The 54667-nt window shown below is 43.0% G+C and carries 48 protein-coding genes and 2 pseudogenes; 35 read left to right on the plus strand and 15 right to left on the minus strand.

The annotated features are described in order from the left end of the window. Positions 1-323 precede the first annotated feature (323 nt). The 18 genes and pseudogenes from F9K33_11365 to rpiB all read left to right on the plus strand — a co-directional run bounded on the left by F9K33_11365 (position 324) and on the right by rpiB (position 19598). Positions 324-644, plus strand: coding sequence for a Rieske (2Fe-2S) protein (locus F9K33_11365; protein ID KAB2878850.1), 321 nt, complete (start codon positions 324-326; stop codon positions 642-644). 172 nt (positions 645-816) lie between these two features. Then, on the plus strand, positions 817-1308 hold the full coding sequence (locus F9K33_11370) for a YajQ family cyclic di-GMP-binding protein (protein ID KAB2878851.1): 492 nt from the start codon (positions 817-819) through the stop codon (positions 1306-1308). A 142-nt stretch (positions 1309-1450) separates the two neighbouring features. Continuing rightward, the gene (galE, locus tag F9K33_11375; protein ID KAB2878852.1) at positions 1451-2443 is read left to right on the plus strand and encodes a UDP-glucose 4-epimerase GalE; all 993 of its coding nucleotides are present in this window, start codon (positions 1451-1453) and stop codon (positions 2441-2443) included. Positions 2444-2471: 28 nt separating this feature from the next. Further along, positions 2472-3353 (plus strand): YicC family protein, encoded by an 882-nt coding sequence (locus F9K33_11380; GenBank protein ID KAB2878853.1) that lies wholly within the window; start codon positions 2472-2474, stop codon positions 3351-3353. A gap of 29 nt (positions 3354-3382) precedes the next feature. Then, a complete protein-coding gene (locus F9K33_11385; protein ID KAB2878854.1) occupies positions 3383-4009 on the plus strand; it encodes a DedA family protein in 627 nt (208 codons plus the stop codon). Continuing rightward, positions 4006-6597: an HD domain-containing protein gene (locus F9K33_11390; GenBank protein ID KAB2878855.1), complete on the plus strand. Its 2592-nt coding sequence runs from the start codon at positions 4006-4008 to the stop codon at positions 6595-6597. The genes F9K33_11385 and F9K33_11390 overlap by 4 nt, the downstream gene beginning before the upstream one ends. A 28-nt stretch (positions 6598-6625) precedes the next feature. Next, positions 6626-7310, plus strand: a pseudogene (locus F9K33_11395) (nitroreductase family protein). An 86-nt stretch (positions 7311-7396) separates the two neighbouring features. Further along, the gene (locus F9K33_11400; protein ID KAB2878856.1) at positions 7397-8068 is read left to right on the plus strand and encodes a hypothetical protein; all 672 of its coding nucleotides are present in this window, start codon (positions 7397-7399) and stop codon (positions 8066-8068) included. A 5-nt stretch (positions 8069-8073) separates the two neighbouring features. Next, the gene (locus tag F9K33_11405) at positions 8074-8922 is read left to right on the plus strand and encodes an amidohydrolase (protein ID KAB2878857.1); all 849 of its coding nucleotides are present in this window, start codon (positions 8074-8076) and stop codon (positions 8920-8922) included. A 283-nt stretch (positions 8923-9205) separates the two neighbouring features. Continuing rightward, positions 9206-12340: an isoleucine--tRNA ligase gene (locus F9K33_11410; protein ID KAB2878858.1), complete on the plus strand. Its 3135-nt coding sequence runs from the start codon at positions 9206-9208 to the stop codon at positions 12338-12340. 40 nt (positions 12341-12380) lie between these two features. After that, positions 12381-12701 (plus strand): annotated as a pseudogene (locus tag F9K33_11415) (TraR/DksA family transcriptional regulator). A gap of 99 nt (positions 12702-12800) precedes the next feature. Continuing rightward, positions 12801-13349 (plus strand): signal peptidase II, encoded by a 549-nt coding sequence (gene lspA / locus F9K33_11420; protein ID KAB2878859.1) that lies wholly within the window; start codon positions 12801-12803, stop codon positions 13347-13349. Between the two features lie 71 nt (positions 13350-13420). After that, the gene (gene trxA, locus F9K33_11425) at positions 13421-13756 is read left to right on the plus strand and encodes a thioredoxin (protein KAB2878860.1); all 336 of its coding nucleotides are present in this window, start codon (positions 13421-13423) and stop codon (positions 13754-13756) included. Between the two features lie 311 nt (positions 13757-14067). Beyond that, complete coding sequence (locus F9K33_11430; GenBank protein ID KAB2878861.1) at positions 14068-15231, plus strand: acyl-CoA dehydrogenase; 1164 nt, start codon at positions 14068-14070, stop codon at positions 15229-15231. Next, on the plus strand, positions 15224-17635 hold the full coding sequence (locus tag F9K33_11435) for an HDIG domain-containing protein (protein KAB2878862.1): 2412 nt from the start codon (positions 15224-15226) through the stop codon (positions 17633-17635). The genes F9K33_11430 and F9K33_11435 overlap by 8 nt, the downstream gene beginning before the upstream one ends. Positions 17636-17638: 3 nt before the next feature. Next, positions 17639-18055 (plus strand): rRNA maturation RNase YbeY, encoded by a 417-nt coding sequence (gene ybeY / locus F9K33_11440; GenBank protein ID KAB2878863.1) that lies wholly within the window; start codon positions 17639-17641, stop codon positions 18053-18055. 7 nt (positions 18056-18062) lie between these two features. Next, a complete protein-coding gene (gene nadC, locus F9K33_11445) occupies positions 18063-18911 on the plus strand; it encodes a carboxylating nicotinate-nucleotide diphosphorylase (protein KAB2878864.1) in 849 nt (282 codons plus the stop codon). Between the two features lie 126 nt (positions 18912-19037). Beyond that, positions 19038-19598, plus strand: coding sequence for a ribose 5-phosphate isomerase B (gene rpiB, locus F9K33_11450; protein ID KAB2878896.1), 561 nt, complete (start codon positions 19038-19040; stop codon positions 19596-19598). A 1-nt stretch (position 19599) separates the two neighbouring features. On the opposite strand, the gene ribB is transcribed toward rpiB, so the two are convergent. The 8 genes from ribB to F9K33_11490 form a co-directional block, all read right to left on the minus strand. Continuing rightward, positions 19600-20820 carry a 3,4-dihydroxy-2-butanone-4-phosphate synthase gene (gene ribB, locus F9K33_11455; protein KAB2878865.1) on the minus strand — a complete coding sequence of 407 codons (1221 nt, stop codon included), beginning with the start codon at positions 20818-20820 and terminating at the stop codon, positions 19600-19602. Further along, positions 20726-21379: a riboflavin synthase gene (locus F9K33_11460; protein KAB2878897.1), complete on the minus strand. Its 654-nt coding sequence runs from the start codon at positions 21377-21379 to the stop codon at positions 20726-20728. Before F9K33_11460 ends, ribB begins: the two co-directional genes overlap by 95 nt. A 13-nt stretch (positions 21380-21392) precedes the next feature. Beyond that, the gene (locus F9K33_11465) at positions 21393-21707 is read right to left on the minus strand and encodes a heavy metal-binding domain-containing protein (protein ID KAB2878866.1); all 315 of its coding nucleotides are present in this window, start codon (positions 21705-21707) and stop codon (positions 21393-21395) included. Positions 21708-21747: 40 nt separating this feature from the next. Further along, positions 21748-21930 (minus strand): hypothetical protein, encoded by a 183-nt coding sequence (locus F9K33_11470; protein KAB2878867.1) that lies wholly within the window; start codon positions 21928-21930, stop codon positions 21748-21750. 1 nt (position 21931) lies between these two features. Next, on the minus strand, positions 21932-22342 hold the full coding sequence (locus tag F9K33_11475; protein ID KAB2878868.1) for a DoxX family protein: 411 nt from the start codon (positions 22340-22342) through the stop codon (positions 21932-21934). A 79-nt stretch (positions 22343-22421) separates the two neighbouring features. After that, positions 22422-23291, minus strand: a complete 870-nt coding sequence (locus tag F9K33_11480) for a hypothetical protein (protein ID KAB2878869.1) — start codon at positions 23289-23291, stop codon at positions 22422-22424. Between the two features lie 52 nt (positions 23292-23343). Next, positions 23344-25053, minus strand: a complete 1710-nt coding sequence (locus tag F9K33_11485) for an electron transfer flavoprotein-ubiquinone oxidoreductase (protein KAB2878870.1) — start codon at positions 25051-25053, stop codon at positions 23344-23346. Between the two features lie 49 nt (positions 25054-25102). After that, positions 25103-26869, minus strand: a complete 1767-nt coding sequence (locus F9K33_11490) for a hypothetical protein (GenBank protein ID KAB2878871.1) — start codon at positions 26867-26869, stop codon at positions 25103-25105. A 261-nt stretch (positions 26870-27130) separates the two neighbouring features. Here F9K33_11490 and F9K33_11495 point away from each other — a divergent pair, with 261 nt between their 5' ends. The 8 genes from F9K33_11495 (at position 27131) to F9K33_11530 (ending at position 32942) form a co-directional block, all read left to right on the plus strand. Then, positions 27131-27862 carry a CPBP family intramembrane metalloprotease gene (locus tag F9K33_11495; GenBank protein KAB2878872.1) on the plus strand — a complete coding sequence of 244 codons (732 nt, stop codon included), beginning with the start codon at positions 27131-27133 and terminating at the stop codon, positions 27860-27862. Positions 27863-27963: 101 nt separating this feature from the next. Further along, positions 27964-28746 (plus strand): class I SAM-dependent methyltransferase, encoded by a 783-nt coding sequence (locus F9K33_11500; GenBank protein KAB2878873.1) that lies wholly within the window; start codon positions 27964-27966, stop codon positions 28744-28746. A 226-nt stretch (positions 28747-28972) separates the two neighbouring features. Beyond that, positions 28973-29800, plus strand: coding sequence for an aldo/keto reductase (locus tag F9K33_11505; protein ID KAB2878874.1), 828 nt, complete (start codon positions 28973-28975; stop codon positions 29798-29800). A gap of 7 nt (positions 29801-29807) precedes the next feature. Further along, positions 29808-30284, plus strand: a complete 477-nt coding sequence (locus tag F9K33_11510) for a hypothetical protein (GenBank protein KAB2878875.1) — start codon at positions 29808-29810, stop codon at positions 30282-30284. A gap of 5 nt (positions 30285-30289) precedes the next feature. Beyond that, the gene (locus F9K33_11515; GenBank protein ID KAB2878876.1) at positions 30290-30646 is read left to right on the plus strand and encodes a hypothetical protein; all 357 of its coding nucleotides are present in this window, start codon (positions 30290-30292) and stop codon (positions 30644-30646) included. A gap of 100 nt (positions 30647-30746) precedes the next feature. After that, positions 30747-32072: a GTPase gene (locus F9K33_11520; protein ID KAB2878877.1), complete on the plus strand. Its 1326-nt coding sequence runs from the start codon at positions 30747-30749 to the stop codon at positions 32070-32072. A gap of 62 nt (positions 32073-32134) precedes the next feature. Then, positions 32135-32662 carry a molybdopterin adenylyltransferase gene (locus tag F9K33_11525; GenBank protein KAB2878878.1) on the plus strand — a complete coding sequence of 176 codons (528 nt, stop codon included), beginning with the start codon at positions 32135-32137 and terminating at the stop codon, positions 32660-32662. A 73-nt stretch (positions 32663-32735) separates the two neighbouring features. Continuing rightward, positions 32736-32942 (plus strand): hypothetical protein, encoded by a 207-nt coding sequence (locus tag F9K33_11530; GenBank protein ID KAB2878879.1) that lies wholly within the window; start codon positions 32736-32738, stop codon positions 32940-32942. A gap of 72 nt (positions 32943-33014) precedes the next feature. On the opposite strand, the gene F9K33_11535 is transcribed toward F9K33_11530, so the two are convergent. The 3 genes from F9K33_11535 to F9K33_11545 form a co-directional block, all read right to left on the minus strand. Further along, positions 33015-34763 carry a hypothetical protein gene (locus F9K33_11535; GenBank protein KAB2878880.1) on the minus strand — a complete coding sequence of 583 codons (1749 nt, stop codon included), beginning with the start codon at positions 34761-34763 and terminating at the stop codon, positions 33015-33017. 122 nt (positions 34764-34885) lie between these two features. Next, a complete protein-coding gene (locus F9K33_11540) occupies positions 34886-37702 on the minus strand; it encodes a DEAD/DEAH box helicase (protein KAB2878881.1) in 2817 nt (938 codons plus the stop codon). 45 nt (positions 37703-37747) lie between these two features. Beyond that, positions 37748-38941: an amidohydrolase gene (locus F9K33_11545; GenBank protein ID KAB2878882.1), complete on the minus strand. Its 1194-nt coding sequence runs from the start codon at positions 38939-38941 to the stop codon at positions 37748-37750. A 77-nt stretch (positions 38942-39018) separates the two neighbouring features. On the opposite strand from F9K33_11545, the gene F9K33_11550 reads away from it, so the two are divergent. Then, the gene (locus F9K33_11550) at positions 39019-39273 is read left to right on the plus strand and encodes a hypothetical protein (GenBank protein KAB2878883.1); all 255 of its coding nucleotides are present in this window, start codon (positions 39019-39021) and stop codon (positions 39271-39273) included. Here the strand turns inward: F9K33_11550 and F9K33_11555 are convergent. Next, positions 39266-39712 carry a YbjN domain-containing protein gene (locus F9K33_11555; protein KAB2878884.1) on the minus strand — a complete coding sequence of 149 codons (447 nt, stop codon included), beginning with the start codon at positions 39710-39712 and terminating at the stop codon, positions 39266-39268. The two genes, F9K33_11550 and F9K33_11555, sit on opposite strands and share 8 nt — an antisense overlap. Positions 39713-39727: 15 nt before the next feature. Beyond that, on the minus strand, positions 39728-40618 hold the full coding sequence (locus tag F9K33_11560; GenBank protein KAB2878885.1) for an SDR family oxidoreductase: 891 nt from the start codon (positions 40616-40618) through the stop codon (positions 39728-39730). A 501-nt stretch (positions 40619-41119) separates the two neighbouring features. Here F9K33_11560 and F9K33_11565 point away from each other — a divergent pair. Beyond that, on the plus strand, positions 41120-41332 hold the full coding sequence (locus F9K33_11565) for a hypothetical protein (protein ID KAB2878886.1): 213 nt from the start codon (positions 41120-41122) through the stop codon (positions 41330-41332). 243 nt (positions 41333-41575) lie between these two features. After that, positions 41576-43054, plus strand: a complete 1479-nt coding sequence (locus tag F9K33_11570) for a UDP-N-acetylmuramoyl-L-alanyl-D-glutamate--2,6-diaminopimelate ligase (GenBank protein KAB2878887.1) — start codon at positions 41576-41578, stop codon at positions 43052-43054. Between the two features lie 84 nt (positions 43055-43138). On the opposite strand, the gene rpsT is transcribed toward F9K33_11570, so the two are convergent. Further along, positions 43139-43393, minus strand: coding sequence for a 30S ribosomal protein S20 (gene rpsT, locus F9K33_11575; protein KAB2878888.1), 255 nt, complete (start codon positions 43391-43393; stop codon positions 43139-43141). Between the two features lie 197 nt (positions 43394-43590). Here rpsT and F9K33_11580 point away from each other — a divergent pair, with 197 nt between their 5' ends. From F9K33_11580 to F9K33_11590, 3 genes are all read left to right on the plus strand, one after another. Beyond that, positions 43591-45423 carry an ABC transporter substrate-binding protein gene (locus F9K33_11580; GenBank protein KAB2878889.1) on the plus strand — a complete coding sequence of 611 codons (1833 nt, stop codon included), beginning with the start codon at positions 43591-43593 and terminating at the stop codon, positions 45421-45423. Between the two features lie 24 nt (positions 45424-45447). Continuing rightward, entirely contained in the window at positions 45448-45729 is a 282-nt protein-coding gene (locus F9K33_11585) for a lamin tail domain-containing protein (GenBank protein ID KAB2878890.1), read from the plus strand. Positions 45730-45928: 199 nt separating this feature from the next. After that, positions 45929-49720, plus strand: a complete 3792-nt coding sequence (locus tag F9K33_11590; GenBank protein KAB2878891.1) for a hypothetical protein — start codon at positions 45929-45931, stop codon at positions 49718-49720. A gap of 13 nt (positions 49721-49733) precedes the next feature. Here F9K33_11590 and F9K33_11595 read toward each other — a convergent pair whose 3' ends face one another. Next, positions 49734-50057, minus strand: coding sequence for a winged helix-turn-helix transcriptional regulator (locus F9K33_11595; protein KAB2878892.1), 324 nt, complete (start codon positions 50055-50057; stop codon positions 49734-49736). A 172-nt stretch (positions 50058-50229) separates the two neighbouring features. Here F9K33_11595 and F9K33_11600 point away from each other — a divergent pair, with 172 nt between their 5' ends. The 3 genes from F9K33_11600 to F9K33_11610 form a co-directional block, all read left to right on the plus strand. After that, a complete protein-coding gene (locus F9K33_11600) occupies positions 50230-51558 on the plus strand; it encodes a TolC family protein (GenBank protein ID KAB2878893.1) in 1329 nt (442 codons plus the stop codon). Between the two features lie 70 nt (positions 51559-51628). Continuing rightward, the gene (locus tag F9K33_11605; protein ID KAB2878894.1) at positions 51629-52711 is read left to right on the plus strand and encodes an efflux RND transporter periplasmic adaptor subunit; all 1083 of its coding nucleotides are present in this window, start codon (positions 51629-51631) and stop codon (positions 52709-52711) included. Further along, a partial coding sequence (locus F9K33_11610) for an efflux RND transporter permease subunit (GenBank protein KAB2878895.1) occupies positions 52708-54667 on the plus strand: 1960 nt, incomplete at its 3' end. The genes F9K33_11605 and F9K33_11610, both read left to right, overlap by 4 nt.

The following is a 54667-nucleotide window of genomic DNA, read 5'->3' on the forward strand; positions in this document are numbered from 1 at the left end:
ACTTCGTGTCTTAACAGGACTATTCCTGAGACTGCGGCACACCGCCTATTTTACAAACTATATCTTGCAGCCACGATCTGATCGTGGACTGTTAATACCAGCGTGTTGATCTTGTTATTAGTGTGTTATCAAAGAACAAACTTTATGAATTAAAACTTATCAAAACTCTTGACTCTTTACATACCAGCGAAGTCGAAGACTGATTTTACTAAACTTGGTCATGGTTCGACAAGCTTGTCCTGAGCCCTGCCGAAGGGCTCACCATGACGTATGTGCGTAAACCCGATAAGCACATTGAATAATTGTTTCCAATAAAAAATTCGATGAAAAAATTTCGCGTCTGCAAATTGGATGAACTTACCGAAGGTTCTGCCAAAGCAATCAAAGTTTTTGCACGTCAGATTGCGGTTTTCAATATCAACGGAACCATTCGCGCCGTCGACGGCCTATGCCAACACATGAAAGCGCCTCTTGTGACGTCCGGAAAACTGGATGGCGCCAAACTAACCTGCAAAATGCACGGATGGGAATACGATATCACAACCGGAGAATGTATCGGCAAGCCGTTTGTTAAATTGCGTCAATACGATGTTGAAATCGAAAACGGAGACGTATTTGTAAGAGTGGAATTCGATACAGCGTAAGTGAGATCCCTTAACCGCAAAGAACGTGAAGGGAACAAAGATAATCAGAAAAATATTCTTTGCGCGCTATGCGATTAGTATTCGAATCAAACTGCTTCTTGCAAATGACCCCCGTTTTTCTTATTTATCTCAAGAATTATCTTTCAATCACATTCATTTTCGGAGCAATTCTATGGCCGACATGCATTCCTTTGATATCGTTTCCAAGATCAACATGCAGGAAATGACCAACGCCATTCAGCAGGCAACCAAGGAAATCGAGACCCGTTATGATTTTAAAGGAAGTAAAAGTTCAATAGAACTAGGCAAAGAGGAAATTACCGTTTTGTCCGACGATGATTTCAAATTAAAATCCGTTATCGATATTTTGCAGAACAAAATGATCAAGCGCGGCATTCCGATCAAAGCATTAAAATACGGGAAAGAAGAAGAAGCGACCGGAGGAACGGTGCGCATGAAGATCAAGTTGCAGCAGGGCATTGAGCAGGAAAATGCGAAAAAAATTACTGCAACGATCAAAGACACGAAAATGAAAGTTCAGGCCTCCATCCAGGGTGATCAGGTTCGCGTTACGGCAAAAAGTATCGATGACCTTCAAGCGATCATGAAGTTGTTAAAAGAAAAAGAATTCGATTTTGCAATGCAGTTCGATAATTACAGGTGATGCGGTCAACGAACTTCTTTTTGTTTCTCACGAAACACACGAAACAATTTCATCCTATCTTTTAGCCTTCGTGTCATTTCGCGTATTTCGTGGGATAACAATTCATTAGAAAGCATCGTTATAAAAGGGTGTTAAATCGGAAATAGTATTGAAAACTGAGTCAACCATACTTGTAACCGGGGGCGCAGGATACATCGGCTCGCATGCTGTGCGGCAATTGAAAAAAGCCGGACACAACACGGTGGTGCTTGATAATCTGGTGTTCGGCCACCGGGAATTTGTTGATGCCCATGAACTCTATGTTGGCGATCTTTCGGACTCGCATCTTCTAAAAACAATATTTTCTGAAAACAAGATTGATGCGGTTGTGCATTTTGCAGCATACGCTTTAGTTGGCGAGTCCGTCACAAACCCGTCGAAATATTACCATAACAATGTGGCGAGTACATTGAACCTGCTTGATGCAATGATTGAACACGACGTCAAAAAGATTATTTTTTCTTCTACCTGTGCCACGTATGGCGCGCCGGTAGAGATCCCTATAAGTGAAAACCATCCCCAGCTCCCGATAAATCCCTACGGCCAAACGAAACTGATTGTTGAAAACATATTGCATGACTACGATACCGCGTATGAACTCAGATCAATATGTCTCCGGTATTTTAACGCAGCAGGCGCCGATCCGGATGGCGGCATTGGCGAGGACCACGATCCCGAAACGCATTTGATCCCCCTTGTTTTAGATGCGGCGCTGGGAATTCGCCCGACCGTCACGGTTTTCGGCCATGATTATCCGACCGAAGACGGAACATGTATTCGCGACTATATCCATGTAACCGATCTGGCCGATGCCCACATTCTTGCTCTCACGTATTTATCTGAAACTAATAAGAGCGACGTTTTTAATCTTGGAAATGGAAACGGATTTTCCGTTGACCGGGTTATCGAAACCGCAAGAGCAATTACCGGGCGGGCAATCCCCGTGACTCGCGGAGCACGTCGGGCCGGCGATCCGGCTGTGCTTATCGGCAGTTCAGAGAAAGCGCGACGAGCGCTTGGCTGGAAGCCGGCATTCAACAGCCTCGATCAGATTATTTCCACCGCATGGAATTGGCATCAATCACGATTTAAATAATCATTTATAAGACGAACCGAAAGTATTTATGATTTTCAGTATGACAGGATTCGGCAAAGCCGAAAAAATCATTGACGGAACGACGATCGCCATTGAAGTTCGGACGCTCAACAGCCGTTATCTGGATTTGGTTTTCAAAGCGCCGCGCGCGTTTCTATATAAAGAAAACGAAATCAAAGAATTTATTAAACGGAAGATCGAACGCGGCAAGATCACGCTCACGCTGACCATCGAATCGTCCAATTTACTTTTGACCAATTTCACTCTCGATCAGAATCTCGTAAAACAATACACAGCCATGCTTCGTGAAGCCTCGTCCAAAGCGGGTTTATCCGGCGAGGTTACTTTGGATCATGTTTTGAAATTCAGCGATGTTTTTATGAGCAATGCGAATGGAGAAACCGATGACGCATTATGGAAAGCGGTTCTAGCCTGTGTCGATCAGGCGCTGGACGAACTTAATGTCATGCGGCGCGCCGAAGGAATGGAAATGGCCAAGGATCTTTTATCGCGCCTGAAAGAAATCGAATCTAATTTGGACAAGATCGAAGCCCTTTCAAAAACAGCAGTGCCTGAGGAATTGGAAAAACTTCGTGAACGGATCAAGAAGTTGCTTGAAAAAACGGATTTTGACCCGCAGCGTTTGGAAATGGAACTGGCGGTGATCGCCGACAAAGTCGATATTACAGAGGAACTCGTTCGTTTTCGCAGTCATAATAAAATGTTTGCCGACCTGATCAACGGGCAACAACAGCAGATCGGACGCAAGTTGAATTTCATCACGCAGGAGATGGGACGTGAGACCAATACGATGGGCTCCAAGTCCTCGCAATCGGATGTCATTCACACAGTTGTAGCCATTAAGGAGGAACTAGAAAAACTGCGCGAACAGATACAGAATGTCGAATAAATTTTGTAGCCATGAAATATCGATAAAATATGTTAGAGTATTTCAATATTGAGCAGTGGATTAATACGATTGAAGGTTTGGACACTTCGCTCATTTATGTTATCATATTTTTGTCGGGATACATTGAGAATTGTATCCCGCCTATTCCCGGCGACTCGGTCACCGTATTTGCAGCCATTATGGTCGGTACCGGTCGGCTGAATTATTTTGCCGTTTTTTTTGCTGCAACAGCAGGCAACCTGGCCGGTTTCATGACCATGTATCAGGTAGGGCGGTTTTTAGGCAAAAAATTCTTTCTTGAAAAAAATTATAAATTTTTCCCGAGAGAGCGTATTGAAGAAACTGAAGCGTGGTTCAACAAATACGGATACCGCATTATTTTATTCAACCGTTTCCTAAGCGGGTTTCGTTCGGTCATATCTGTTTTCGCCGGCATGACTCACCTCCGGCGCCGAAAAATTATCCCGCTGGCTTTTTTGAGCGCGTGTATGTGGGATGGCTTCATAATCTATGGAGGATTTCTTGTCGGCGATAATTTCGACGAGATCCTGAATCGATATAACACAGTCGTGTTGACGGTGGTCTTGCTGGCGATTGCCATTTTTTTACTGCGAAAGATCTTCCTTTATTATAAATCGAAAAACGAACATTCATGACCACTGAAGCCAATGAACTAAATTCAGCGGTAGCTTCCATTATCCTTTCCGCATCTTCATCTGCCGACATTAAACTACGCATATCCGAACAACGCAAAACAGTAATTGCCGGGCAGCCTCCTGAGGATTTCGGCATGGCATTGTCGTATAAGCTGACAGAATTCTACAACGCCGTTATTCGGGCTGTATTTGAACGCTTTTCACCGGACATCGCCGGAAAGCCGCTCCCTTTCTGTATTATGGCGGTAGGCGGTTTCGGGAGAAATGAACTTAATATTTTTTCCGATATCGACATCAATTTTATTTATTCGGCCCGCGATTTCGATACGGTGAATTTGATCAAAGAAAAAGTTCACGGTATCGTTAAATACCTCTGGGACGTCGGGTTGGAAATCGGACACAGTATGCGTTCCTCCGAAGAATGCCTCTATCTTTCTAAACAGGACATCGATATCAAAACGTCTTTTATCGAATCCCGCTTGCTATGCGGCGATGTTGCTTGTTTTGAAAATTTTAAAACGTCCGTGTGGAATGAATTACTTGGCGAAACGTATGAATCTTATATTCAATCGCGCCTGAACAGCGTTAGTCTGCGGCATGAACAGTTCGGAAATTCCGAACGCGTGCTTGAACCGCACGTTAAAGAGGGCGAGGGCGGTTTGCGGGACATACATATTTGCTATTGGGCAGCGCAGGTCTGGTTGATGAAAAACTATTCCGACTTCTCTTTCTCAGGCAATGAATCTCAGTCATTAAAAACAATAAAGATTCTCATTGACAAAAAATTCCTTCCGGATCGATACCTGTTGCCGTTTACAGAGTCATTTGAATTCTTACATAAGACGCGTAACATGCTTCACCGTATTTCCGGCCGCCGCAATGATATTTTAGCGTATCCACTGCAGGCCAAAGTTGCGGCAACTTTTCCATATTCGGATAAAAACGAATTTCCGGGCGTTGAACAATTCATGCAGGACTATTATCGTCACACGCGCGTAATTTCCAACGTGGCGTCGTTGATCGGCGATAAGTTGCGCAGCTTGACACTTCATACCCATTCTTTTGAGAGCGGAAGAACTCCGGTTGAAAACGATTTTTTTATTGCCAACGACAAATTACATTATGATGGCGATATTCTTTCCGGCATTGGCGCATCGCCGCATTTGATGATGAGTATATTTTCATATGTGCAGAAATACCGCGTTCAGCCGAGCGAACCGATACAATATGCGATTCGTGAAAATATCGACCGGGTGGATGAGTCATTCAGAGCATCCGAAGTGACCGCTCACGATTTTATGCAATTATGGCATTATGAGGGACAGGTTGCTTCTATTTTAAAACTCATGCATGATTTGGGATTCCTTGAAAGATATATTCCTGAGTTCGGATACATTGTTGCTCATTATAATTATAACGTCTATCACGCTTACACGACGGACGAACATTTGATCGTGACCTTGAGCCGATTGGAATCGCTGTTTTACGAAGATGCAGTGCAAAGTGACGCGGTATTCAAACATTTGCAGGAAATATATCAGGAATTATCTTTGTTCGAAAGATACCAACTTTATTGGGCTGTCTTTCTACATGACATAGGAAAATCGCGCGGGGGCGACCATTCGGAGATTGGCGTTGATCTCGCAAAACAAATTTTCTTAAGGTTGGGTTACAAAGACCCGGCGGATGCGGTCTATTTTTTGATTCTGCATCATCTCACGATGGAACAACTTGCATTCAGGAGAAATCTTAAGGATAGTGAGACGATCGCTGAATTCGCCAGACTGATTCAAAACCGGCGGTGGCTGCGGATGTTATATCTGTTAACGTATGCCGATATGGCCGCGGCGCGGAAAAACATATGGACCGAATGGAAGGGCATTTTGCTGCAGGAATTATTTATAAAAGCAGATCATTATTTGAAGGCGCTGGAGAAACCGGGATCTGCCCCTGAATTTGATTGGGAGGAAATTGATTATGGTTCGATAAAACTCTCAAGTGACCTGCAGATCACGTTTAACGACCGTAGCAATTTCAGCGAAATTCTTGTTGTGACCACGGATTACCCGTACCGATTATCACAAATATGCGGCGCCATGTCGGTATGCGATATTGGTATTTTTGAAGCGAACGTTTATACCAGGAAAGACGGCGTTATAATTGACCAGTTCCGCGTTACCGCATTCGGTTCAGACACTCCCCTTTCATCCGTTCAAAAACAAAAAATGGAAACGATTTTACGGCAAGTTCTTACCGGATCGCAGGAGATTGAGCCGCAAATTGAAAAGCTCAAAACCCGTTGGAAGAGAAAAAAATTCTTACCCTCTTCGGAAACGGAGATATATTTTGAAGATAACAGAAAGTTTACCATCATTGACATTTTTACCGCAGACCGGATCGGGCTCTTGTACATCATTACGCGCACATTATCTGACCTGAAACTCAATATCTACTCCGCCAAGATCGGTACCCGATTGGACGGCGCGGCGGATTGTTTTTATGTTTTGGATACGGATGGGAACAAGATTACATCCATTGAAAGGCAAGAGGAAATCAGAGACGAGATCATGCGGAAGTTGTCGTCCTAAAAATAGTTTAACCTAACCGAATAACATCATGTCTAACAAATCCTATCCACACATTCCTCTCGAATTTAAAGATCTGCCTGAAGCGGTCATGATAGAACAGGCAAAAGGATTTTATGACCGCATGAACCGCCGCAGAAGCGTTCGTTTTTTTTTCAGACAAAGCGGTTCCGCGTGAATGCGTTGAATACGCTATTCGAACTGCCAATACGGCTCCGTCCGGCGCCCATAAGCAGCCGTGGACCTTTGTGATCGTGGACGATCCAACGCTTAAAAAACAAATTCGGGAAGCGGCGGAAGAAGAGGAAAGGATCAGTTATGAAGAAGGCCGCATGACACAGGAGTGGCTTGAGGCGCTGGCGCCGCTGGGAACCGATTGGCACAAACCGTTTTTAGAAACCGCGCCTTTCCTGGTAATATGTTTCAGACAAAATTACGGCCTCAACGAAAACGGAGATAAGATCACGCATTATTATGTTCATGAAAGCGTCGGTATCGCATGCGGGCTTTTCATAGCGGCAATACACAACATGGGCTTGGTTACGCTCACGCATACGCCCAGTCCAATGCAGTTTTTATCCAAAATCCTGCGTCGTCCGGAAAATGAAAAACCATTTATTTTATTCCCGGTAGGTTACCCTGCAAAAGACGCGACGGTGCCGGACCTAAAAAGGAAAAGGCTTGAAGATATTATTCAGTGGAATAATGGAGAGTAAAGCAGGTTCTTTAGCCAAACATAACGTTTGCTTTTTTGAACATCTTTTTTTAAATAAAGTCTGCACGTAACGCTATGGAGTGATGTATGATGGATCAGCTGTCAATTTTCCTGGATTCTCTAAGAGAATTCTGGTATCAATTCACAGATCAAATGCCGCGCATTGCCGCTGCATTCGTGTTGTTGCTGTTAGCGTGGATACTTGCGCGTATCATAGAAAAGGCCGCGGCCAAACTTTTTCGATTTATTAAATTAGAAGATCTCGCTGAAAAAGCAGGTATAGAAGATTTCTTGTTAAGAGGCGGCGTCCGATTTACCACCTCCACTTTGTTGGCGAAATTGCTTTACTGGTTCATTATGTTCACCGTAACGCTTGCTATTCTCAACAGTATCGGCATGCAAACGGCCGCTGAACTTTTTAATCAGATGATGTTATACATTCCAAACGTGATCGTGGCATTTCTTGTGTTGCTGTTCGGATCTTTATTTGCAAAGTTTGCTCAAACGGTCGCCCAGGCCTACCTTAGCAATATTGGCGTTTCGGGCGCGGAATCGATGAGCATGGTCCTAAAATATATTATTATTTTCTTTATTGTGTCCATGTCATTGGAACAACTGAAGATTGGAGGACAAATTCTCGTTTCCGCTTTTCAAATTGCCTTTGGCGCTGCGTGTTTCGCTTTAGCCCTGGCGTTTGGCCTCGGCGGCAAAGACTGGGCGGCTAAAATTCTTGAACGTTTTTCAGAAGGGAAAAAATAATACCCATGATTATAGATTGTCATGTTCACGTTAATAATTATTCAGATGAGTCGAGCGATAAATTAACGGAAAATCTGAACGAACTGAAACTACAAATGCGCCGGAATCGAGTGGATGCCTCGCTTATCTTAACTTCTTTCAAAGACGTCCCGGGGCGTCCGTCTACGAAAGCCGTCGTCGATGCAACACGCGACCATGCGAATTTGTTTGTTGTTGCAGGCATAAGCTTTGCGACGTTTACGCAGGATGAACTTAATGAAATCGGCGTCTTGATCAAAGAAGGCAAAGTGGTCGGGCTGAAACTGTATCCGGGATATGAACCTTTTATGCCTAGCGATAAACGATTGGAGCCTGTGTATGAACTTGCTGCTAAAACCGGTGTTCCTGTCATGATCCACTGCGGAGATACCTTTTCATCCAAAGGAAAATTAAAATTCTCTCATCCGCTCAATGTAGATGAAGTGGCAGTCGATCATCCTGATGTAAATTTTGTGATTTGCCATATCGGCAATCCGTGGATTCGGGACACAATGGAAGTAATTTACAAAAACACTAATGTCTATACCGACATTTCAGGCCTTGTTTTAGGAAACTTCACGGATCGTTTCGAGAAGTTCATGCATAAACAAATGCAGGAAATGCTGACTTGGGGCGTCGAACCGGATAAATGTCTGTACGGAACGGACTGGCCCATTTCTTCCATGGAATCGTATTTGGATTTCATGAATTCGTTAAGCATCCCTCAGAAGGACAAAGATAAAATGATGTACGAAAACACATTGAAACTATTTAAACTTCCATTAGCTCCTGAGAACGGCAACAGTTTCAAAAATAAAATTCCGTTTTTGAGTTGAACTTATTATTTTGTCAAGAATCAAAGAACGTCAAAAAGTGATATAAAAGAAGTTTGCAGACCAGATTAAGCCCCTTCCTCATGCAAATGCTCCCTTACCTTTTCCGACCATTTTAAGAATTCCACATCCAGACCACCTTATCAAACATTCTAATTGCTTTTTTGACCTTCTTTTTTTATATATGCCCCTTACTTGATCCGCCTTTACCGCCTTTGGCAGTTTCGGCGGACTAGCGGACGATGAATTGGATTTTTTTTACTGACTTTAAATTGACTCTATGGCTATGTTCAAAGAAATAGAATCGCAGGACGAACTCCCGAAATTAGAGAAAGACATACTCGAATTTTGGCGTCAGAATAATATTTTCAAGAAAAGCATCGAAGAACGGGATCCCGAAAAGGAATTCGTCTTTTATGAAGGCCCCCCGACGGCTAACGGCCGCCCGGGCATTCATCACGTCCTAGCGCGTTCGCTTAAAGATTTTGTCTGCCGTTACAAAACCATGCAGGGATACCGCGTGGAACGCAAAGGCGGATGGGATACCCACGGACTGCCGGTAGAAATCGAAGTTGAAAAATCGCTCAATATCAGCGGCAAAAAAGATATTGAGGCCTTTGGAACGGAAGCGTTCAACAAAAAATGTTTCGAAAGCGTCTGGACGTATAAGAATTTATGGGATGAACTCACCGACCGCATGGGATACTGGGTTGATCTGAAAGACCCTTACATCACATGCGATACAAATTATATCGAATCTGTTTGGTGGGTACTCAAGCAATTTTACGACAAAGGCCTCGTTTACAAAGGATTCAAAGTTGTCCCCTACTGCCCTCGCTGCGGCACACCGCTGTCCTCGCACGAGGTCGCGCAGGGCTATCAGGACGTCAGCGATCCGTCGGTGTATATTAAACTCAAATTAAAAAGCGCCGACAACACCTATTTCCTCGTTTGGACCACAACGCCGTGGACGCTCATTTCCAATGTCGCATTGGCCGTTGGGAATGATATCGACTATGTCAAAGTCAAACACAAAGATCAGATCTTGATCATGGCTGAAGCGCGCGTGAAAGACGTTTTGAAAGAAGATTATGAGATCGTAGAAACTTTCAAAGGCAAAACCTTATTAGGACTGGACTACGAACCGCCGTTCAATTATATCCCCGTTGATAAAAAAGGATTCTACGTGATCGCCGGCGATTTTGTCACGACGGAGGACGGAACGGGAATCGTTCATACGGCGCCCGCATTTGGCGAGGACGATTATATCGTCTGCAAAGCGCACGACCTGCCGTTCCTGCGGCCGGTGGATGCGGCGGGCAAGTTTGAAGATGCCGTCACCGATTTCAAAGGGCAATTTGTCAAAGACGCCGATCCGGATATTATAACTAATTTAAAACGGCGCGGAATTTTATACCGTTCGGAGAAGGTCAAACATAGTTATCCGCATTGCTGGCGCCATCGCACGCCGCTTATCTATTATGCGCGCGACGCTTGGTATATTCGCACTACCGATTTCAAAGACCGTATGGTTGAACATAATGCATCGGTTAACTGGTTCCCGCCGGAGATCAAAGAAGGCCGCTTTGGGAATTGGCTGCGTAATAATATTGACTGGTCATTGTCACGTGACCGTTACTGGGGCACGCCTTTGCCGATCTGGATTCATGAAGATTCCGGCGAAATGATATGCGTGGGAAGCCGCGAAGAACTGCAAAAAGGAAAAATGAAAAACGGCCGCGCTGTTCCGAATGATCTTGATCTGCACAAGCCGTACGTAGACGACGTCATTATTGAGAAAGACGGAAAAACCTTTACACGCACGCCGGAAGTGGTCGATGTGTGGTTTGATTCAGGCTGTATGCCTTATGCGCAATGGCATTACCCGTTCGAGAACAAGGAAATATTTGAGAAGCAATATCCCGCCGATTTTATCTGCGAAGGCGTTGATCAGACCCGCGGATGGTTTTATTCCCTGATGGCGGTTTCAACGTTTTTATTTGATAAGTCACCCTACAAAAATGTCGTGGTCAACGAACTCGTTCTCGACCCGCAGGGCCGTAAGATGAGCAAGTCGCTCGGCAATGTGGTCAATCCATTCGAGATGCTGGACCAACACGGAGCGGATATTTTGCGTTGGTATTTGCTTGTCAATACGCCCGTATGGATACCGAAACGTTTTGACGCCGAGGGACTAAACGATATGAAGAAAAAATTCTTCCGCCCGCTTCTCGAAACGTACAAATTCTTTATTTTGTATGCCAATATCGACGGGTTTGATTCTACAGAAAAAGAAATACCGCATGAAGACCGTACCGAACTCGACCGCTGGATATTGTCCCGTTTGCAGACGACCGTTGAAGACGTCATCGAGCAACTCGAGAAATACGATACAACAAAGGCCGGCAGACTAATTCAAGAATTTGTTGACCAAGATTTGTCAAATTGGTATATTAGGCTTTCACGGAGGCGATTTTGGAAAGGCGAGCGCGGACAGGACAAAACCGCCGCGTATCAAACGTTATTTGACATTTTGGTCACACTGTCAAAACTCATTGCTCCATTCTGTCCGTTTTTGGCTGAAAGAATGTACCGCAATCTGAGCGGCGAAGACAAAGCCGGAAGCGTTCATCTTTGCCTTTTTCCGGTCAAGGATCCGGTTAAACAAAGCAAGGCTTTGGAAGAAAAGATGAGTTCCCCCCGCCGCGTGGTTCAATTGGGGAGAGCTTTACGCGAACTGAAGGAACTAAAGGTCCGGCAGCCTTTGTCAAAGATCATTGTGGTAACCGAAAAAGAAAATGTTCGCCGCGACATCAACGATTTTGAAGAGCTGATAAAAAGCGAACTCAATGTCAAAGCTATTGAATTTGTTGCAGACTCCGGTTCGCTTGTTAGCCAAAAGGTGAAACCGAATTTCAAAGCGCTGGGGCCTAAATTCGGCCAGCATGTGAATCAAGTTGCCGCAGCCATTAAGTCGTTCGGGGAAAAAGAAATTGAAGAATTGGTTCGCTCCGGAAAGCATATGGTCCATGTTGGCGGACATGAATTTGAAGTAACGAAAAGCGAAGTCGAGATCCTTCACGAAGAAAAAGAAGGATTAGCCGTTCAATCCGATGGAGCCATCACTGTCGGACTCGATACACACCTGTCGCAGGGTTTGATCGATGAAGGCGTTGCAAGAGAATTTATCAACCGCGTTCAAAATCTCAGAAAAGAAGCGGGTTTTGAAGTGATAGAACGGATCAAAATCACATTTGACGGGAGCGATACGCTGAAAAAGGCAGTCGTAGGCCAAAAACAATATATATTGAATGAAACGCTTTCGACTGAGATACTGACGGCTTTTGCGCATGGCGAATTTTCAAAAGAAGTTGAAATTAACGATGAAAAAATTCAGATCAGCGTACAACGGATAAGCTAAGGATACTTTTTTTTCTTAACATTACCGAGAGGGGTTTAGCATGAAGAAGAAAGACCTGGAATATTTCAGAAAGTTAATCCAGGAGGAGCAAGACAAAGTCCTGAAAGATATGGGTTATATCAAAGAGACCCTTCTGGATTCAACTATGCGCGACGCTTCCGGCGATCATTCGGCCTATTCATTTCATATGGCCGATCAGGGCAGCGACACCTATGACCGTGAAAAAACGTTCATGCTTGCCTCGCGTGAAAATAAGTACCTTTCCGAACTCGTTGCCGCTATGCGCCGAATTGAAGAAGGTACATACGGCGTATGCATGATATGCAACAAGGATATTGAGAAGGAACGCCTGGAAGTTGTCTTGGTCGCAAAATACCACGTCGAATGCAAACGCAAATTAGAAAAAGTGAAGACCAAAGACTCTCACTCTGAATATAATAACCACTAACAGGAACGGCCTTTGAAAATATACTGGCTCGCATTTTGGATCATTATTTTTGATCAAATCACCAAGTGGATGGTGAAACACTGGATGAACCTTCATGATTCCATTTCATTGATCGGAACAACGGTTCAACTTACTTATTTGGAAAATCCGGGTATGGCTTTTGGTATCCGTTTTTTTGAAACGCATCCGTTTTGGAGCAGATGGTTTTTTTCGATAGTATCCATTCTTGCTTCCATTGGGCTGATATGGTATATTTACCGCATGCGTCATGAACGCCGGATGTACCGTGTTTCTCTCGCGTTGATTCTTGGCGGCGCGGTCGGCAATCTGATCGACCGGGTAACTTTTGGCCGGGTAGTCGATTTCATGGACGTGGATATACCTGATTTGTTTGGCATGCAGAGGTGGCCGGTATTTAATGTTGCCGATTCATCCGTTGTATTAGGCATGATCGTGATGAGCGCCTTTGTAATGTTTACTAAACACGGTAAAGAACAAGTTCAGGCTGATGAAGAGGAAACGCAAACGATGATTGGAACGAAAAAAGAGATGGCGGAATAAATTACGAACGATAACGTTAAACAACTGCCTTCTACAAACAATCGATTTCATTAACTCAAGGAGAATATACAATGAGTCATCCGGTAATTTTGAGCGACGACAATTTCGAAAATGAAGTAATTAAATCCGGTAAAGCGGTTATGGTTGATTTTTGGGCAACCTGGTGCGCGCCGTGCCGCATGATTGCTCCGGTCGTTGAAGAAATGGCGAAGGAATACGACGGACAAGCGAAAATATGCAAAATTGACGTAGACGCCAATCCCGGAGTCGCATCGAAATACGGCATCATGAGTATTCCGAGCATTTTATTTTTCAATCACGGCAAGCTGGTTGATAAGATCGTCGGCGCCGTTCCAAAAACGCAACTGGTCAGCAAATTACAAGGCGCGATGGCACAAGTCGCTTAAGTTTGTCAACATTCAATACTAATCGTTTCGAATACGTGTTGGAGTAATGGTAGCTTGAACGCGTAGTAAGTGAATCGTTCCCATATTTGATATCGAGACTAAAATTATTATAATCAATTCTATTTAAAGGATCTAACCGCTGCACTGAAAGTGCCTGACAACAAGTATAACTTTCCAAAAACCGCTCCGTCGCACCGGAGCGGTTTTTGTGTTTAGGGGAATCTGAAATCATCTTGATTCTCGCGGAGCATCTAAGTATATTTTGTTTAAGCTAATATCGGAATTGAAATAAAAAAGAAATGCGGTAATGGATGAGTTCGAATCTGCCATTTGAATTTACGCAGGCGGAAATAGGCCTTCGCGACGATGTTCGTATTTTTGCAGATACTTATATTCGGCCTGTTGCAGCCGATATGGACGCGCGCTCTGAATTTCCACTTGATAATATCCGGCGTATGGCGCAAAAGGGATGGATGGGTATTCCATACCCGAAAAAATTCGGCGGGTTGGAGATGACCTCCGTCGCTTACGTTCTTGCGGTGATCGAACTTTCAAAAGTGTGTGCATCGCACGGCATCACATTAGCCGCCCATACCGGTATTGGATGCGGCCCGCTGTGGCTGTTGGGCACCGAGGAACAAAAGAAACAGTATTTGACGCCGGGCGCGAAAGGGCAAAAACTGGCTTCGTTTGGATTAACGGAGCCCGGTGCGGGAAGTGATGCCGGCGGAACAAAGACCACGGCGGAGTTGCAGGGCGATCATTATGTCGTCAATGGTTCCAAAATATTTATAACCAGCGCCGGATACGCCGATATTTTTGTAGTTACCGCGGTAACGGACAAAACCAAAGGAAAAGGCGGAATAAGCTCTTTTATAGTCGAAAAATCATTTCCTGGATTTATAGTCGGTAAAAAGGAAAATAAAATGGGCTGGCGCGCATCGGATACGCGTATGCTGCATTTTGAAAATATGCCGGTTCCCAAAGAAAATTTGCTCGGCCGCGAAGGCGAGGGATTAAAAGGATTTTTGAAAGTATTGGACGGCGGCAGAGTTGGCATGGCAGCATTATCTCTTGGTATTGCCATTGGCGCATACGACGAAGCTCTGAAGTATGCAAAGAAAAGGATGCAATTTGACAAACCCATTGCAGACAACCAGGCGATACAATTCTACCTGGCTGATCTGGCTTTGGCCATTGAATGCGGATGGCATCTTGTTTTACATGCCGCACGTAAGAAAGACGCCGGTATGCCATTTACCAAAGAAGCGGCAATGGCAAAGTTACAAACCTCTGAACTGGCTATGCAAGCCACGACCAAAGCGATCCAGATCCTTGGAGGCGTTGGTTATACATCCGACTATCCGGTTGAACGTTATTTTCGCGATGCAAAAGTTTGTGAAATCGGAGAAGGAACCTCCGAAATTCAGAGGCTGGTCATCGCGCGCGAAATACTGAGAGATATACATGAATAGGTTTAATGTGCGAAATACCCAGCGACATCCCCTGCAGACCATTTTTAAACACTCGCCGATCATTTTTGCGAAATTTATTCTTGGGAAAAAACATTTTGCAGTCAAAGTGCTTCTGCTTTTCACTTTGATCATCGGATGCGTATTGTTATTTCCCGGAAGTGAATTTACACGTTACACGGAATATAAGGTAGGCACGATCTCGCCCGATGAAGTTCGCGCGCCATTGACCTTTCCGGTTTATAAAAGTAAAGAGCAATTGGCGGATGAACGCAAAGAAGCGGAAAATTTGATCGCCCCATTGTTCGACAAAAACTCAAATGTCGCTCAGGTTCAAGAAGCAAATCTCGACGAGTTAATGGGTTATATCCGGCAACTGCGCCTTTCGCCAAAGCCGTTTGAATACACCGACGTCGAAGGGAAAAAGCAAAACTATATTCCGCAGTCCTACGACTCATTGAAAAACGCCATCAACAAGAGATTCGGTTTTAATATTCTCGAAGACCGTTGGCAATTTTTGATCAATCGCGACCCGAGCGGATCCGAAGCTTATGAAAAGGTAAAAAAGGACTCGGCACGAAGTTTACGGAAAATTACGCTTGGCAAGACAATGACCCATACCCAGTTTACGGAATTTGCATCCGATCTTTCGACTATCCTTTTGGATCAATTTGTTTTGGGTATTATGGACGTCGAAAAAAATAATTTTAAAAGCCCGATTTCACCGATTAACGTCAGGACAGGAAAACAGGAATCGACAGAATTTGTTAAGAACATCAATGACATGGAAGAGGCGCGTTACCGTATTCAGGATTTGCTTAAAAATTATTACGCCGATCCAAAATTAATCAATGCAGGTTATGAAATTCTGACGCACTTTTTAGTTCCAAACGTTATCAGCAACGGCGAAGAAACCAAGCGCCGCAAAAAGGAAGCGTCTACTTCGGTTCCTCAAACCTATGGTTTTGTACTTGCCGGTGACGTTATTGTGAGGAAAAACGAAACCATCACGCCAAAGATACATCAGCAACTGATATCGCTGGAATCAACCTGGGCAGAAAAAATAAATATGGAAGGCGGCGTGGGCATTATTCTGCCTTATATCGGCCGCGGCCTGCTTGTGTTTTCCCTGCTTTTCTTTCTACTCAGCTACATTTATCTGAACCGGCCTGATATTTTGAACAGCGTAAGAAAGCTGGCGCTTCTCGTTTCAATCATTCTTATCGAAATAGGCTTTTATTACATATTCATACATATTCTTAATTTTCCAGTATACGTGATCCCGATCGTGCTCAGTTCGGTTCTATTGACTGTCCTGTTTGATGTTAGGCTGGGACTGATTGCAACGGTTTCCATCGGATTTCTAATCGGCGCGATGCAGGGCTACGAATATACGACCGCCATCGTACTCGTATTTGTCGGAACCATAGCGTGTGTGACGGTCGTCAATTTCAGCCGGCGAAGCCATATTTTTACTTCGTTGCTTTGGGTCTCGCTTGCGTACGCTTTTATTCTGGTCACTATGAGTTTTGTTAAATATTCTGAATTCTCTGAAGCATTAACTCACCAACTCCCCTATGCCGTTGCCAGCGGAATTTTCTCTATGCTGGTCGCATTCGGTTGTCTCGTATTGTTCGAGTCGCTTTTTGACGTTTGCACAACATTTACTTTACTGGAATTATCCGATTCCAATCATCCGCTGCAGCAACAACTGGCCATCAAGGCGCCGGGAACGTATCATCACAGTATTATCGTTGGAAATCTTGCTAAGACGGCGGCGGAAGCGATTGACGCCAATTCATTACTGGCAAGAGTCGGCTCCTTGTACCATGATATAGGTAAAATGGATATGCCGGAATATTTTGCTGAAAACCAAATGGCCGGACACAACAAACACGAGACTATTGCACCCAAAATGAGCGCACTGATTCTTGCATCCCATATTAAAGTGGGTTTGGAACTTGCAGAAAAAAGCAAACTGCCTAAACTGATTCGCAGTTATATTCCGGAACATCACGGCAACCAATTGATGAGTTATTTTTACCATAAGGCTATGGAAACTAAATTACCGGAAGAAGAGATTGCTGAATCCGATTTCCGTTACCCTGGCCCAAAACCGAAAACAAAAGAATCGGGCATCATTATGTTGGCAGACGGAGTAGAAGCCGCGACGCATTCCATCAAGGAACCGACGGCTGCAAAAATTCGCGCCATGGTAAGATCCATTATTGAAAGCAGGCTTCAGGACGGCGAATTAAATGAATGCGAACTCAGCATCGGTGATCTCAAGAAAATTGAAGAAGCTTTCATACCGATCTTGCTTGGCATTTATCATGTTCGTGTCGAATACCCCGGGCAAAGTCAAATTATGCCGATTACCGAATCCGAACCGCAGTTTATGGAATAAATCATGTCCATTCAGATTTTCGCTTCTCAAAAAAAGCATTCTATTCCTACAATTAAAATAAAAAAACTCATCCGGCTTATATCGCGGGCTGAAAACGGAAAATTGCCGAACAGTTTGTCTATCGTCTTCCTGAGCAACGCCGCCATGCGCCGTATTAATAAACGTTTTCTAAAACACGATTATGCTACGGATGTTATTTCGTTTAATCTCTCGTCGGAAAGATCTCTTGAGGGTGAGATTTATATCGGATTGGATAAAGCCGTGACGCAGGCGCGGGAATTCAACGTTCCGCTCTCTAACGAAATTCTGAGGCTCGCCGCGCACGGATTTCTTCATATTCTGGGGCATACTGATGACACGATACGAAAAAAAAACAAGATGCTGAAATTGGGCGATTTTTACATTTTACAACTAAAATAGTACGGGTATGGAATTATCCGATAACATCAAAAGCCTTATTGCCCTTAGCCTAAAGGAAGATATCGGACGTGGCGACATCACGACCTTATCCACGATTCCTTCGTCGCTTAACGGCAAAGGAATGGTTAAGGCAAAAGCAGCGGGCATTTTGTGCGGAATGAAAGTGTTCACTGAAGTATTCAGACAAACAGATGCCTCTATCAAATGTAAGTGGCATTTCGAGGACGGGCAAATGCTGGCAGTGAATCAAGTCTGTGTTTCTTTCGAAGGTCCGATGCAATCCATTCTTACGGCGGAACGAACGGCACTGAACTTTCTGCAGCGTATGAGCGGGATTGCAACGCTGACGCGTCGATACGTTGATTTAATAAAGCATACATCAGCGAAGATTATCGACACGCGAAAAACGACGCCGGTTTGGCGTGAACTTGAAAAATACGCCGTGCGAACCGGCGGCGGTTCTAATCACCGTATGGGTTTGTATGACATGTTCTTGATAAAAGATAATCATATAACGGCGTCCGGGAGCATCCCTTCAGCAATAGAAAACGCGATTCGCTATAACAACGAACGAAAACTTCGCTGCCGTATAGAAGTCGAAACGAAAAATCTGGATGAAGTTAATGAAGCCCTTCAATTCCCGATTCAGCGCATCATGCTCGATAATATGAACCCGGAACAAATGAAGGAAGCAGTTAAGCTGATTAACCGGAAATGTGAAGTCGAAGCATCCGGAGGCGTTTCGCTTGCGACCGTCCAGATGATTGCCGAGACCGGCGTTGATTTTATCTCCGTTGGCGCGCTTACGCATTCCGCTCCTTCGATGGACTTAACTCTTTTAGTTGAAAAAGTGTAATTCAATTCGTATTATTACGAAATAAAATAATTACCGGAATCTCTGATGGCACAAAAACTTATCACAGAAAAAATGGTTATTGAAACGGCCCGTTTTCAAAAAACGATGGAGGTGCCGAAAAAAGCCATGATCACCGCGCTTGCCAGAGACAAAGCCAAGCAACTGGGACTCCGATTCATTACTACCGAAGAAAATAAAACATGGGATCCCTCATCGCCTCTTAAACCCGGGGCTGACAACAAAATTGCTATCGGTTCTGATCATGGCGGGTATGCATTAAAAGAACACATCAAAAAAACCTTGAGAGATTTGAATTTCCAGATCATTGATGTTGGAACTAATTCAAATCAGGCCGTTGACTATCCCGATTTTGCGCACGCGGTAGCGCTTTTAGTTTCGGACGGCGACTGCGTAAAAGGCATTATGATCGACGGCGCCGGTATAGGTTCCTGCATGACAGCAAATAAAGTTCCCCATGTACGTGCCGCCATGTGCTACGATCTTACAACGGCTGTGAATAGCCGTGAACATAATAATGCCAATGTCTTGACCTTAGGCGGCAAGATGATCGGTGAACTTTTGGCAGATCAAATTGTGGACGTGTGGCTTAAAACAGAATTTGCCGGCGGCCGGCATCAGTCAAGAATTGACAAGATTACCAATACTGAAAAAAAATATTTTAAGTGACCTAGAATTGTTCCTTTTGCCTTGACGTGATCGGTACCGATTCAACGATTTCCAAACCGTATCCGTCCAATCCGACGTATTTTTTATCATTGTTTGTCAGCAAACGAATTTTCTTGATCCCAAGATCGACGAGAATTTGCGACCCTACGCCCAAAGTTCTCCAGTCTTTATTCGTGTCGTGCGTGTGATGACTATCCAGCGCCGGCTCCTCTTCAAATGGAAATAATCCAAGGCCGCGACCGTCATCCCCCTGCAGATATAGTAGGATTCCCCGCCCTTCTTTCTCTATCATGTCCAGACAATTAGCAATGTGCGATGACTGCGAATAATAGGCCGATCCGAATACGTCGCCCATCAGGCACTGCGCATGTACCCGAACAAGTATGGGTTCGCTCGTGTGAATGTTGCCTTTCGTTATTGCGAGATGTTGATCGCCGTTCAGAATATTTTCGTACACGCGCACGTTAAATTTCCCGTAAAGGGAGGGCAATTCAATGTCCGTTGCGATGGAGCGGACAAATTTTTCTTTGTGCAGACGTTGATGAATAAGATCTTTGATCGTGATGATCTTCAGATTGAATTCTTTTGCCATTTCGATCAGACGGGGGACGCGCGCCATAGATCCGTCTTCATCCATGATCTCACATAACACGCCCGCCGGATAAAGCCCTGCAAGGCGCGCGAGATCGACTGTCGCTTCCGTATGGCCTGACCTTTCCAGCACGCCGCCGTCGCGTGCCACCAACGGAAAAATATGACCGGGCCTGGCAAGATCATGCGGCTGCGTCTGATGGTCTATCACCGTGCGGATGGTTAACGCGCGATCCGCCGCTGAAATGCCGGTCGACGTGCCCCGTTTCGCATCGATCGTCACGGTAAACGGTGTTGCGTGCAGTGCCGTGTTATTATCAACCATAATATTGAGATTCAATTCCTGCGCGCGCTGTTTTGATATAGCCATGCAGATCAAGCCGCGGCCGTGTTTGGCCATAAAGTTTATCGACTCCGGTGTAACGCGTTCAGCAGCCAGAATAAAATCACCCTCATTTTCACGATCTTCATCATCGACGACAATTAAAATCTTACCTGCTTTATAATCGTCGATCGCCTCATCGATGGAGTTGAATTTATACATGTATGAATCCTTTTTCTTTAAGAAATTCCTCAGTAATACGTGAAGGCGTGTCAGCTTCTGCTTTACGTGACAATAGTTTGTCAACATATTTTCCTATCATGTCAACTTCAATATTGACTAATTCGCCGGCGTGCCGTTGCGCTAAAGTCGTGACAGCCCATGTGTGCGGAATAATCGATACGGATACATTGTTTCCCTCGAGTTCCGCAATCGTAAGGCTGATTCCGTCCATGGCTATGGATCCTACGTGGATTAAATAACGCTCCAATTCGGGCGGAATTTCTACAGTCACCCACCAACTCGTGCTACGTTCTTCTATCGAAAGAATGCGGCCAACGCCATCAACGTGGCCGAGCACAAGATGCCCCCCAAGACGGTCAGACAAACGCATGGCGCGTTCCAGATTAACTTCAGTTCCAATACCGAAACCGCTTAAAGTTGTTTTTTTTAAAGTCTCTTCCACAGCTTCTACATCGAAGATATGGGATTGAACGGCAACCGCCGTGAGACAGCATCCGTTAACGGCAATACTGTCATCGATTTTAAGATCGTTAAGTTTGTTCGATGAAATTGAAAACCGAACGCCGTCGCCGATTTTTTTGACGGCTGTAATTTTCCCTACATCTTCGATTAGTCCCGTAAACATACATACCTTTGGTTTATTCAAAATGAACGCCGGTACCGCAGGCCGTAACCATTAACATACTTTGGCCGATGGTCTCGTAGTCGATATCCACGGCAACGACGGCATTTGCGCCCATGGCCTGTGCCTGGTCTTCCATCTCTTTTACGGCAATCGCTTTTGCTTTCCTGAGTTCTTCCTCGTATGACGCCGATCGACCGCCGACAATGTCACGAATTCCGGCGAAGAAATCTCTAAAAATATTTGCTCCTAAAATGGCTTCGCCGCTGACTAAACCGTAATATTTAGTGATGCGTTTCCCTTCAATATTCGGGGTCGTTACTACCAGCATGATTTTATCCTCCTTAAAAATTGCTCAACAAAAGCGTGTCCTAGTTCTTTAGATATTTATCGTAAATAGCCTGTAATTTTTTCAATGACATGGAATCCAGGTCTTCCTCGTCTTTAACGCGATTATACAACTTCCTAAACTCATATTCATCGTCGGGTTTTAATTTATGACTCGCGTAATACTGAATGTCTTCACACATTTTTCTTACCTCACTAAACGTCATATCAGTCTCCGTGTTTTTTTACCAGATTCTCCAATGAAAAACTTCCGCTGCCGCTGTAAAGAGTCCCCATCGATAAAACCAGCATCTGAACGGCATGCTCCATTTCGCGGTAGGGATCGTTACGATGAACAAAGAAGACCGCTACCATCATCACGATGATCACGCCAAGGCTGGCCTGGCGCGTCAATAATCCAAGGCCGATCATTATACCTCCAAAAAACTCCACGCCGCCGGCCAAATAAGCGCAACCAACGGGAAATGGGAAGTTTATTTTTGTAAGATAATCGATCATCTTTTGCGGGGCGCCGGGTCCGAAGAGTTTATTGTATCCATGAAAAACGAAGATCATAGCTACACCCATTCGTAAAAAGAATACGCTTACATGATTATATTTTTGAAAAAAACGGAACATGGAAGAGACTCCTTTGTTTATGCAATTGTAAAAACAATCATCACCTGATGCTGAATGTTAAACAATAAGCTAAAATATACTACTTGAGATTTATTACAAAATCTACGTATGGAATACCAATACCTACATCTCCGTTGACACCTGTTGGACGAATGAAGGCCAGATCAATAGCTAATCCTTCACCAAAAAATCTAAGACCAAATGACAAAAAACTGCCATCACTATTCGGTACTATCCAGTTTTCCGTTACGAAAGCGGTACGCCGTGTAAGCCGTTTCTCGGCACCGAGCATTATAATCGGTTTGTCGGCTACGTGTGAACCTGAATAGCCCCAACCAAGACCCGCTGTTACACTTCCATCAGAATTACCGATACTTCCAACTCCATAGTGAATTCCAATTGTTTCACCACCACCGGTCGCACCCATTAGCAGTGTACCGACGGCAACATTGACACTCTTGGCTACTTGAAAACCGACTTTAGGCGTTAAATAATAAACTTGCTCAGGAGCACCTGGAAAAATGGATATACCGCCTCCCATGGTAATATTATTGGTAATTCCAAAAGCACCCCCAATAAAGAATATATAAATATTCTGAAAGTAACCCTCTCCGCTTTTTAACATTCGCCCGGTTGGCGCAATATAGAGACGCGTCGAATTTGGATTAGGAAACCAGTATTCACCATTGTGGATGGACTTAGTTAATATCTCTTTTATGTCCTTGATCTTCTGAATGGGAATCTGGACAATTCCAACGTTGGATTCAAATCTGATATCAGCCTCATTAATTTCAATAATTCTGCCGTTTAAAGTCGATCCGTCGGTAGTTGTCAATATCTGAACCGTTGTAGAGTCTGGAATTTTGATCTTATCTTTGATATTCGTTTGAGAATAAAGAGGTAGAATTATTAGCATGGAGAACATTATTGCTTGCCAACATGCATTCATGTTTTCTCCTGTTAGGGATTGGTGATCTGAGAATTATTAAACAAAACACATCCTACATATTCTTATATATCGGCCCGCCGCCGCCTTCGGGCGTGACCCAGTTGATAACCTGATACGGATCGGCAATATCGCACGTTTTACAATGAACGCAGTTTGAAAAATCAATTCGAAGTTGGCTGGGCTTTCCTTCTTCGGGAATTATCATATTATAAACTTGCGCGGGACAAAAATGCTGGCACGGATTTCCGTATTCTTCTTTACATCGCGTATTGCAAATATTTGCCAGGTCGTCCGGTTGAATCACTAAATGACAGGGCTGATTTTCTTCATGTTTGGTTCCTGAATAATATACATCGGTTAATTTCTCAAAAGTTATTTTTTCATCCGCTTTCACTTTTGTTATCGGCGAGCCCGATTCCGATTTCTTCTTCATATGTTCGTAGTCCACATGAAGCAATGTCCGTTTTTTGGTGCCCCCGTTGGTAAGATAAATTTGCAAACCTGCTTTGATCATCCCGGAATAGAAACTACCCGTGAAATTTTGGCGCCAATTTCGCGAACCCCAAAGTTCACGATAGGCCCAGCTGGCACGGAACAATTCATCAAATCGTTTCAAAGTCGATTCAGAATAATCCTGTTTCTGAAGAGCTTCAAACGCCGCTTCCGCCGCCAGCATGCCGGATTTGATAGCTAGATGAATTCCTTTCAGCCGTGAGATATTTATAAATCCTCCTGATTCTCCGATCAGCATAACGCCGTCAGCGTAGAGCTTCGGCATCGACCAATATCCGCCTTCGGAAACTGTTTTCGCACCGTAACCGCTCATTTTTCCGCCGTCCAATAGGCCTGCGATATATGGATGCGTCTTAAATTTTGTAAAAGCGGCGTGCGGATCGAATGTTGGATTTGCATAATCCAGCGCGCTGACAAATCCAACGGAACAAGTCGTATCGCTCATCATGTAAATCCAGCTGCCGCCGTAATGATCCGAGGAAAGGGGCCAACCAGCCGTGTGAATGACCATACCTTTTTTCAGGCGCCCTGACGGAATTTCCCATATTTCTTTGACGCCGGTTCCATAAACCTGCGGGTTACGGTCCGAATCGAGTTTTAGCTTTGGCACTAATTGTTTGGTCAAACTCCCGCGAGGGCCTTCCCCCAAAATAGTTATTTTCGCATGAATATCTACGCCGGCCTCAAAATTGGATTTCAAATTTCCGTGATGATCAATACCTTTGTCTCCGGTGCGAATACCGATGACCTTGTCACCGTTATATAAAACTTCTTTCCCGGGAAACTCCGGAAAAATATTAACCGTATCGCTGAATTCTTTGCCGATTTGATCCGCCAGCCACTCAGCGACCTTATTAAGCGAACAGATGTAATTGCCGTGATTCTGTAAGGTCGGCGGAAGAACGGGGAATTTTAATTTTCCTTTTTCCGTGAGAAGATAAACAGATTCTCCCGTCACTGCACTTTCCACAGGAAAACCTTTTTTAATAAAATCCGGTATGAGTTCCTTAATCCCGGACGGATCCATAACGGCGCCGGACAACATGTGATCGCCGACATTTTTCCCTTTTTCCAGAATCCCAATCCCATTTTCCAGTTGAATTTTCTGTCCTTGTTTGGTACCGCTTTCAATTGCGTCATTATGTTTCTTGATCAAATCAGCTAAATGATAAGCCCCGGCCAGGCTTGACGGACCGGCGCCAACGAAAAGCACATCCATTTCCATCACATCGCGTTGAATCTCTGCCATATTTATTCCCTCTCAAATTGATTCATGAATTTGTTTGATCATGCCTTCGTTATGGTTTCGTGATTGTCAAATCGTCAAACAAGACCCTCACGTCATATCCTACCGCAAGTCCGATCGAACGATCACCTGCGATCGGATCCTCAAAGGTCTTGATCAGTTGATCATTAATATAAAATGAAATCTTGTTCTTCAGGCATTTCACTTTTAATATATTGGTGCTTTCACCTTTGATCACCGGGGATTTGGTCCAATTCAAATAATACGCCTCCCCCGCTTTTACGTGATTCACCGAATATTCGCCGTCATGATTAATGTAGATATTAAAAAAATCACCTGAATTCATCGAATACACGTCCAGTCCGTAGCTTTCTGTGTTCGAACCGCTCTCCCACTTAGTAGTAACGGCTATGTTTGCATCGCCATACGTATCCGGCAGCCAGATCGGCGATGCCGATGAACCGTTCAGCGAATAAGCGCCGTTTCGTACATAAGAAAATTTATCTTCTTTCCAGCCCCTGGAATTCATCGAAAAATCGTCGGTATAAAATTTTCTGCTTTTTTCGATACGCGGATCCATGTAGTCGATCTTAAATCTGCTTTTCCCTTTTAGATTCAAAGCCTCTCTTGCGACCATTTTCTGGTTAAAATTTTTCGAAAGATTTAAATAATCTACGATATAAATACCGTCGTCATTGTCATCGATCCACCCGATTTGGCCTTTTGTAAAATCACAAGCTCTCAATCCATGCGCTTTCATGATACATTCCTCGTTGATCAAACCGCCGTCCAGCGCATTTCCATTTATTACGCCCAATAGTCCGTTCCGCTCGTTGGCATTGGAAGCGCCGGCATATTCATCCAGCGCGTTAAAGATATGTCCGGTTTCGTGCGCCATCACTTCCCACGCCTGATCGGGGCCCCAGCCGTCGCACCGGTTATTCATTACCAAAAGCGGTCCGCCCAGATTGGCCCATGCAACCGAACCGGATTCCTTCCAATTTCCGTCATCGTCATTATCGGCGGGAACCGCAAGCACCACAAAAGCCCAGTTCGTTTTGTATTTGTTTCGAAGATCATTGGCAAATTCATTGCAAATGCGGTACGAATCGCCTTCACCGTAGCCGAGTTTTATCGCTACGTCATTGATCCATACATCCGCGTCTTTATATGAATGGGTAATAGGCTCGTACTTCGTTTTCACATCCATAAATTCATACGTCCAGGATAAACTGGCGCGATACCCGCCCTGTTCTGCCCACCACTCGAGCCCTTTACGAACCTGATAGAACATGTCCTCTTTGGAATAATCATCCCAGCGTTCCGTCTTCTTTTCCAAAGTCCCGTCGCTCTCCACGAACACTACCGCAACGGCAACACTACCCATCATATATTCGCTGGTTTCATACTTGCCCGGTTTCTCTTCAGCGCGGTCATTATCTCCGCTTTTGTCCTCTTCACCACGTGTGGCCATCATGGCAAGAAATTTTTGATTCCATACGTTGATTACCATTTTATCTCTGAAAGAAAAACTACCCTTCGCATCATAAAATGTATCGGTTACCGCGATAACTTTGGATTGTGACCGCAACATTTTCTCGCCGTCTTTGGTCAGGTAGCCCTGAATGATCGTTGGCGGATAACAATGAATGGCATGTCCGTCAGTCTTTTCAACGATGTTTTTGTATTGAACAAATTTAGCAGAATCTTTGTTATCCAAAACGATCATGGAGTATTTTCCGGTAAACAGGCTTTGAGAAAACACGTTCGCTGCCGGAAACAACAACACTAGTAACATGATACAATGTAATATTCTCATAATTCATTATTCCTTTAATACCCCCAAATTTTCCATAAATATACTTCATTTATCATTTTACAGCAACGATTAATTTATGGTGAACCACAGTCGTGCCGTTCAAATCCCGTTGATTTTCTTCGTATTTTCGTTTAGTTTTTGAAGGTGTGATATAACGCGCGCATGATCTTGTGTCAAACCATGTTATGTGATATATCGCTCCCGATAGATTTTCAAAATTACATCGGGTTGTGATGAGTCAGAATTGAAATAGGAAATCCTATGAGAAAAGCGCTAAATTTGTTCCTGGCGTTAGTTCTGTACTTCAGCATTACAATAATCAATGTACAGCTATTTCTTAATCCTTTAGTTATACCGCTATTTCCATCGGGATACATTAGAGAACACTTCTGGATTAGGGACTACATTCATCATTTTGTACAAATGTTTTTGGCTTTGGTGGTTATAGTTTTCATATTAAAAGGGCGTTTTAAAGATTATGGTTTAAACTTGCAAAATTGGGACTTATCTAAAAAGTACATTTTATGGTTCTTTTTGGTTTACGGTGTTTTTACAGCGCTGAATTTTCTCCCAAATTTTCTAAACGGAGAACCGGAACCCGTTAACTTTTCGCTAACAACCTTTAATATTTTGGGGTGGTTTTCCTTTACAGCGCTGATGAGTGGAACGTCGGAAGAAATATTCTTCCGTGGCCTACTGCAAACATTTTTGAATAAGGCATGGAAAGGTTCAGTTAAGATTGCACAATTGAATATTCCTACGGCTGGAATAATAGCAGCGCTTATTTTTACCTTTGCACATATGGAATTTAATTTTGACCCTTTCGCTGTCAGTTACAACATTCCTCAACTAATAGTTGCTTTTATCTTGGGTATATTTTACAGTGTCGCATACGACCGTTCCAAAAGCTTGATTGCGCCCATTGTGGCACATAACTACGCCAATTTCATCATGTATTTTATCGGATACTTAACAATAATATTGTTTTCATAAATCTTGAGAACGTTTCAATTTGCAACTCGATTGGATGCAGAACAACGGTTAACATCAGTTCCAACCGGACTGCTGAGCATTATACAGCCAACTATTTTGCAATGCTTGATATTTTTGAAATAGAAATTTCTAAATCACTGGATGCTAAGCCGGAGTTACTACCTTTTATCCCAGAGCTTCTTGCTGATTTATGGGAGTTGGGTAGTTCAACGGATTTGGTTGTTGAATTATTTAGACCTTTGAATCTTTCGCCTAAGACGACGCGTGTCTTGGATCTAGGCTGTGGAAAAGGCGCTGTCTCTATTACCTTGGCGCACAAACTCGGCTTTCAAGTATTCGGTATTGACGGTTTTAGACCTTTTCTTGAAGAGGCAAAATTAAAATCAAAGGAACATAATGTTTCTGATTTATGTCATTTCGAATATGGCGACATACGGGAATCCATCAAAAAAGATGAAATTTTTGACATTGTAATCTATGCTGCAATTGGTGATGTTCTCGGCGGATTCAATGAATGCGTTGGAAAACTAAGACACACCATTCGTCCGGGCGGGTATATGTTAATTGATGACGGTTTTCTTAAAGAATCCGTTAAGATTGAAAAGGAACGTTATGGACATTATGTTTCGCATGGCGAGACTGTGAAACAACTTACGTCTTTTGGCGATATTCTTTTGAAAGAAAAAGTCTTCACCGCTGAGGAGACGAGAACTATGAACAAAAAATATACCGTAATGATTCGTCAGAGAGCAAAAAAGCTGGCGAACGATCATCCCGAATTAGCCGATTCTTTTTTTTGGTATCTTCGCAATCAGGAAGAAGAATGCGAAATACTTGAAACTGACGTTGTCGGCGCTGTATGGCTTCTTCAACGTAAAGTGTAATTTGTAAATTTTGGTATCAACTCAGCGAAAGTGTAAATAAAAATTTACTGCTTTTTCGAGACAATTTGTATCTTGTTATAAATGATTAGCGGTATAACAAATCGCTGAAGCTTAGCTCAATCGTTAGACGAATATCCTGTAATAATACAACCGGCCGATGTTGATTTGGGAGCGGCACATAACATAGTGAAAGACGTTCTCTTACCGCAAACCAACCACTGAAACTATGTCATTATCCATAGAAAGTAAGATCAAACTCAACAATGGCGTATTGATCCCCGCAATCGGACTGGGTGTATATCAAGCCCGTGCCGGCGGCGAAACGCGGGATGCGGTTTTGCATGCTCTCAATGCCGGATATCGCCACATTGATACGGCAAAATTTTATGCTAATGAAAAAGACATTGCCGCGGCTTTGAAACAAACCAACATACCGCGCGAACATATTTTTGTCACTACCAAACTGTGGAATAACGATCACGGCTATGATAATACGATCAAAGCGTGCAGCGAGAGTGTGAAGCAACTCGGATTATCTTTTGTTGACTTGTATCTGATACATTTTCCCGTTCGAAAACTAAGGCATGACAGCTGGCGCGCATTGGAAACTCTTCACGAAGAAGGAAAATGCCGCGCTATCGGCGTGAGTAATTATACGATCCGTCACATTGATGAATTACTTCAAAAAAACAAAATCGTTCCGTCCGTAAACCAGGTCGAATTCCATCCCTATTTATATCAAAAGAAGTTATTGGAGTTTTGTCATTTGCATCATATCCGAATCGAAGCATACAGCCCGTTAACTAAGGGGAAAAAACTGAATGATCCGAAATTGACGGAAATTGCAAAACGTTATAACAAAAGCTCGGCGCAAATCCTCATCCGGTGGGCATTACAGCACGGCTTGATCGTCATTCCAAAATCATCTCACGCGGATCGAATTCGTGAAAATTGCGATGTATACGATTTTGAAATATCAGCTTCAGATATGGCTCTGCTTAATTCATTCCACTGCAACTTCCGCGTTGCATGGGACCCAACAAACGAACCGTGAGGTTTTTATGAAAAAAAGCGTGTGCGTATTGCTCATCATTGTTCTATCCTTCAGTTCATGCAAAAAGCATGAAACTAAAGCTCCACGCCCGGAATTTGCAAGAATGGCATGGATATTGGGTTCATGGGAGGGCCACGACAGCAACTCGGTTTATTTTGAAAAGTGGAAACAAACTAGTGATGAACTTTTTGACGGTTTGGCAACAGTCATAATCAAAGGCGATACTGTATTTTCAGAACACGTCACGATCGAAATTATTGACAGCGCAATTGTATATCGCGTGGTTATCGGAAAAAACGAACCTGTGTTTTTCAAACTCATTTCTGCAGATGAACAGTTAATCAGTTTCTCAAACCCTCACCATGACTTTCCGCAGAATATTACGTATCAGTTGAAGCCGGACGGTTCACTTTATGCGTACGTGGACGGCATGATCAACAAACAGTATCGAAAGGATGAGTTTTTTTACAGCCGGGAGAAATAAAGTTTATGAAAAAAATTTACCACCTCGCGACCTGCAAAACCTGCCAAAAGATCATAACCGCAATAAAACCCGGTAAGGATTTTATTTTCCAAAATATTAAAGAAGAAAAAATCACTCCGGAACAGCTTGATACAATGAAAAAAATGGCCGGATCTTACGATGCACTATTCACAAAACGTTCTATGAAGTTTCGTGCATGGAATCTTCAAGACAAAAATCTTACCGAAAATGACAAACGTGACCTTATACTTAAGGAATATACTTTTCTCAAAAGACCGGTTTTTATTGTTGGGCAAAATATCTTCATCGGTAACGCTAATACAACCGTTGAAAACATCAAAAAAACAATTAAATCAATATAAATAATGTTTTAAAACATGACTTTGGTCATTCTTTTCTGACCTTTTTATTATTATACTAAGGGCAGTATAACAACCCTTTTATCCTGTATGGAGGTATTTTATGCAGAGGATCAGAACTATTATCATGGGCGCGGCGGGACGTGATTTTCATAATTTTAATGTCGTGTACCGTGATAACAAGACGTATGAAGTGGTCGCTTTCACTGCCAATCAAATTCCCAACATTGACGGACGCAAATATCCCGCCGCCCTGGCCGGAAAGCTGTATCCTAAAGGTATTCCGATCTTCCCGGAAAAAGATCTTGAAACGCTGATAAAGAAACACAAAATAGATGAAGTCGTTTTTTCTTACAGCGATGTTTCATATAATTACGTCATGTCACGAAGTTCCATCGTCAATGCCGCTGGCGCGCATTTCAAATTGCTTGGCGCCGGGTCGACCATGATCAAAAGCAAAAAACCGGTCATTTCGATCTGTGCTGTCAGAACGGGTTCCGGCAAAAGCCAAACTACGCGGCGTGTATCAGGAATTCTTCAGCGTATGGGTCTCAAAGTTGCGGCAATCCGTCACCCGATGCCCTACGGCGATCTCGAAAAACAAAGAGTACAGCGTTACGGCTCCATTGCCGATCTGAAAAAACACAAATGCACAATTGAAGAGATTGAAGAATATGAGCCGCATATTGTCAGCGGAACAATCATCTATGCCGGCGTGGATTACAAAGCGATCATCGAACGAGCAGAAAAAGAAGCGGACATAATTCTCTGGGACGGCGGCAATAACGATATGCCGTTTTACAAGCCCGACTTGCATATTGTCGTAGCCGACCCGCTCAGGACCGGACATGAATTATCTTATTATCCAAGCGAAGCTAATTTACGGTTAGCTAATGTAGTTATCATCAATAAAGAAGATACTGCGGATAACAAATCTATTAACCAGCTCCGCGATCATATTCGACAGGTCAATTCCACTGCGACCATCGTGGATGCGGCCTCGCCAATTCTTGTGGATCATCCTGAATGGATTACAGATAAAAGAGCGTTGGTCGTCGAAGACGGCCCGACATTAACGCATGGCGAGATGAAGTTTGGAGCCGGGACGGTTGCCGCGCAGAAATACAACGCAAAGGCGATCATCGATCCGCGCCCGTATACGGTTGGCACGATCACGGATACGTTTAAAAAATATCCCGACATCGGAATCCTACTTCCGGCCATGGGTTATGGAAATAAGCAGATCAAAGACCTTGAAACGACAATCAATAAGGTTCCGTGCGATGTGGTTATTATTGGAACACCGATCGACCTAACGCGTTTGATCAAAATTAAGAAACCTTCCGTGCGCATTCGCTACGATTTGCAGGAGATTGGAAAGCCAAATTTAGATACCATACTTTCTAAATTTGTCAAAAAATCGAAATAACTTCACAATACAAAGCCTGTTGTGTTGATTTGACAAGCGGGCTTGGCATATTTTGGCCACGTATGAAAACAAAAATCGGCATCCTTACCGTTTCCGATCGTGCCAGCGCCGGAGTCTATGAAGACCTTTCCGGCAAAGCTATCATTGAGCTTCTTAACACCTATTTAAAAAGCCAATGGGACCAAGTATACAAGATCGTTCCGGACGAACGGGATGATATAGAGAAAGAATTGAAAAGAATGGCAGACGACGAGGGTTGCAACCTGATCGTTACAACCGGCGGAACCGGCCCCGCTAAGCGCGATGTCACGCCGGAAGCAACAGAAGCCGTTTGCGAAAAAATGATGCCCGGATTCGGCGAATTGATGCGTGCGATCTCGCTCCAATACGTTCCCACGGCTATTTTGTCGCGGCAAATGGCAGGAATTCGCGGCCATTCGCTTATCATCAATCTTCCCGGAAAACCAAAGTCAATTAAAGAATGTATGGATGCAGTTTTCCCTGCCGTCCCCTATTGTGTTGAACTAATAGGAGGGCCTATCTTAGAATGCAAAGACGATGTGATAAAAATATTCAGGCCAAAAAACTGAATGAAAAATTACTTGAAACTCAATCAAAAATTTTAGATCATTAGATAGTTATTAAATAAACTGAAGGAGTTATATGAAAAAGAAAATTATGCTGATCGCTTCCGTTGCAATACTGGCTGTTGCCGGCGCTGTATTTGCGTTTACATTTCAAAATCAGGAACCTGCCGTTGTTGCGACGCCGGCGAAAACTGATGCTTGCTGTATGTCAAAGGAAGAAGCCGGCAAGACTACGGCTGCTGAAAACACAACCGCAAAAGACGCCTGCTGCGCTAAGAAGTAAATTTTTCATTACCACTAAAAAAGGCAAGGAAAATTCCTTGCCTTTTTTGTTTTCGATATTGTTTGCTTCTGTTCACATAACGCCCCGAAACTGCGCAATCATTTTTCGTGCATACTCAAGGCTTTGATCGTTGGGATGATTTCTTATGAATTCCTGGATAATCTTAACGCCCTCATCAGCTCCGCGTAGCTCTTTGGTAATATAGGCTATATCGCGAATCACGGGAAAATAGTCCGGTGTTAAAGTTCGCGCTTTTTCATATACTTCAAGGGCTTTCTTATAGTCTTTTTTCAAATATGCGAGATAACTCCCATAGTAATAATATCCTTCCCTGTCATCAGGATATAATTCGGTAATCAGCCGATAGTTTCTTTCGCATTCCTCAACATCATTCTCAAACCAGCCAAGATTACCCTGAAAAATCAACGCCTCCTTACTGGTTCTACCTCTGAATTTGTCTTTGAAACGAAAAGCTTTTTGCCCATAGACCGCAGAAAGAGAGTCTTCTTTATTAAATGATGCATTGCATGAAATAAGCGAATAGGCTAGGGCGAAATTGGTATCAATTTCAACGGCTTTAATCATTTCATCTATGCCTGGATGAAATAAACCGCTCATAGACATCTCCCAGCCACGGACCAAATAAGAATACGCTTCAAGTGACTTAGTGGTAAGTTCGTTGATAGAGAGAAATTTAAATTTCGATGTGTCTTTCAAAGAAAATTCGTCACTGATCTTCATCTGAAATTTCATACACAGAGAGTCGATCAATCTTCCGAGAATACTTTCCTCCTTGACTTCCTGCAGAACAAAAGAGCCTAATAATCTTTCCTCCTCAAGGTCGTTCAGATCTGCAGCCAAAATGAAGGTATCTCCAAATTTTTTTAAACTGCCTGTTATCATAAGCCTGCTATTGGTCTCCTTTGCTACCTTTTCAGCAAGCTCCTTTTTTCCTGCGATACTTTGATCGTCTATCTGAAGTTCTTTCATTGCCCTGGCGATACGTAGAGGACTGACCAACTGAACTGCAGGAAACTCGTAAAATTTCTGTACCATTGCGTCGTTAATTACCCTGCCGATTTGTACTTTCTGAAATCGTTCATCACCGGTATCGTCTGAAAAGGCAATGACAGCTAAGGTCGGCCTTTTAGCCGGTTCCTGTTTTTTTTGAATTGATGGAACTAAGACAAGCCAAACAGCAGCGACAATAGCTGCCGCCACACACAGTCCTACAGCCACTTTAAAATATTTTTTTTTATGGGTCATTTTGGTTCGCGGCCCCAGACTTGCTGTTTTAATTTGCGTCGGATCCCATACCACTTCGTACAGGTGAATAGGCCTGCTGATATTTTTTAATTCTTTAACACCATGGTCTTTGAAGTGATAGGATAATTTCCCAAGTGCAATGGAGTAAATATCATGCGATATAAAAATTTCACCTGGCCCTGCTACAGACTCAATTCGGCTCGCTATATTCACGCCGTCACCGAAAACGTCCTGCCCGCGGTAAATAACGTCCCCAACGTGAATGCCGATCCGAACCGATACCCTATCGTAGGGGTCAACGAGGCGATCTCTTTCAGTTAACTTCTGTTGTATATCCACAGCGCAGTTAACCGCATTAAACACACTGTCAAAATCAGCAAGAAAAGCATCCCCGATCGTTTTAATGATATTTCCTTTGTAACTTTGAATCTTTTCTTCAAGTATCTTATTGTGCTCATTCAGTAACTGTAGGGCATGGTCCTCATTTTCCTGCACCTTCTTACTATAGCCTACCATATCGGTGAACATGATAACAGAAAGTTTACGCGCCTCCATCGGTCGCCTCCAAAGATGAATGAATACGATAATTCTCGAGAAAATAATTAACGAACTTATTGCTCAGAAACGGTCGGAAGAGTATGTGTTTCAAAGGAACTTAATCAGGTAAGTAGACTAATCTATATATAAGATGTGAAAAAATCACTCATTTTTTTTAGAAGCATACTTTCGGATGAAATTGTTTGAGCGGCCGCAGGAAGTGAGTTTAAAAAAAGTCTCCCGTAGTTTTTCGATATGACACGGTTGTCCAAAATAACGACGATCCCACGATCCGATCTGCTGCGGATCAGCCGGCCAAATCCTTGTCTGAATTTTATTACGGCTTCCGGAACGGAATAATCAAAAAAAGAATTGCCTCCCATTGATGTAACCCTCTCCATTTTAGCTGCAACCAGCGGATCGCTTGGAACTTCAAACGGTAATTTGGTGATGATCAATATTTCCAGTGACTCTCCGGGAACATCAACACCTTCCCAGAAACTGTCCGTACCGAACAATACGGAAGTTCTCTCGTCAAAAAAACGCTGTGTAACATTGCTGCGCGATCCGTCCTGCCCCTGCATGAGAAGAGTGATCGAACGGTTCTTTAACCGGCGCTTCATATCACGATAGCACTTATTCATCATGGCATACGAAGTAAACAGCGCCAGCGTTCCTTTTTCGTTTTCCAATATAATTTTTTCAATTAAAGTTGAACTTGCGTCGCTAAAGTCCGCAGACGAGGGATCCGGGAGAAAGGACGGGATAAAAATACGGCACTGGTCATTGAAATCAAACGGCGACCCTACGGAAAATTGTTTTACATTGTCTAGTTCCATCAACCCGGAGCGGCTTTTATAATAATTAAAATTTCCAGCGACGGATAAAGTTGCTGACGAGAAAACGCAGGTATTTAATTTCTCGTACAACCGGGCTTTTAAAATATCGGCCACGTTCAACGGCACACCGTAAAATCGTATATCATATGAACGCTCTTTGGCAGGCAACTCATACCAATAGACATAATCTATGTCGTTGGAGTCTGACAGGAACTGTGCGGTCTCGAGTATTTTTTTTAATTCATCGCGTTTCAATATGAGCATATCCTTCATCGTATCGCCGTCTTCAAAAATATCCGACTTCCAGTCTTTCATCCTGTCGATCAGCTTCAGCAGAGCGTCATCCAATTGAGCTGACGTCGCAAAAAATGCACTTAATTCGTCTTTCGTATTTTTCCAAATAGCATTCTTTGAATCATATCGAAGCTTGTTTTCACGTGATCTGGTCTTAAGAACGGAAGTGTCTTCGAAATCAACGGAACGTCCGCTGGTGGCCTCAATAGTCAGTTGGGTAAATAATTCCTGGGTCTTGATCCAAAATTCAGTGCAAGCCATGGTTGCTTCGGCCAGCAATGAGCTATAACCCGTCGACTCGCCCTTACTCAATCGACTTCCTGTTAATTTTTGTTTTAATTGAAGCAGAACGCCCGATTCCAACTGATCTCTTTCATACAGACTTATAACAAAGTTTTTTACAGACCATAGGGATAAACCTACGCCAAGATAATTCTGGGCCGTTTTTTCAACATGATGCGCTTCATCGATTATTAAATTAGTATAATCGCCAAGAATCGCATTTTCTGAGATAATGTCTGAGAATAGAAGCGAATGATTCACAACAGTTACTTGCGCCTTGCGCGCTGCATCACGAATTTTCTTAACAAAGCATTCGTCGGATGAATTACATTTTTGTGCCTGACAATAGGCGCTTTCAGACGCCAGTTTATTCCATACGGACATATTTTGTTCATGCTGAAATCCGCTGCACTCGCTGATGTCACCGGTCTGAGTCCGGTCTATCCAAAAAATGACTGGCAGTACCTTTTCTCTCTCCGTCGGCGTCAAATGCCCGGCAGGATCAAGACATATCGTTTTCCACTTTTTCATACAAATGTAATTACCCCGCCCTTTGAGCAAAACCGCGTAAAATGGTATTGGAAGGATTTTTCTCAGCTGCGGGATATCTTTGTAAAACAGCTGTTCCTGTAAATTTTTTGTATGCGTACTGATGACGACGGATTCGCCCGCATGACTATTCTGAGACGTCCAATATATGGCCGGCACTAAATAGGCCAGGGACTTGCCCGTACCGGTTCCGGCTTCGGCCAAGACGAATTGAGACTGATTAAAAGCTGCCGCAATGGCCAAAGCCAACTTCACTTGCTGCGCGCGTTCTTCGTAGTTGTCAAAATGGGCGTTTAATAATCCCCCGTGCTCAAACACCGTATGTATCGCTTTTTCAGGAACGGGCTGAGCTGAATCAGGTTCAGAGTCAGCCGAATCGTCGCCAATGGTGTTAGACGGAAGTAATGGGATTTTTACTTTAGGGAATTGGAATGCAGTGGGTGCACCCGCTTTATTGTGTTCTGCGATCTTCTTAAACAGAATTTTCAGAGGAGACCGGCTATGCTCTGTGAACTTTACAAGAAGAGATAATTTCCTTAAATCCACACGCGCCAGCCCTTCGATCAGATAAAGAACAATGACAATGAGTTTTTCCGAGGAGGTGTGTTTTTTTTCAAAAGGAAATTCAATTACGTTTTCAATATTTTCTATTGAATAAGCCGTTAGATCCGGAAAGAGTATTCGGGTCAATTCCAGAGCATCCCAAAGCTGGCGAACAGAAAAAAACTCCTCTATCGCCTTATGACCACGACTTTTGCTTAAGCAATCCAGCGTAAACTCGCTGTCAAAAAATATCCACGGCACATCGTTCGGCAAATCATCAATTCTTTCAAGAAAATCATCTGGTATCCGGCCGGAATATATTTTTTTCACAGAATAATCTGTAAAACGGCTGGCGTCAACAATCAAGTCGTCCGATTTAGGTTTGCTTTGTTTTCGAATTGACAAAGAAATAAAATCGTTCAGCCCAATATGTGTCAACAGTTTCTTCAATTGGAGTCTTGGTATAACGGTGAGTACGTAAGGATCATTAAGTGCCTAGTCAAAGTATCGCAGCAACACGTGGCTCATGAGTTCAACGGTGCGGTTTATTGCTCGTTCATCGATATTGAATTTAGAATTATGGAGCGGATGACTGTTTTCAGGCGCCGAGCACACGCCAATTCTTAAAAAATAGATCGGGCATTTTTCTCTGTAATAAGCAAAATCCTCGCTTGCCGTCATGGGGTATTTTAGTTTTTCAATGGACGTTTCTCCAAACACATCACGGATCGTTGCTTCGATTAGCCGGCCCAGCGCAGGGTCGTTGATGACCGGCGGGGCATTTGGAGTAATTTTTATATCGCATTCGGCTCCATACATGCCGCACATCTCCTTGGTCACACGTTCTATCAAGGTACGTAGTTTTATTCTGTCTTCTTCAGCAAAAGTTCTGAAGGTTCCCGAAAAATGACAAGTTTCAGGTATGATATTGTGCGCCGTTCCGCCGTGAAAGCTGCACACGGAAATGACCGTGGGATTTTCCAAACTGCTGAAATGACGGCCTTGAATCTGATAAATCGCATTCACGGCCTGCATCGCAACAAAGACCGTATCTATCGTGTCATGCGGACGTGCGCCATGCCCGCCTTTGCCCTTGACTACTATATCAAAAAAATCAACCGAAGCCATCATGGCCTCGTCCTTAATACCAAACGTACCCATCCTAAGGCTTGGATCGACGTGAATTCCAAAAATAGCTTCTACATCATCAATGACGCCTTCTTTAACTACCAATTCAGCTCCTCCGCTCAACGCTTCTTCCGCAGGCTGAAATATGAATTTAATATTCCCTTTCAACTGATTTTTCATCTTGTTCAAGAGCAGCAATGTTCCGCTAACGATCGCCGTATGCACGTCATGTCCGCACGCATGCATAACGCCCGTGTTCTCACTTGAATACGGAGCGCCCGTTTCTTCTATGAGGGGCAAGGCGTCAAGATCGCATCGGAAAGCTATTTTTCTCGAAGACGTCGGCGAGCCTAATTCAACAAGCAATCCGGTATTAGCGATTCCTTTTTGAACTTCTATACCTTCCTTTTCCAAAATACCTGCGATGTATGCCGCGGTGCCGTGTTCGTTATGGCTTAATTCAGGGAAGCGATGAATATGCCGGCGAATATCAATGATCAGATCCTCTATTCGCTCTAATTCGCCAGCAATAGCTGATTTTCTATTTATTGAATTCTGCATTATTTATTTTGCAATTATGCGTGTTTTTTTTTTAAATTAAGTAAACTTTTTAACTCAAACCGGTTTGGGTTACAGATATGAATATCAATACAAAAGAAAAATCCATCATTTTGGCTCGAGAAATCCATGAAGCCATGGAAACCCTGGAAGTTGCATTAAGCGCCGGAGCAGAGGATCGCGAAATAATCGAGGCAAAAAACATTGTTGCTAACGTGTTGCGAAGCCACAAAACTTTTTTGGACAGTCTTTCCGGTTCAGAAAAGGAAGACGCTCATAAACTCTTTTCGAAAAAGATCGAAGATATGGCGTCCAGGGCCCAGGCGCTCAAGTAACGCTTCCTCCAAACTCATTTTTGAGCATATCGTCATACTGATCTGCATACCATCCTACGCGATCAAAAGTACTCCGGCATTCTTTCTTATCCATCCCTTCGCATTCACGCAAAATCCTTAACCACACCCAACCTTGATTGATCGAAAAACTTGCCGAATACATTTGATGGTTTAGTTTCAATAATTTCTCATAAAGTTTATTCGGATCGGAAGCTGTAATCATCATCACTGGCGCCGCGACACAAAAATATGATAACCCCTCCGCTGTCGTGTAAACGTCAGCCAATATCTTGGCGGAGCCTTTTGCCAAATTCCATTGGCCCGGAATAACTTCACCATGCGTATCAAGTGTACGACACTGCTCAGCTCGAGTGCCTAATTCCGTTATGACCTCTTCGACCATGTCGTAATATCTGTCTAATTCCTTCTGTGCAGACATGAATTACTCCTTTTATTACAGGCAGAAAATGGAACGGATTCCTTCATCCACGGACTGGATAGGGGTTTTCAGCGTTTTTAACGCGAGGCTGATATTCATCGAAACATCTTTGGGGCGCTTAGATAGAGACTGCATCTCTTCTGTTTTAATACCGACAATCGCTGCATCAGGTAATTTCAGATGATGCGCCAGACGCAGTCCAAAATCGTAGCGGCTAATCCTTTCCGGTCCGGCCAAATGAATCATTCCCTGATAAGTGTTTGACGCTAACTCCATTAAACATTCCGCCGCATTGCTTATATTCATCATGGAGCGAAACTGATCTTTGAACAATGTCACTGAATCTTGATTTCGTAATCCGTTATATAGTGTATCGAAAAAATTCAACCGTTGATTTAAGTTGAAACCATACAACAATCCAAGCCTTGCCGTTACATAATTCGCAGTCGTAAATTTTTCCAGTATATCGTTTTCTACTTCTAATTTTGTGTCACCGTAAAAATTGACCGGACAGGTTTTGTCCTCCTCGGAATAATCCCCTTTTTCGCCATCAAACACTAAATCCGTGGAAGTGTAAACAAAGCGGACCGCGTTTAGATTGGCATAGGTAATGATCTCACCCGTCGCCTTCACGTTGATCTGCCATGCATCCAACTTGCGTTTCTCACACTCATCCGGAGACGAAAGTGCCATCGTATGGATGATGCACGTTGGATTAATACGCGTCAGCATCGGAAGGATTGAGTTTCTTGCGTCCGTAAAATGCCAGAATATTTTATGAAAATTAGGGTTGAGCGCATGATACGTCGAGTGCACTTCGTCCCATTTCCCAGACTTCAGAGCAATTCGAACCAGATGGCTCCCTAAATTTCCAGTGCCACCTGTAATTAGTAATATCTGAGGCATTTTTCTAGTTCTCTCTTATCCGTGTTAAAAAAATTAATTATATACAGTTCAAAATGCAAGCATAAAAACATAAGTTTTATTAACTTATGGCTGTCTCATAATGAGGCATTTTTAATTTTTTGATACACAAAATGTTAAGTATTTAATTGCTGCAAGTTCTAATAAACTATTGATTTAAATCATATTAGCGAGAGCACTAAATACGGCACAATCTATGCCTATATTATAGTTGTTCATTAAATGATTCGAAACTGTTTAAGCAAATGTTGACCATAACAGAAAGTACAGACGGGGAGTTGATGACGATGAGAACCAAAAATATCTTCCGCATAATTGGATTTGTGGCCTTATTCCTCATCGTGATGCTCGTCGCTTACATTTTTTATAATCCTACGATTTTAATGGGCGTAGCCGGAATATTAGTTCCCACAGGATTATTTGTATTATTACTGCTTGCATTTTATTTGTTAATTCTAAGTACCAAATATTAATCAGTTGATCATGAAAAGCCTTGCATTAGAAAAAAGAACTGTATTCGTCATCACCGGAACCAATGAAAAGAGCATAAGCGAGGCAAAGTTTAAACTCGCCGGTTTAAAATTTGGATATGGAAGACTTGATCAAGCCCACTATTGGAGTCTGCCGTTTGAAAACAGCATTCTTGGGTTCGAAATTCTGAAAAATTTATTTAACAACGTTAAGCGCATCTACTAGTACCTATTCCGACTAAGACCTCCTTCAGCCTGGTGCATCGCACCGGGCTTTTTTTTTTGAATCCTTTGGCAAGCAATTCACTTGCTAAAAAAGGTTAGTTTAGGTACTATTCCTTATAATTTTTCATCGTTGTGAAAACATCCATTGTTTTCCATTCCGAACACTGTTCAGTAACATCCGGGCACCGGCATATGATAGTTATTAACAGACAGCCCGTTTGAATTTCTACTGACTATTAGCATCATGAAAAAACATCTTTCTGAACTTCTATCAGTTACAGTCAAACAAGTTCATGGTAAGACCGACGTTTGGGTAACGGGATTTTCTTCCGACTCACGTCAGATCAAATCAGATAACATGTTTTTTGCAATTAAGGGCGAGCAAACGGACGGTAACAAGTTCATTCAGGTTGCGATAAAAAACGGAGCATCCGTTATTGTCTCTGAAGTCCCATTAGAAAAAGCATTAGACGCCGTTTATGTTCAGGTCACTGATATCTATCAATTCATGGCAGAATCCTCAGCTCTCTTTTATGATACAAACGATCCCGCATTGACCATCATCGGCGTAACCGGGACGAACGGGAAAACGACCACGGCACATTTCATTTGCGAGATTTTAAAGTCATTTTCAATTAAAACGATCTTCATTGGTACAACCGGAATTGAGATCTGCGATAAAGTATTTCACACGGATTATACGACGCCGCCAGCGTACGAACTCCACCGCATTCTAAGAGAAGGCATTGATCTGCAAGCATCGCATGTTATCATGGAGGTCTCTTCCCACGCGTTAAAATATAAACGAGTTTGGGGACTGAAGTTCGACGCCGCCGTTTTTACCAATTTAACGCACGAACACCGTGAAATTCATCCCTCAATGGAAGATTATTTTCAAACCAAACTCAAACTGTTTTCAATGTTAAAAGTTGCTGGTGTCGGGCTGACCAACGCTGATGATAAATATGGAAAACAAATCATCCATGAGTGTCGGAACGTTAAATTGTATGATTATGGTCATACAGCTGACAAAATAAAGGTCGTGCACCTGGCCTACATCGAAGGAACCCGCAGCCAGTCAATTGTCTATGAAATTGGCGGAATTCAGTACGACTTCAACATTCCTATGATCGGCGCTTATAATGCATACAATGCTCTAGCCGCGGCAGAGACACTCGCAACTTTAAAATTTGACAGAAAAAAAATTCACAATGCATTTATGTCGATTCCGCCAGTTGCGGGTCGTTTGGAGTGGTTCAACATCGGAGAAATAAAGGCCATTATTGATTTTGCGCACACACCGGACGGCCTCGACAAACTTATTAAAGCAGTCCGTGAAATAAGAAAAAATAATGCCAAGATTATTACAATTTTTGGTTGCCCCGGAAGCCGCGATATTTCGAAACGACCTTTGATGGGCAAGATCGCCGTCGAACTCTCCGATTACGTTATTGTCACCACGGATGATATACACTTTGAAAATCCGGATAAAATTATTAGGGATATTGTAAAGGATTTGGAAAAAACTAATCTTGAGACCGTGACGGACCGCAGAGAGGCCATAGCGCGCGCGCTGCAGATCGCCAAAAAGGGCGATTTTTTGCTGATTGCCGGTCGCGGCCATGAAAAGTACCAATACGTAAAGAACCGGAAGATACCATTTTTAGACAAGGATGTCTTATTTGAGGAAGCTGAAAAGGCTGGCTTATGGATCCAAAAATAAAAAGCTGTTTACAAATGTCTGAGTTTCTCAGAATCGAACATCATCCACGCTTGTAAATAGCCTTTTATTATCGTAGACGCAAGTTTACGCCATCGCGCCGACTTTTTTGGCCAGTGCTGATTTCTTGTTCGCGCAGTTGTTTTTGTGAAGAATTCCTTTAACGACCATTTTATCAAGCAAACTCGTGGTCTTCTTTAATAATTCCTGAGCTTCTTTTTTTCCGGCCGCTGACAAAACTGATTTCACAGAATCACGCATTAATTTCTTATAATGGCGATTTTTGTCGTTATCTCTTTCATTCCTTCTTACGCGCTCTTCTGCCGACTTGTGATTAGGCATCTTTGACTATCCTTTTGTTTATAAGTTTATTATCATTAATACATTATATTTTATCATTGCACCTTATAAAGTGGTCGCCAATATATAAAACTAAACCTGAATTGTCAAATTAAAATTTTATTTTGACTGATATTATTATAACGTTTATATTATCCCTGTTCAATTAAACCTACCCTACTGATCATACATTATTGCCCATGAAGCTCATTTATTTCTTGCTAATCCCAAGTTGTTTATCAACCGCATTTTCACAGGATAAATCTTTGAGTGAAAAAATGCTTTTCGATACGGGTCTGACGGCTTATCGTTCCAAGCTCTATCCCACATCTATAAAAACGTTTGAATCAATGATCGCCAATTTCCCGGAGGGTGATCTTTATACTGCCGGACTCTTGATGTTATCGAAATCCTATGAAAAAATGCGCTACTTCAAGAAATCAATAACTGTGGCCGACGAGCTCATTACAGCATATCCGGGCAGTAAGTACATAGATGACGCATTGTACACAAGGGCGCAGAGTTATTATGGAAATGACGATTATACTTCCGCCATTAGGGATTTGTCCCTACTCAAAACAACATCCATAGAAAAGCATTTGCAATCAAGATCCGATTCCTTAATCAGAAGAATAATCCAAAATAATTTGTCCTCCATCCAGATAAGAAATATGATAGCCGAGGACGATGATCCGGAACTTCTTTCTGTTTTGAATTCACAATATGTAACCAATTTGATGTCACAAAAGCGATATGTTCTTTTGCAGAAGTTTATCGAATCTACTCTTCAAAAAGACCCCCAATTATCAACAAATAAAGCCTTTCGTGATATTCTTAAGCAAATAAATAATAAAACAGACGGACCGGTCAGATTTGGATTTATAACTTCTTTAACAGGATCCAACGGTGAGACCGGCAGATCAATCAAAAGCGGCGTCGAGTTGGCAGTTTCTCAGTATAACCGGTTATACACACCGAGCATCGAATTGGTTATTTACGACGACCAATCGGATATCATTCAGGCAATTCATGCGGCTAAAGAACTATCCGCCGCCGACGGCATCTCTGCCATCATCGGACCCGTTGAAAGCAGCGCAATGGCAGCCGCTGCCGTGGTTGCCGATCAGTATCACATCCCTATTATCTCGCCTACCGCTACAAAATCAGGTCTTACGCAAATCGGCCCCTATGTTTATCAAGCCAATGTGAACATAGAATCCCGCAGTGAAGCCATGGCGCATTATGCCGTTGACGTACTCGGCCTGAGGACTTTTGCAATTCTTTCACCTTCCGATTTGTATGGCGACATTGCATCCACCGCTTTCGCACAGTCGGTTGAAAAGCTCGGAGGAAGAATGATCGTGTTTGAAAAATTTTACGATAACACGACCGATTTTAAGGGACAACTTGTACACCTTAGAAAAATGGGTTTTATCGACAGGGCGCTTCGCCAAACCTCTTTCCGTTTCCTTTCTAAACTTACTCCTCAGCAAGTCGATTCTATTTATGCACAACATTATCCCATCGATAGTACTTCAAATGAGGGTGAATATAGCATTCCGATGGAATTTATCGATGCATTGTTCTTACCCGTATATACCGATGATATTAAATACATCGCACCACAACTTGCATTTTATAACATCAAAACGCAGCTGCTTGGGGGCGATAACTGGTACGATCAAACCGAATTGAGACTACATCAAAATTACATAAACGGAGTCATGTTCGTATCCGAGTCGTACCTGGATCCAGGTAATCCGGAAGTTAAAGCGTTTAATGAAGCGTTTAGAAAAACCTATGGAGTCTTGCCGTCGCGCGAAGCAGCGTATGGTTTTGACCTGATGAATATGCTTTCGGCTTTTGTGCACTCAGGATATTATACAAGTGAAGAAATACAAATTGAACTTAATAAAGGTTCAATATGGCGAGGAATTCACAACAGGATAATATTTACAAACGACTCGCGAGTCAATTCATCCGTTCATATCCTGCAATTTTCTAACGGGCAAATAAAAAAAGCCTCTGAATAGATCTTTGTTACACTATCCTATCGTATGCACATAAAACATCTCATCAAGAAAATCTGCATATTTTTTTTACTGCTGTACCTGTGCGCGCCAGAATTGCTTTCGGCACAGACGGACAGCGTGACGATCACGGAGGTAATGTTCAATCCAAACTCTACAAACAACGAGTTTGTAGAGATTTATAATTACGGTTCCACTCCCATTGACTTGACGGGTTGGAGACTCTATGATTATCAGGACGTTGATACGTTGAAAGATTTCGGGCAAGGGTTAATTCTTGCTCCAAAACAATTTGCGGTAATTTTTTGAAAGCGATTATGACACAGCGGCTGGAATATACAAAACACTTATTCCGCTTTCTGCTCTCATCGTTAGAGTTAACGATACCCAAATTGGGAACGCACTTGGCAACAATGGCGATAATGTAATCCTTGTACGGTCGATCGGCGACACCTTATCCAAATATACATATACCAGCGCAAACACAACGGGTATATCGGATGAAAAAATGAATGTTGCTGACTCATTAAATTCGGCATCAAATTGGACAGATAGTAAGACAACAAATGGAACACCTGGCAATTATCCCGAACTAGATCTTTCAATTAAGGAACAGCGACTTATTTTTGTCCCAACAGAGCCCCCGACAAATTCTACGGTCAATATAACTGCAATAGTCAATAACATGGCTATCCGCGGAGCAGACAGTTTTAAAGTTAAGTTTTACGAGGACCTTAATAGAAATTACAATGCAGAAGATGGTGAGGAATTAGATTCAGTCAACCATTTAACATCGCTGAATTTCGCCGATTCGGCTACGGTGTCGGTAAATTCTTCCTCACTTTCAAGCGGGACACATGTTTTCCTTGCGAAAATTGTTAATATATTTCCTAATGCAGACACTTCACTGTCCAATAATACAGTTATTGACTCCGTTTCAACAGTTCCCGCAATGGATCTTTCTGTGAGTACGTCATTTCTCACTTTTACTCCGTCGAATCCAAAAGTCGGAGACAACTTGCAAGTCATTTCGAGGATAAAAAATACAGGTTTAACTGCAACTACTGATTTTACGGTAAAATTTTATGAGGATATCAACCGTAATGTGTTTCCGGACGCAAACGAATTCATAGATTCGGTCAACTTTGCGGGTATTCTAAATACAAACGATTCCATGAATGTCTCGATAATGGTAAATGGTATAACATTCGGCTGGCATCCGTATCTGGCCAAAATTATTCCTTCGAGCGTCATACCGCTAGTAGACGAGGTCAGTTCCAATGATCAGCGTATGGATTCCGTAAACGTCACGATTCCCGATTCGATCACCCTTACGGAGGTGATGTTTAAACCAATTAGCGGTGAGGATTTTGACGAATTTATAGAAGTATATAACTACAGCAATCAGCCGATAGACCTGCTAAATTGGCGCGTTCGAGATAACAGTGCAATGGATACGTTGAAAAATGCAGGTTCCGGTACCATATTAAATCCAGGTCAATTTGCTGTAATATTTCATCAAGGTTACGATCTTGTAAACGGCTTATATAAAGATATTTTTCCAGTCGGGGCGCTCCCACTGAAAGTTCACAGCGGATTAATAGGAAACGGTTTAGGAAATTCGGCCGATTCCGTAAAATTAGTGAATTCGATAGGAGATACGATCTCGCGATATGCCTGGTCGGTGTCGAGCGGTTTCACGTCAGGTATTTCGCACGAGAAAAAAAATTTAAATAACGATAACTCTCCGTCAAATTGGATAAATAGCATTTATATAAATGGTACACCCGGATTTTTAAATAGCGTGACGCCAAAACAATTTGATCTTTCGATACTACCCCATGATATTGCTTTTTCACCGGCCTATCCGGTTTCCGGTCAGATGTTTTCAATCTCAGGGCGGCTTTACAATATCGGCGAAATGCCCACCGGCAGTTTTTCAGTGAATATTTACCGTTATGTTGACCAGGACTCGATATTGCTTTCGTCCTTCAATTCAACCGGTTTAGCTCCGGGAGACTTTGTCGTAATAGCGGCGTCCGATACATCTGTTGTTGAAGAACAGCAAATTCTTATCCGTATTATTTATCCGTCAGATGAAAATTTACAAAACAATGTTGCACTCAAAAAAATTGTATTGGGCGCGAAACGATTTTCCGTTGTCGTCAATGAAATTAATTACCTCCCCTCTTCAACTTCTACAGAGTGGATCGAACTGTATAACCGCAGTCCGGATTCCGTCAACTTAAAAAAATGGAAATGGAGCGATGAGGCAAATATTAATTCTCCGAAGTCCATAACAACGTCTAATTATTGGCTCAAATCAGACGGCTATGTTTTACTTGTCAAAGATTCCGCTTTGTTTAATAATTTCTACGCCAACGTTCCTGCTCACAAATTTTATATGAATACAAACTTTTCCTCATTAAATAATTCGGGCGATTTGATTGTCCTTTTCGATAGCCTTGATATTCCGATTGATAGTCTGTTTTATGAACCTACCTGGGGAGGCGGTGCGGATATTTCCTTAGAGCGGGTCATCGCAGATTCTGCGTCGACCATTCCATCGAACTGGCGGTCTTCCGAAGCCTATCACCAGGCAACGCCGGGTTCATTGAACAGCCAAACACCGGTTGCATTCGATATCGCGGTACGTCAAAATGATATTACTTTTTCACCGCCGCATCCGGCTGTAAATCAGCCGGTCACCATCACAGCTGTTGTTCGTAATAAAGGCTTACAGGCTATTAATTCATATTTTACTGTAAAAGTATTTTATGACGAGGATGTAAATCAAACTCCTGAACCATCTGAATTAATTGATTCGATAGGAATCAACAGCCTTAACGTTGACGATTCCCAAGCGGTTGAAATAAACTGGACAGTCCCGTCCATTCTTTCCAAAAGAAATTCTCAGCTAGCTGAATCCCGATATATTATTGTTCTGTTGGAATACAGCGGAGACCAACGTATTGAAAACAATTTGACTATCCGAGAACTCAAGATCGGTATCCGTGATCAATCAGTTTTGATCAATGAAATATTGTATGAGCCTGACACATCGCAGGTCGAGTTTATTGAAATTTATAATTTCAACAACACAGCATTGAATCTTCAAAACTGGACGATTTCAGATGCCTCTTCCTCTAAAGTAATCGTAGAACTGCCTCAATATATTTCCACACAACAATTTAGAGTATTAACCGGCGACAGTTCTTTTTTTAGAAATTTTCCATCTGTTCCCGACAGTTTAGTTATAGTTATTCCCTCCATGCCATCCTTAAATAATACGGATGATAAAGTCGTTCTCAAAGACGATGTAGGGAATGTGGTTGACAGCCTGCATTATTACAGTACCTGGGGCGGTCGAAACGGCAAGAGTTTGGAGCGCCGCAGTTCCACTTCGAATACGAATGACCCGGCAAACTGGGTTTCATCTCTGTCTGCAGCCAGATCTACTCCCGCCGCGGCTAACAGCATTTTTCAGGCGCATGCTTATTTACGCAATTCGCTCCTGATAAATGAAATCATGTACAGCCCGTTCACCGGTGAACCCGAATACATAGAAGTTTATAATCCAGCGGACTCAGGAATAAACCTGCTGAACTGGAGCTTGTTGGTTGGGTCTGACAAAACCATTATTGTGTCTGATCATTTTATCCTGCCGTCAAAAGATTATGCAGTTCTTGCCCAGAATACTTCCTTTTCGAATCGTTTTGATATTCCAAATTCTAAAATTCTTTTAACCGAAAGCGGTTTGCCTACGCTTTCTAATTCAGGTAATACGATATTACTTCAAGATCTTGTCGGAAACACTATTGACAGTGTGAACTATTCGCCAAACTGGGGCGGCGGCGAAGGTATTTCGATTGAGCGGATTCGTTCCGACGGAGACGCAAATGTAGCCGGCAACTGGGGATCGTGTGTATTCATTGAGGGTGGAACGCCAGGCGCAATCAATAGTAATATTGCAGGCAGCTTACGAAAAAAAATAAATATCACCGCCTCCCCCAACCCGTTCCTGGTTGATCAGGGGCAGCAAACAAAAATAACGATTGATATACCGGTCGCACAAGCGCGCATGACCGTCAAAATCTACGATAATCAGGGCCGTTTGATCAATACGTTATTAAATAATTCATTGACAGGCAGCCACCGGGAAATCGAATGGGATGGGAAAGACAGAGGTCGTAAAATTGCGAGGATGGGAATATATATTATCTATGTCGAAGTAATTGACGATATTTCCGGTTTTAGTAAGAGCGCAAAACAAACTGTAGTTTTGGCCAGACGATTGTAGTTCGGGCAGAATATCAATATTTTAATGAACTGAGACTTTTTCTTAGATTTTTCTCGATACCTCCACACACGAGATCACATAACTTAAAGATTGATTCATCCGCAATGCTGTAAAAGCTATTTAAGCCTTCTTTTCGGCGTTTCAATATCCCGGCGTCAAACATTAAACCCAGATGTTTTGAAACATTGGCTTGGTTCGCCCCCGTTACTTCGACAATCTGCTGTACGTTCATTTCATGATCATGAAGACTGTGCAGAATTTTAAGGCGCATGGGCTCCGACAATATCTTAAACCGTCCTGCCATAAGATCCAGCGTTTCGTCTGACATATTTTTCATTACCTATTCCTTCATATTAGTCTTGCTTAAATAAAATAGATATAAATTATATGAATATCAAAAACTTTATTGGAGAAATAAATAGTTCCTTCTTGGGAATAATTTTCTTGCATTAGAGTTATTAATCTACTATATTGCTATATAATCATATATATTCTAACAATGAGGAATTATGAAATACAGTTTCTTTTTCATCATAAGCTATGTAACCATGTCGGCAAGTGTATTTGCCTGGTCGATTGGTGGAACAGAATTGAGCCTTTCGGATGCCCTGAAAAGGGCTGAAGAACAGAATTTTGACCTTCGTCTGATGGATACTGAAGTTGAAATTTCCAGCGCCGATTTAAATAAGACCTATTCGCTCTTTCTGCCGCAAATTACGCTATCCGAAACATATGTTGCGACAAACGATCCGCTAAATGTTTTCGGTATCAAACTCAAACAGGAAGTGGTTTCTACCAACGATTTTAACCCCCTGTTGTTAAATGATCCCAAGACTATTAAGAATTATACAACCAAAATTGAAGTCCAACAGCCTTTGATCAACCTTGACGGCCTTTTGGGTCGAGGCGCTGCTTCGGCAGGTCTTAAAGCAAATCAAGAAAAAAGAAAAAGAACGATCGAATATATTCATTTTCAGGTAAAGAAAAGCTATTTCGAGCTCGTGTTGGCACAGGCTAGCCTCAAAGTAATTGACCAATCGCTCGGGGCGGTTAAGGCGTACCGTGATCAGGCAAAGAACTATTACGATCAGGGTCTTATTCATCGTTCGGATTTACTGATGGCTGAAGTTCAGCTCCTGGATGTTGAAAGTAAGAAAATCGAAGCCGCTAATCAGTTGAAAGATGCTACAGAGCGTTTATTATTTCTGATGGGAATACGCGAACCGATAGACATCACGCCATCGGACACGTTGAACTTGCCCTCAAGCGAAACGGCGAATTTAAATATTTCGACTGCCACTGAAAATCGTTCGGATATAAGGGCCATGCGATATGGTATTGCCGCTATGGAAAAAATGCATGCTATGAATCTCTACAAGCTGGCGCCCACGATCAATGCGTTTGGAAGCTACGAAATGAATGAAAACAAATTATTTGGCAGCAAAGGCAAAAACTGGATGGCCGGCGTCATGTTAAAGTGGGAGATATTCAAGGGATGGGATAACTTCGGCGCAATACAAAAAAGTTCCGCTCAATTGCGCAATGCAAAAATTAACTACGACAAGACCCTTCAAAATAACCGAACTGAAACGGCGGCGGCAATGCGTAAACTGGTTGTCATGCAAAAGAAGACGGAGCTGTCAAAAGAATCTGTACAACAGGCCGGCGAAAGCCTGCGTATCATCTCAGATCGTTATGCCAAAGGATTGGAAAAGACATCCGATCTACTTATGGCTGAAGCAACCCTATCCAACGCAAGGCTCAATCATTTACAGGCGCTGTTTGGCTATAACGTCAGCATCTTTTTCCTGGATTTTCTATTGGAAGGCAAGAATTAAATTAAAACACAGATAAGTTTTCTAAAAAAATAAATTATAAACCTTAATCTAAAGGACGAATAGGGGCTCTATGAAAACAACATTGTTAATTACTCTTTATACGATCACAGCGTTATTGGCATCTTGCAGCGGTTCGACTACAGACACCGGCCGCCAGCCCACTCCTCCAAACGTATCCGTACATACCATTACGGCTAGTGAAATACCGCAAGACTTTATTTATACCGGTAATATCGAAGGCGACCGACGCGTAAGTCTTAGCACAAAGATCATGGGTCAGATCATAAGCATGCCTTTTGACGAGGGCTCGCTTGTTGCCGCCGGCCAGTCCGTAGTAAAAATCAAAAGCGATGACATTTCCGCCAAACGCGGCCAAGTCAAAGCCAATCTGACCGAGGCTCAGGCCGCACTGAAAAACGTCGAAATAAATTATCAACGAATAAAATCTCTGTATGAATCTAAAAGTGCGACAAAAAAAGAGATGGATGACATTGAAATGGCCTATCACATGGCCAAGGCGCGCGTTTCTTCTGTAGAAGAAATGGAAAAAGAAGTCAGCGACGTTATGGAATACGGCGACATCGTCACACCAATTAAGGGTTATGTGATAAAAAAGATAGCGCAGGAAGGCGACATGGCCGTTCCGGGCATGCCGTTACTGATAATCGAGGATATGACAACTCTGAAAATTAATACCCGAGTTCCGGAGACCGAAGTTCATCTTTTCAAAAAAGGCGACCGTGTAAAAGTTCATATTGACGCATTACCTGAAACTGAACTGACCGGAAAGGTTGATCAGATCAATCCCGGCGGTAATCCTGCCAGCCGTCAATTTGAAGTCAAAGTCACATTAGACGGCGTTAGTAATGCACATCGTCAGGCGATTAAATCCGGAATGTACGCCCGGGTTATACTTGAGAAAGGTTTTACTAAATCAGTCCTCATCCCTGAAAATATCCTGATCAGGCGCGGCCAATTAGAAGGTGTGTTTGTTATATCGGACAATAACACTGCAATGCTTCGTTGGATCAGAACAGGAAATCAGAACGGAGACCGGATCGAAATTCTATCCGGATTACAAGACGGTGAAAAAATCGTTATAACAAGCGATGTGAAAATTTCAGACGGACAAAAAGTTGAGGTAGCACAATGAATCGAGGATTAGCAGGAAAAATCGCTTACGCATTTATCAATTCCAAACTGACACCGCTGCTTATGGCAGCCTTTCTTGCCATTGGCCTATACAGCGCATATCTGACGCCCAGCGAAGAGGAGCCACAGATCAGCGTGCCTATCGCCGATGTATTTGTTCAATACCCAGGAGCAAGTCCTGAGGAAATTGAAAGCAGAGTAACCAAACCTCTCGAAAAATTAATTTCCAATATTCACGGCGTTGAATATGTTTATTCCATCTCCAACCCGGGTATGGCTATGTTAGTGGTTCGATATTACGTGGGTGAAGATGTCGAGAGAAGCCTTGTTAAACTCTATAATGAATTTGCCAAAAATATGGACAAGATGCCCAAAGGCGCTTCCATGCCGTTGATCAAGTCCAAATCTATCGACGACGTTCCAGTGATTGCCCTTACGATGTGGAGCAAGACGTATGATGATTATCAGATGCGGCGAGTGGCAACGGAGCTTTCGTCGGAAATAAAACAAATCGAACATGTTGCTGAAACCCAGGTGATCGGCGGACGCTCCCGTCAGATTCGCGTCATATTGGACAAATCAAAAATGGCGGCACATCATGTTGATGCTCTTATGATTGCAGGACAAATACAATATGCTAATCAACAATCCGCAGCAGGGAAGTTCAATTGGCAAGACCATGAATTTCTTGTCGAAGCAGGCGGTTTTTTAGAATCCGCGGAGGAAGTCGGCAAGATCGTAATTGGCGTCTATAATGGAAGTCCGGTCTATTTGAGAAATGTTGCGGAAATCGTAGACGGCCCGGAAGAACCCAAGGATTATGTCAGCTTCGGATTTGGTGATCTGGCGGTTCCGGATGAGTTCAAAAATGACGATAAGGAATTTACTGCCATTACACTTTCGGTTTCCAAATCCAAAGGCTCCGATGCGATGAAAATCGCAGAGAAGGTAATAAGTAAAGTTAATGCTCTGAAAGGCGGCCTCATTCCGTCAGATGTCATAATAACAACTACCCGTAATTACGGAGAAACGGCATCGGAAAAAGTCGGCGAACTGCTCAAACATCTCTCCGTAGCAATTCTTGCCGTAACCGTTCTTGTCGCACTGGCCATGGGGTGGCGCAGCGGACTTGTGATTTTTATGACCGTCCCGGTTACGTTTGCTCTGACGTTGTTCGTGTATTATATGTTCGGCTACACGCTTAATCGTATAACCCTTTTCGCGCTTGTATTTGTGACGGGACTCGTAGTAGATGACGCGATCATCGTCGTGGAAAATATGCACCGTCACTTTAAAATGAAACAGCTGCCGTTTCTCCAGGCTGCCATCGCAGCCATCGATGAAGTTGGTAATCCGACGATACTTGCGACTTTCACGGTAATCGCAGCAGTTCTGCCGATGGCTTTTGTTTCCGGATTAATGGGCCCTTATATGAGTCCCATGCCGATCGGCGCATCTCTGGCCATGCTGTTTTCTCTGCTTATTGCTTTAGTCATAACTCCTTGGCTGGTACTTCGATTGTTCAAAAATGAAGAACATGGTCACGCCGAGAAACATTATCGATTAGAAGAAACAAAGATATATAAATGGTATGCCGTTGTAATCACCCCATTGATCGAAAGCAAAAAGAAGCGTTGGCTATTTCTAGGCGGCACGATGTTACTTCTGCTTGCATCAATGTCGTTAATGTATTTCAAATTAGTTGCGGTGAAAATGCTGCCCTTTGACAACAAAAATGAAATTCAGGTGATCATTGATATGCCGGAAGGAACGACATTGGAGCGCACCGCCGCTGTGACCAAAGAAATAGCCGCTTACATCCGTACTCAGCCTGAAGTTGTCAACTACCAGAGTTATGTCGGCACATCCGCGCCAATCAACTTTAACGGGCTCGTCCGTCATTATGACCTTCGACGTGGATCTAACGTTGCTGACATTCAAATGAATCTTTTGTCGA

The organism is bacterium, assembly GCA_008933615.1.
Taxonomy (GTDB): Bacteria; CLD3; CLD3; order SB21; family SB21; genus SB21.

What these genes read in the sequence shown, in the direction of transcription:
- F9K33_11430 (KAB2878861.1), top strand. Translation starts at nt 14,068, where the DNA reads ATGAGTTCGAATCTGCCATTTGAATTTACGCAGGCGGAAATAGGCCTT.
- F9K33_11385 (KAB2878854.1), top strand. Translation starts at nt 3,383, where the DNA reads ATGTTAGAGTATTTCAATATTGAGCAGTGGATTAATACGATTGAAGGT.
- F9K33_11400 (KAB2878856.1), top strand. Translation starts at nt 7,397, where the DNA reads ATGATGGATCAGCTGTCAATTTTCCTGGATTCTCTAAGAGAATTCTGG.
- F9K33_11370 (KAB2878851.1), top strand. Translation starts at nt 817, where the DNA reads ATGGCCGACATGCATTCCTTTGATATCGTTTCCAAGATCAACATGCAG.
- F9K33_11490 (KAB2878871.1), bottom strand. Translation starts at nt 26,869, where the DNA reads ATGAGAATATTACATTGTATCATGTTACTAGTGTTGTTGTTTCCGGCA.
- F9K33_11365 (KAB2878850.1), top strand. Translation starts at nt 324, where the DNA reads ATGAAAAAATTTCGCGTCTGCAAATTGGATGAACTTACCGAAGGTTCT.
- ribB (KAB2878865.1), bottom strand. Translation starts at nt 20,820, where the DNA reads ATGTTGACAAACTATTGTCACGTAAAGCAGAAGCTGACACGCCTTCAC.
- F9K33_11470 (KAB2878867.1), bottom strand. Translation starts at nt 21,930, where the DNA reads ATGACGTTTAGTGAGGTAAGAAAAATGTGTGAAGACATTCAGTATTAC.
- F9K33_11380 (KAB2878853.1), top strand. Translation starts at nt 2,472, where the DNA reads ATGATTTTCAGTATGACAGGATTCGGCAAAGCCGAAAAAATCATTGAC.
- F9K33_11570 (KAB2878887.1), top strand. Translation starts at nt 41,576, where the DNA reads ATGAAAAAACATCTTTCTGAACTTCTATCAGTTACAGTCAAACAAGTT.
- rpiB (KAB2878896.1), top strand. Translation starts at nt 19,038, where the DNA reads ATGATCACCGCGCTTGCCAGAGACAAAGCCAAGCAACTGGGACTCCGA.
- F9K33_11545 (KAB2878882.1), bottom strand. Translation starts at nt 38,941, where the DNA reads ATGCAGAATTCAATAAATAGAAAATCAGCTATTGCTGGCGAATTAGAG.
- F9K33_11530 (KAB2878879.1), top strand. Translation starts at nt 32,736, where the DNA reads ATGAAAAAGAAAATTATGCTGATCGCTTCCGTTGCAATACTGGCTGTT.
- F9K33_11525 (KAB2878878.1), top strand. Translation starts at nt 32,135, where the DNA reads ATGAAAACAAAAATCGGCATCCTTACCGTTTCCGATCGTGCCAGCGCC.
- F9K33_11475 (KAB2878868.1), bottom strand. Translation starts at nt 22,342, where the DNA reads ATGTTCCGTTTTTTTCAAAAATATAATCATGTAAGCGTATTCTTTTTA.
- F9K33_11600 (KAB2878893.1), top strand. Translation starts at nt 50,230, where the DNA reads ATGAAATACAGTTTCTTTTTCATCATAAGCTATGTAACCATGTCGGCA.
- F9K33_11535 (KAB2878880.1), bottom strand. Translation starts at nt 34,763, where the DNA reads ATGGAGGCGCGTAAACTTTCTGTTATCATGTTCACCGATATGGTAGGC.
- F9K33_11585 (KAB2878890.1), top strand. Translation starts at nt 45,448, where the DNA reads ATGCACATAAAACATCTCATCAAGAAAATCTGCATATTTTTTTTACTG.
- F9K33_11560 (KAB2878885.1), bottom strand. Translation starts at nt 40,618, where the DNA reads ATGCCTCAGATATTACTAATTACAGGTGGCACTGGAAATTTAGGGAGC.
- F9K33_11605 (KAB2878894.1), top strand. Translation starts at nt 51,629, where the DNA reads ATGAAAACAACATTGTTAATTACTCTTTATACGATCACAGCGTTATTG.
- F9K33_11590 (KAB2878891.1), top strand. Translation starts at nt 45,929, where the DNA reads ATGAATGTTGCTGACTCATTAAATTCGGCATCAAATTGGACAGATAGT.
- F9K33_11580 (KAB2878889.1), top strand. Translation starts at nt 43,591, where the DNA reads ATGAAGCTCATTTATTTCTTGCTAATCCCAAGTTGTTTATCAACCGCA.
- F9K33_11460 (KAB2878897.1), bottom strand. Translation starts at nt 21,379, where the DNA reads ATGTTTACGGGACTAATCGAAGATGTAGGGAAAATTACAGCCGTCAAA.
- F9K33_11435 (KAB2878862.1), top strand. Translation starts at nt 15,224, where the DNA reads ATGAATAGGTTTAATGTGCGAAATACCCAGCGACATCCCCTGCAGACC.
- F9K33_11565 (KAB2878886.1), top strand. Translation starts at nt 41,120, where the DNA reads ATGAAAAGCCTTGCATTAGAAAAAAGAACTGTATTCGTCATCACCGGA.
- F9K33_11495 (KAB2878872.1), top strand. Translation starts at nt 27,131, where the DNA reads ATGAGAAAAGCGCTAAATTTGTTCCTGGCGTTAGTTCTGTACTTCAGC.
- F9K33_11465 (KAB2878866.1), bottom strand. Translation starts at nt 21,707, where the DNA reads ATGCTGGTAGTAACGACCCCGAATATTGAAGGGAAACGCATCACTAAA.
- ybeY (KAB2878863.1), top strand. Translation starts at nt 17,639, where the DNA reads ATGTCCATTCAGATTTTCGCTTCTCAAAAAAAGCATTCTATTCCTACA.
- F9K33_11500 (KAB2878873.1), top strand. Translation starts at nt 27,964, where the DNA reads ATGCTTGATATTTTTGAAATAGAAATTTCTAAATCACTGGATGCTAAG.
- rpsT (KAB2878888.1), bottom strand. Translation starts at nt 43,393, where the DNA reads ATGCCTAATCACAAGTCGGCAGAAGAGCGCGTAAGAAGGAATGAAAGA.
- F9K33_11515 (KAB2878876.1), top strand. Translation starts at nt 30,290, where the DNA reads ATGAAAAAAATTTACCACCTCGCGACCTGCAAAACCTGCCAAAAGATC.
- F9K33_11505 (KAB2878874.1), top strand. Translation starts at nt 28,973, where the DNA reads ATGTCATTATCCATAGAAAGTAAGATCAAACTCAACAATGGCGTATTG.
- nadC (KAB2878864.1), top strand. Translation starts at nt 18,063, where the DNA reads ATGGAATTATCCGATAACATCAAAAGCCTTATTGCCCTTAGCCTAAAG.
- F9K33_11550 (KAB2878883.1), top strand. Translation starts at nt 39,019, where the DNA reads ATGAATATCAATACAAAAGAAAAATCCATCATTTTGGCTCGAGAAATC.
- trxA (KAB2878860.1), top strand. Translation starts at nt 13,421, where the DNA reads ATGAGTCATCCGGTAATTTTGAGCGACGACAATTTCGAAAATGAAGTA.
- F9K33_11405 (KAB2878857.1), top strand. Translation starts at nt 8,074, where the DNA reads ATGATTATAGATTGTCATGTTCACGTTAATAATTATTCAGATGAGTCG.
- F9K33_11480 (KAB2878869.1), bottom strand. Translation starts at nt 23,291, where the DNA reads ATGAATGCATGTTGGCAAGCAATAATGTTCTCCATGCTAATAATTCTA.
- F9K33_11595 (KAB2878892.1), bottom strand. Translation starts at nt 50,057, where the DNA reads ATGAAAAATATGTCAGACGAAACGCTGGATCTTATGGCAGGACGGTTT.
- F9K33_11410 (KAB2878858.1), top strand. Translation starts at nt 9,206, where the DNA reads ATGTTCAAAGAAATAGAATCGCAGGACGAACTCCCGAAATTAGAGAAA.
- F9K33_11485 (KAB2878870.1), bottom strand. Translation starts at nt 25,053, where the DNA reads ATGGCAGAGATTCAACGCGATGTGATGGAAATGGATGTGCTTTTCGTT.
- F9K33_11390 (KAB2878855.1), top strand. Translation starts at nt 4,006, where the DNA reads ATGACCACTGAAGCCAATGAACTAAATTCAGCGGTAGCTTCCATTATC.
- F9K33_11520 (KAB2878877.1), top strand. Translation starts at nt 30,747, where the DNA reads ATGCAGAGGATCAGAACTATTATCATGGGCGCGGCGGGACGTGATTTT.
- F9K33_11510 (KAB2878875.1), top strand. Translation starts at nt 29,808, where the DNA reads ATGAAAAAAAGCGTGTGCGTATTGCTCATCATTGTTCTATCCTTCAGT.
- F9K33_11555 (KAB2878884.1), bottom strand. Translation starts at nt 39,712, where the DNA reads ATGTCTGCACAGAAGGAATTAGACAGATATTACGACATGGTCGAAGAG.